We start from the raw sequence: 45,827 nt of genomic DNA, 5'->3' as shown, positions 1-45,827 counted from the left end.
CCCGCCAAACCCTAAAGCCCGGCTTCCCAATCAGCATCGCAGCCAATTTAGAAGAGTTTCTCTAGAACGAAGGACTTCGTCGCCAGCAGCGCCGCCGCCCTCGTCAGTGAGCGGGGTTATAGAATCGCTTCTTCCGGCAGTCAACAGCCTTTTGTCAAAAAACTGTCTTTTTCTACAAGGCCATGAATTTATTCAGCTATTTCGAAATTCGTTCGAATGCGACCTCGACAGAGGGGCCAAAGGCCCTCTTTTCGGCCGAGACAGCATCATCAAGACGGCAGTGCCCCGCTCTGAGTGCCATCGGGCACCGCACGCTGACCGGGAAACGAATGCCACTGGGCTCTCTCTGGTCGCCGCCGGTCGCCGCCACGGACTTCGACTATATATAGGCATATATAGGGAGAGCGGCATGATCAGGAGCGCCAGGCAGATATATCAGCCTTGCCAACTCACGCCCGGCCTGACAATTTGCCGCCCGGACCAGAATTCTCAGGTGCGGCCCACGCGGCTCTCGCCGAAACACCACAGATCGGAAGGATACTCCCATGACATTCAACAATCTCATCGCCGGCGAATGGGTCGGCGGCAACGCTTCCGAAAACCGTAGCCCCTCCGACACCAATGATGTGGTCGGCCTCTATGCACAGGGCACGCCGGACGACATGCGGGCCGCCATTGCCGCGGCCAAGGCCGCGTTCCCCGCCTGGTCGCGGTCCGGCATCCTGGAGCGTCATGCCATCCTGAAGAAGACCGGCGACGAGATCCTCGCCCGCAAGGAAGAACTCGGCACGCTGCTCGCCCGAGAGGAAGGCAAGACGCTGCCGGAAGCGATCGGCGAAACCATCCGCGCCGCGCAGATCTTCGACTTCTTTGCTGGCGAATGCCTGCGGCTTGCCGGCGAGAGCCTCCCCTCAGTGCGCCCCGGCATCGGCGTCGAGATCACCCGCGAACCGATCGGTCCGATCGGCCTCATCACGCCGTGGAACTTTCCGATCGCAATCCCCGCCTGGAAGATCGCGCCGGCCCTCTGCTACGGCAACACCGTCGTTCTGAAGCCGGCCGAACTGGTTCCGGGTTGCGCCTGGGCGATCGCCGACATCCTTCATCGTGCCGGACTGCCGAAGGGCGTCTTCAACCTCGTGATGGGCAAGGGCTCGGTCATCGGTCAGGTCATGCTCGACAGCCCGGATCTCGCCGGCATCAGCTTCACCGGTTCGGTCGGCACCGGCAAGCGCGTTGCTCTTTCCTCGATCGAACATGGCCGCAAGTATCAGCTGGAAATGGGCGGCAAGAACCCCTTCGTCATTCTCGACGACGCCGACCTTTCCGTTGCAGTCGAGGCCTCGCTCAACTCCTGCTTCTTCTCGACCGGTCAGCGCTGCACCGCATCTTCGCGCCTGATCGTCACCGAAGGCATCCATGACCGCTTCGTCGCCGCCCTTGTCGAGCGCCTGAAGTCGGTGACGGTGGACAATGCCCTGAAGGCCGGCACCCATATCGGCCCGGTGGTCGACGAACGCCAGTTGATGCAGGACATCGACTATATCGACATCGGTCGCTCGGAGGGCGCAAAGCTCGCCTTTGGCGGGGAACGCCTCAACCGCGAAACGCCCGGTTTCTATCTCCAGCCGGCGCTCTTCACCGAAGCCAGCAACCAGATGCGCATTTCACGCGAGGAGATCTTCGGACCGGTCGCGTCCGTCATCCGCGTCAAGAACTACGAGGAAGCGCTTTCGGTCGCCAACGACACCCCGTTCGGTCTCTCGTCGGGCATCGCCACCACCAGCCTCAAGCATGCGACCCATTTCCGCCGCAACGCCGAGGCCGGCATGGTGATGGTCAATCTCCCGACGGCGGGCGTCGACTTCCACGTTCCGTTCGGCGGCCGCAAGGGATCGTCCTTCGGCCCGCGCGAACAGGGCCGTTACGCCGCGGAATTCTTCACCACGGTCAAGACCCAGTACACGCTGGCCTGATCGCCACCGCGACAAGACGGACTTCATTCGAATGCGAAACGGGCCGGAACTCCGGCCCGTTTGTCTTTCAGCCGTTGGTGATCAGGATCAGGATGACGAACATGGTCGGCACGGCCACAAGCGCCGGAATGATAATCGCAGGATAGCCGAAGGCGAATATCGCAAGAAGCCACAACAGCAGAAGGTTGACGATGAAGAGCACCTTGGCGGTGGTCGGGCCACTCACGGCCTCCTTCAGCATCCAGCCGAACACCGGCACGTGATAGATCATCCTCGCAATCATCGCATCGTCCTTTCCGGGCAGCACCCAGTTCTTGATATTTGTCACCCCTAGCGACCGGTTGCGGCTGCCGCAATGCGGCAAAATGACATTCGTCAGGAACGCCAAACAACAATCGCGACATGGCGGATGGCGCTTCTGGACAGGCGCCGTGCTGCAGTCCTAATAGTGTGTTCGTGATGGTTCCACCGACCCGAACGGCGAGGTGGACGAAGAGGGAATACGGTGAGGACTACCCATCAGGGGCCGAAACCGTGGCTGCCCCCGCAACTGTGAGCGGCGAGCGACGTCCAGAATGCCATTGGCCAGAGGGCTGATAAGGCGGACCGAGAGCGAAGACCCGCAAGCCAGGAGACCTGCCATCACCTGAGCCACGAGCGTGGCATCTCTCGAAAGACCGCGCGGTGGGCGCGGACGAAAGGAATGACAAATGCATATTGAAGTTGGAATTATCGACCCGATCCGCCTTGCCCTGGCAAATGCGGCCGCCCTCGCCGTTGTGGCCTCCCAGGTTCCGGCAATCGTCAGGAACCCGCTCAACATTCCGAAGGCAGCGCTCGCGGCCGTCGGCTTTTCCGCGATGATGCAGATCTGGCACCTGCCTGTCGGCCCATCCGAACTGCACCTCATCGGTGCGACCACCATCTACATGCTGTTCGGTTTTGCCCCGGCCATACTCGGTTTCGCGTTCGGCCTCGTGCTGCAGGCCTTCCTGTTCGAGCCGGGTGACATTCCCCATCTTGGCGTCAATGCGCTCTCCCTGATGCTGCCGATGATTGCAGTTCACTACAGCTTCGGGCGCCGGCTGTTCGACGCCGACCTCAAGGACCGCTTCAGCCTCGGCAAGGTCCTGCGCATCGATGCGGTCTATTATGCCGGCGTATCCGCAATGGTCGGCTTCTGGCTGATGATCTCGAACGACAGCTTTGCCGTCACCGACTGGGCCACCTGGGTTGCTGCCTATTTCCCGGTCTTCGTCGTCGAGGCCTTCATCACATTCGCAGCGGTCACCTTGATCCGCAAGATGCGTTCGAACGGCATCGTCGCCAACATGACGGAAGTGAACCGCCTGACCTTCGCCTGATCGGGCGCAGTCAAACCGCAAGAGGCGGAGAAGACGAAGCGCGGGCCGTGGCCCGCGCTTTTTTCTTTGAAAAAGCCCGCCGCTTGCGCTACCGGCCTCTCAGAAGCCGGCAGCGCTTGACATGCGGTCGGTTAAAAACCACGGTCCGGTTGGCTCGCCTGCCGTTTCGACCCGCTCACCAAAGGGTAACGCCGTTGCGCATTCTGTCCGAAGCTCACTTTCCCGAACTGCCGAACTACTACCGCGGCAAGGTGCGGGAGAACTATGACCTGCCCGACGGTCGCCGGATCATCATTTCCACGGACAGGCTCAGTGCCTTCGATCGGATCCTCACCTGCATTCCCTACAAGGGCCAGGTCCTAACCCAGACTGCCCGCTACTGGTTCGAGGAAACGGCCGACATCTGCCCGAACCACGTCATCGACTATCCGGATCCCAACGTCGTCGTCGGCAAGCGGCTCGACATCCTTCCCGTCGAGATCGTCGTGCGCGGCTATCTTGCCGGCACCACCGGCACCTCGATTCTTACGCTCTACAAGAAGGGCGAGCGCAGCATGTACGGCATTACCTTGCCGGATGGCCTGCGCGACAACCAGGTCTTGCCCGACCCCATCATCACCCCGACCAGCAAGGCCTTCGACGGTGGGCATGACGAGCCGCTGAGTGCCACCCAGATCGTCTCTGAAGGCCTTCTGACGCAAGAACAATGGGACACCGTCTCACGCTATGCGCTGGCCCTCTTCGCCCGCGGCCAGAAACTCGCAGCCGAACGCGGTCTGATCCTCGTCGACACCAAGTACGAGTTCGGCAGCGACGCAGACGGCAACATCCTGCTGGCGGACGAGATCCACACCCCGGACAGCAGCCGTTACTGGCTGGCCGACAGCTATCCGGAAAGCTTCGAGAAGGGCCAACGCCCGGCGAGCTTCGACAAGGATTTCGTGCGCGCCTGGGTGGCGGAACGCTGCGACCCTTACAAGGATGAGATTCCGGAAATCCCGGTCGAACTGGTCGAGGAGACCTCAAAGGTCTATATAAGGGCCTACGAGACGATCACCGGCCGCAAGTTTGTGCCGGACGATCGGGAAGCAACACCGCGCGAGCGCGTCAAGGCGAACCTCGCCGCCTATTTCCCGGGGAGTTGATACCAAGTGCCAGCCTCGCAGAAAGGTCTTCGGTCAGCGGAAGTCGAACGCGCCTGCCCCGGGGTGCGCCCGACACGGCGTCCGCGCCGACCGGCCGGCGAGACTCGCGAGGACATCCTCAACACGGCCGAGCATCTTTTTCGCACCCGTGGCTATTCCAGCGTGGCGATCGCCGACATCGCAACCGCACTCGGCATGTCGCCAGCCAATATCTTCAAGCATTTTCATTCGAAGACGAGCCTGGTAGACGCCATTTCGGCCCGTCATATCGAGAAGATGATCGCCCGCCTTGGCGGTCATGACACGGAGAAGCCGGCGCCGCTCCAGCTACTCGAGTTCGTCAAGCATCTCATGCAGAGTCATCTGCGGGATCTGGCTGAGAACCCGCACATATTCGAGATGGTCGTCCTGACGGCCAAGGACGACCTCCAATGCGGTCACCGCTATCGGGACATGTTGCTGGCCGACCTCGCCACCATCGTCGACGCCGGCATTGCCGAAGGTATCTACAAGGTCACCGACAGCCACAGGGCGGCCAATGCGGCCTTCCTGGCCCTCGCCTGTGTTCTCCATCCCGTCATGATCGCGAACGAGAAGGCTGACATATTGGCAACACGCTGCGAAGATGTCGTGGCGCTGATCAATGCCGCACTGCAAAGTCCGCTTGCAAAGTGACGATTTCTTTCATACGTCACTAACCGGAATTCACATTTTGCAATTCTTCCGATCCGCCGTCGGCCGGCTCGCTGCGAATTAACATGAGTTAATTTTGAAGCAGAACCGGTTTATTGTCCCGCTGGATCACCCGCCACATTGATGACCCGGAAAAAACAATGAATAGACACATCAAGCTGACCTCGGCCCTCCTGCTCCTCTCCGCCGTCCTGGCCGGCTGCAACGATGCCGGAACGGCCGGCAATGGTGCGGCAGGTGCCGGAGCCGGTGCAGAGCGCCCGCCATCACCCGTCAGCGTCGTTGTGCTGAAGAAGGCTACCCAGCCGCTCACCACGCTTCTGCCGGGCCGAGCATCCGCATTCCAGGTCGCAGAAATCCGCCCGCGCGTCAGCGGCATCATCAAGGAAATCGCCTTCAAGGAAGGCAGCGAGGTGAAGGCCGGCGACCTACTCTACAAGATTGAGGACGACACCTATCAGGCCGAGGTCGCCCAGGCCAAGGCAAGCCTGGCCAAGGCCGAAGCAAGTGTGCCGAGTGCCGAGGCGAACCTTGCCCGCTACGAGCGTCTCGTGAACAGTGGCGCCACCCAGATCGAGTTCGAGAACGCCAAGGTGACGCTGCTTCAGGCGCGCGCCGACGTGGCGCAGGCACGGGCTGCGCTGAACGTGTCCCAGATCAACCTCGACCTCACCGAGATCACCGCGCCCTTCGAGGGCGTGACGAACACGTCGAAATTCTCGATCGGCAACGTCGTGACGGCCAATCAGTCTGATGCACTGATGACGCTGCGCCGCCTTGACCCGATCTATATCGACCTCACGGAATCGAGCGCCAACCTGCTTCGTCTGCGCCAAGAGATCGCCGCAGGCCGGATGAACAAGAACGAGAATGACGCAACGGCCGACATCCGCCTGACGCTGGAAGATGGCATCGAGTATCCGCATGCCGGCAAGCTCGACATGTCTGAAATGGCCGTCAGCGAAACGACCGGCACCTACTCGATCCGCGCAGTCTTCGACAATCCGGACAATCTGATCCTTCCCGGCATGTATGTTCGCGCGAGCGTCACCGTCGGCAGCGAGGACGGCTACCTGATCCCGCAGCGCGCCGCGACCCGCAACGCCCGCGGCGAACTGACGGCGAAGTTCGTGACGGCGGAGAACAAGGTTGAAACCCGGACCTTCGTCAACAGCCACATTTCCGGCAATTCCTGGCTCGTCACGGAAGGCATCGCAGATGGCGACAAGCTGATCGTCGATGGTTTCCAGTGGATTGGCGATGGTGCGACGGTCGCCCCGGTCGAGGCGACCGTGGATGCGAGCGGTTTCGTCGTCGAAGCGCCGAAGGCGCAGGACGCAGCGCCGGCCGCGAAGCCCTGAACGGGCTCGGCAGGCAGTACAAAGGCGCTAAGGGGTAATCCATGGCCAAGTTCTTCATCCACCGTCCGATTTTCGCATGGGTGATCGCGATCGTCATCATGCTGGGCGGCGCGCTCGCAATCTCGACGCTCTCCATCTCGCAATATCCGGACATCGCACCGACCACCGTTCGCATCAGCGCATCCTACAGCGGCGCAAGCGCCGAAACCGTCGAGAAGTCAGTAACCTCGATCATCGAGGACGGCATGACGGGTCTCGATGACCTGAGCTACATGACCTCGTCGTCAAGCACCGGGCAAGCCTCGGTCACGCTGACCTTCGGCAACAGCATCGAGCCGGACATCGCCCAGGTTCAGGTCCAGAACAAGCTGCAGCTCGTCCAGTCGCAGCTCCCCGACATCGTTCAGTCGGCCGGTATCTCCGTTACCCGTTCAACCTCGAGCATCCTGCTCGTCGGCGCACTGGTCTCCACGGATGCCAAGCGCCAACCCGTCGAACTCGGCGACATCTTCGCGACCCAGATCGAAGACCAGATCAAGCGCCTCGAAGGCGTCGGCAGCATCGAGGTGTTCGGCACCGGCTACGCCATGCGCGTCTGGCTCGACCCCTTCAAGCTCAACAAGTTCCAGCTGACGCCGACCGACGTCACCGCCGCCATTCAGGCGCAGAACACCCAGGTGTCTGTCGGTTCGATCGGCGGCCAGCCGGTCGTCGAAGGCCAGCAACTGAATGTCACCGTTACGGCCCAGAGCCAGCTGCAGACCGTTTCCGACTTCGAATCCATCATCCTCAAGGTCGAAACCGACGGTGCGACTGTTCGCCTGAGTGATGTAGCCCGCATCGAGATCGGCCAGGAAAGCTATGGCACCAACACCCGCGCCAACCGCAACCCGGCGACCGGCTTTGCCGTGAACCTCGCCACCGGCGCCAACGCGCTGGACACGGCCGATCGCGTGAAGACGGCGCTTGCCGCGATCGCACCATCGCTGCCGGAAAACGTGATCATCACCTACCCCTATGATACGACGCCTTTCGTTCAGCTCTCGATCGAGAAGGTGGTTCACACCCTCATCGAAGCGATCGTCCTGGTCTTCTTCGTCCTGCTGATCTTCCTGCAGAACCTGCGCGCGACCTTCATCCCGATGATCGCCGTGCCGGTCGTCCTGCTTGGCACCTTCGGCATCCTCGCCTTGACGGGATACTCGATCAACACGCTGACCATGTTTGCCATGGTTTTGGCGATCGGCCTCCTCGTTGACGATGCCATCGTCGTCGTTGAGAACGTCGAGCGCATCATGTCCGAGGAAGGACTGTCGCCGATGGAGGCGACGGAAAAGTCGATGGGCGAAATCACCGGCGCCATCATCGGCATCGCGCTCGTCCTGACCGCCGTGTTCATCCCGATGGCCTTCTTCGGCGGCTCTACCGGCATCATCTATCGGCAGTTCTCCATCACCATCGTCTCGGCGATGCTGTTGTCGGCTCTCGTCGCCGTCGTGCTTACACCGGCACTCTGCGCCACCATGCTGAAGCCGATCGATCACGAAAAGGAAAAGCGCGGTCCCGGCGCCTGGTTCAACCGCAACTTCGACCGGACCACCAAGGGTTACGTGTCGAGCATCGGTTACCTGCTCAATCGTCCGCTCCGAGTCATGCTGATGTTCGCGATTGTCATCGGCGGTGTGGCCTGGTTCTTCGCCCGCCTTCCGAGCTCCTTCCTCCCGCAGGAAGACCAGGGCGTGCTGATGACCATCGTTCAGCTTCCGAACGGCGCCACCACGGCCCGCACCGAGGAAGTCATCAAGAAGATTGAGGACTACTATCTCGAGCACGAGAAGGAAGCGATCCAGGACGTCTTTGCCGTTTCGGGTTTCAGCTTCACAGGCCAGGGCCAGAACTACGCAATGGTCTTCGCCAAGCTGAAGGACTTCGACGAACGCACCAAGCCCGAGCTTGCGGCGGGCGCAATCGTGCAGCGTGCAATGGGTTATTTCTTCACGCTGCGTGACGCCATGGTATTTCCGCTCCAGCCACCGGCAATCCCGGGTCTCGGCACATCGAGCGGCTTCTCCATGTATCTGGTCGACAGCGGCAAGAACGGCACCGATGCGCTGACGACCGCTTCGAAGCAGTTGCTTCAGATGGGCAACTCGAACCCCAACGTCAGCTCGCTGCGCTCCAACAATCCTGATGCCGAAAGCCAGCTCAAGATTCTCCTCGACCAGGAGAAGATGGGCGCAATGGGTCTCGATATCGCCACGGTGAACTCGATGCTCTCGACGATCTTCGCCGGGCGCGACGTCAACGATTTCACCCTCAACAGCGAACTGAAGCCGGTCTATGTCCAGGGTGATGCGCCCTACCGCATGCAGGCAGACGCCATCAACCAGTGGTTCGCCCGCAATGGCGACGGCGAGATGATGCCGTTCTCCTCGTTCAGCAACGTCGAATGGGTGAGTGGCGCACCGACCCTCTCGCGCTTCAACGGCGTCAGCGCCATTTCGCTTGACGGCGCCGCCGGCGCCGGCGTGAGCTCGGGCACCGCCATGGACACGATGGAAACCCTGACGTCCCAGATGAACGGTGGCTACACCGTCGCCTGGCAGGGTATCTCCTACCAGGAACGGCTTTCGGGTTCGCAAGCCCCGATGCTCTACGCCCTGTCGGTCCTGATCGTCTTCCTGTGCCTTGCCGCCCTCTATGAAAGCTGGTCGGTTCCGTTCTCCGTCATCATGGCGGTTCCGGTCGGGGTGCTCGGGGCGGTCGCCGCGGCCAACCTCTTCGGACAGGCCAATGACGTCTACTTCAAGGTCGGCCTTCTCACCACGATCGGCCTGGCGGCGAAGAACGCGATCCTGATCGTCGAATTCGCCCGCGACCGGCAGGATCAGGGAGCAAGCCTGCTCGACGCGACGCTCGAAGCGGCTCGTCTTCGGCTGCGCCCGATCATCATGACCTCGCTTGCCTTCATCCTCGGCGTCGTACCGCTCGCCATTGCGACGGGAGCGGGCTCTGCGGCCCAGAACTCGATCGGCATCGGCGTCCTCGGCGGTATGCTGGCGGCCACCCTTCTCGGGATCTTCTTCGTGCCGTCCTTCTTCGTGATCATCAGGAAGCTTACAACCCGTGCAAAACCGAAAGAAGCACTGTCATGATGACCTGTCACTCTTTACGTTAATCAGATATTTACCATAGTTGATTCCTCATGGAACGACAGGCGAAGCGGCAGGACGACATGACGACACGCCTGCCGCGCGACGCAAACCGAGCAAGATAATTAGGATAATATGATGGTATCCATTCGCGTAGCCGCCCCTCTAGCACTGCTGCTGCTCTCGGGTTGCGTCACCGGTCCGGATCACACGCCGCCGCAGACCCCGCTTCCGGACAAGTTCGCCGAGGGCGGCAAGAAGAGCGCGGGCGACGTGTCGCTGGCACCATGGTGGACGGCATTCAACGATCGCCGCCTCGATGGCCTGGTCGAAAAGGGCCTGTCCGAGAACCTTGATGTCCTTCAGGCGCTCGAGCGCATCACCTCTGCGGAAGCGAACGTCGTCGTCGCCGGAGCGGGCGCCCTTCCGTCTCTGAACCTCTCGGCCGAAGAATCGGTCAGCCGCACGACCGGCACGCGCGACTATGAGAGCCGCACCACGGACACGACCTCGACCAGCAGCGGCGGCCTCGGCGTCTCGTGGCTGCTCGACCTCTTCGGTCAGTATCGCCGTGCCAAGGAGGGCGCTGCCGCCTCGCTCGACGCCGCCTATGCCAGCGCCGACGTCGCCAAGCTTTCCTATCTGTCGGATCTCGTCACGTCCTACATCAATGCGCGCTACTATCAGGAGCGCATTGCCATCGCGAAGAAGAACCTCGCTTCGCGTCGCGAAACACTGGAACTGACCAAGCTTCAGCTCGAAGCCGGTGCGGCATCGCGCCTTGACGTCGTGCAGTCTGAAGGCCTCGTCAACCAGACGCTGGCGGACCTGCCGGGCCTGGAAACCAACTTCCGCAAGTCGGCGCATCACATCGCGACCCTGCTCGGCCTGCCGGCTTCGGCTCTGATCAGCGACCTGCAGAAGGGCTCTCCGCAGCCGATCGCCCGCCGCAGCGTCAATGCAGGCGTTCCGGCCGACCTGATCCGCAACCGCCCCGACATCCGCAAGGCCGAACGCGATCTGGCCGCCGCGACGGCCGAAATCGGCGTCGCCGAAGCGCAGCTCTACCCGTCGATCACCCTCGGCGGCACGATCTCTCCGTCCTTCGTCGCGACGAAGGGCCTGACGGGCAGCTTGACCTCCTGGTCCTTCGGCCCGAGCCTTACCCTGCCGATCTTCGACGGCGGGCGCCTGAAGGCCAATGTCGACATCGCCAACTCCACGGCCCGCGTCCAGTACATCGCTTGGAAGGCCGCCGTTCTGAATGCAGTCGAGGAAGTCGAGAACGCATTGGCCGCCGTCAATCGCGACAGCCAGACGGTAAATGCCCTGCGGGCGACCGTTCGCTCCTACGAAGAGGCGCTGTCTCTCTCGACGGCAAGCTACAAGGATGGCGCGTCTTCGCTGCTCGACGTCCTGGACGCACAGCGCTCGGTTTCCTCCGCCCAGGCGAGCCTCGCGGCTGCCGTGCAGCAGATGGCGGCCGACTACGTTGCGCTCAACGTGGCGATCGGCGGCGGTTACGCCTTCGACACCAAGGGCACCAGCGGCACCAAGGTCGCCAAGAACATGTGATGCACACGTCGAGCATCGCTCAAGAGATCAGACCCGGCACCGAAAGGTTGCCGGGTTTTTTCGTGGCTGCAGACGAGTTGATGGAGAACACCGGCTCGCGGCAGGGATAGAGTCGTCAGAAGGTGGCCGGCGTGTTGATCCAGATGAGCACCGTCTCGCCATCGGACCGGTTATGCCAGGAATGGGGCCGCCGGCTTTCGAAGTAGAAACTGTCACCGGCATTCAGCTCGAAGAACTGGTCACCGTCGAGGATGATCTCCAGGCTGCCCGACAGCACATACATGAACTCCTCGCCCTCATGCTGATAGGCGCCTTCGCTGGAAGCACCCGGAGCCAACTGGAAGCGGTTGCATTCCATCTGGTTTCGTCCCTCCGCGAGGACCTGGATCGCAACACCGGATGACGTGGTCGGCCATGTGGGCCACTTCCCATCCCGGATCAACGACTCCTTGCCCTTCCCCCGCTCCTGACCACTCAGGGACGCGATCGTCGTACCGAGAAAGGCGGCGACGCCGTGCAGAGCCGTGAAGGAAAGCCCCTGCGAAGTTCGCTCGAACGTGGAAAGCTGGGAAAACGACACTCCTGTCGCCTGCGCGACCGCTTCGAGCGTCTTCCCCGCGTCTCGCCTGAGCCGTCGGACCTTCAGTCCGACAGGGGTCTCGGCAGCATCGGTGTTATCCTCCGGGCCGGCCTGGGCACCCGGCGGCGTTTCAGCAGTCCCTTCATCGCGCAAATTCTCGCGGATCGCGACGGGGTTCAGGCCCTTTTCGCTGCGCAGCCAGGCGATCGTCTTCAGACGCTCGACCAGAGCGCGATCATAGAGCCGCTGCCCCGACGGGGTGCGGATCGGCTGGATCAGGTCCTGTGTTTCCCATAACCTCAAGGTCGAGGGAGAAACCCCCGCCATTCTGGCGGCTTCGGCAATCTTGAAACGGATATCATCCATGAGGACCGAACCCTGTCAGCGCGATGTCATCGCCATGCGTGATAATTGCGACAAACCATATTGCAAGTCTACAGAAAAAATGTAGGAAATATTGCAGCCTTGCGATCGAACAAGAATGGCCGACGCCGAGGGTCAACCGCTTACCAGAGGAATTTGAGAATGAAGAACTCCGAAATCGCAGTTCGCAAGAACGATGCCATCTCGCGTGGCGTCGGCATGACCACTCAGGTATACGCCGCCAAGGCGGAGAACGCCGAGGTATGGGACGTCGAGGGCCGCCGCTACATCGACTTCGCCGGCGGTATCGCGGTTCTCAACACCGGCCATCGCCACCCGAAGGTCATCGACGCCGTGAAGAAGCAGCTCGACTGCTTCACCCACACCTGCCATCAGGTCATGCCCTACGAGAACTATGTCGCGCTCGCCGAGCGTCTGAACAAGATGGTTCCGATCGCCGGCCCGAAGAAGACGATTTTCGCGACCACGGGCGCTGAAGCCGTCGAGAACGCCGTCAAGATCGCGCGTTGCGCTACCGGCCGCTCGGCCGTTATCGCCTTCACCGGCGCCTTCCACGGCCGAACCTTCATGGGCATGGCGCTGACCGGCAAGGTCGTTCCCTACAAGGTCGGCTTCGGCCAGATGATGGGCGACGTCTTCCACGTGCCCTTCCCGATCGAACTGCACGGCATCAGCGTCGAGGAGTCGCTCGACGTTCTCGACAAGCTCTTCAAGGCTGACGTCGACCCGAAGCGCGTCGCCGCGATTATCCTCGAGCCGGTGCAGGGCGAAGGCGGCTTCTACGAAGTGCCGCGCGCGCTGATGAAGGCCGTGCGCCAGCTCTGCGACGAGCATGGCATCCTGCTGATCGCCGACGAAGTCCAGACCGGCTTTGCCCGTACCGGCAAGGTTTTCGGCATGGAAAACTATGACGTCCAGCCCGACCTGATGACGATGGCGAAGAGCCTGGCCGGCGGCTTCCCGCTGTCCGCCGTCACCGGCCGCGCCGAACTGATGGACGCACCCGGCCCGGGCGGCCTCGGCGGCACCTATGCCGGCAACCCGCTGGCGATCGCCGCGGCCCATGCCGTTCTCGACGTCATCGAGGAGGAAAAGCTGTGCGACCGCGCCAACCAGCTCGGTGGCCGCCTGAAGCAGCGCCTTGAAGCCCTTCGCGCCGACGTGCCGGAAATCTCCGACATCCGTGGCCCGGGCTTCATGGTCGCCGTCGAATTCGGCCAGGCCGGCTCCATCAAGCCGAACGCGGACCTCACCAACGCAATTCGCCTGAAGGCACTCGAGAAGGGCCTGATCCTGCTGACCTGCGGCGTCTACGGCAACGTCATTCGCTTCCTGTCGCCGATCACGATCCAGGACGAGGTCTTCAACGAAGCGCTCGACATCATCGAGGCATCCATCCGCGAATGCGCAAGCGAGGCCAAGAAGTGACCATTTCGACCGTTCTCACATCCAAGCTCAAGGACGCATCGCTGGCGACCGACAAGGCTCTTGTCGGCACCGAGTGGCTGGCGAAGTCCGACACCGGCAAGACCTTCGAAGTCACCAACCCTGCAAACGGCGACGTGATCGCCGTTCTGCCGGATCTCGGCAAGGCAGAGGTCGCCCGCGCGATTGAAGCAGCAGACAAGGCTCAGAAGGCATGGGCGAAGAAGACCGGCAAGGAACGCGCCGGCATCCTTCGCAAGCTTTACGATCTGATGGTTGCCAATGCAGACGATCTGGCAACCATCCTGACCATGGAAATGGGCAAGCCCTGGCCTGAGGCCCGCGGCGAAATCCTCTATGGCGCATCCTACGTGGAATGGTTCGGCGAAGAAGCCAAGCGCGTCTATGGCGATACCATCCCGGGCCATCAGGCAGACAAGCGGCTGATCGTCATCCGCCAGCCCGTCGGTGTGGTCGGTGCGATCACGCCGTGGAACTTCCCGAACGCCATGCTGGCCCGCAAGATGGCTCCCGCCGTCGCCGTCGGTTGCAGCATGGTTTCGAAGCCGGCCGCACAGACCCCGCTCTCGGCGTTGGCGCTAGCCATCCTTGCCGAACGCGCGGGCCTGCCGCTCGGCGTGTTCTCGGTCGTCACCTCGACTGACGCCGCCATGGTAGGCAAGGAGTTCTGCGAAAACGACAAGGTCCGCAAGCTGACATTCACCGGCTCGACCAATGTGGGCCGCATCCTGATGCGCCAGGGCGCCGACCAGATCATGAAGCTCGGCCTGGAACTGGGCGGCAACGCTCCGTTCATCGTCTTCGACGATGCGGATCTCGACGCCGCTGTCGAAGGCGCAATGATCTCGAAGTACCGCAATGCCGGCCAGACCTGCGTTTGCGCCAACCGTCTCTACGTACAGTCGGGCGTCTATGACGCCTTTGCCGCCAAGCTCGCCGAGCGCGTCGGCAAGATGAAGGTGGGTGACGGCTTCGCGGAAGGCGTGACCACCGGTCCGCTGATCGACGCCAATGCCCTGAAGAAGGTCGCGGAACATGTGTCCGACGCCGTCTCCAAGGGTGCCAAGATCGCCGTCGGTGGCAAGCCGGCCGACCAGGGCGGCCTGTTCTTCCAGCCGACGATCCTGACCGGCGTCACCTCCGACATGAAGGTCGCCGTCGAGGAAACCTTCGGTCCGGTCGCACCGCTCTTCAAGTTCGAAACGGAAGAGGAAGTCATTGAACTCGCCAACAACACCGAGTTCGGTCTCGCCTCCTATTTCTATTCGAAGGACGTGGCCAAGATCTTCCGCGTCGCCGAGGCACTGGAATACGGCATGGTCGGCATAAACACCGGCCTGATCTCGACCGAAGTCGCTCCTTTCGGCGGCATCAAGCAGTCCGGCCTCGGCCGCGAGGGCTCGAAATACGGCATCGATGACTATACGGAGCTGAAATACATGTGCCTCGGCGGCATCGAATAAGCCGCAGGCCGATTAAACGAATGGATCCCCGGCCCTCACGCCGGGGATTTTTTGTGCACTTCGGCATCAAGAAAAAGGCCCGGCGCCTGCGGCGGCCGGGCCTTCTTGTCAGATTGGAAGAGAACCGGAAATCAGTTCTTGGCGCGTTCGACGTAGGAGTTGTCTTCGGTCGCGATGACAACGCGGGTGCCGGCGTCGATATGCGGCGGCACCATCGTGCGGATACCGTTCGACAGCATGGCCGGCTTGTACGACGACGAAGCGGTCTGCCCCTTGACGACCGGCTCGGTCTCGGTGATTTCCAGAGTCACGTGGCGCGGCAGCTCGACGGCGAGCGGCACGCCTTCATGGATGGAAAGAACACAGGTCATGCCTTCCTGCAAATAGGCCTTCTGGTCGCCCATGGTGTCGACATCGACGACGACCTGGTCATAGCTTTCCGGGTTCATGAAGTGGAAGCCTTCGCCATCCTCGTACAGAAACTGGAAGTTCAGGTCTTCGACGAATGCCCGTTCGACCTGCTCGGTCGTGCGCCAGCGTTCGGACACCTTCACACCGTCGACGATGCGGCGCATGTCGACCTGGGTGACAGGCGTGCCCTTGCCGGGGTGGAAGTTCTGGGCAGTGAGCACGACGTAGAGCTTGCCGTCCACGTCGAGAACGTTGCCCTTGCGGACCGAAGAGGCGATGACCTTGACCATTGGAATTCCTTGTAACTGCAAAAGGCCCGTCGTAAAGGACGATACACCGTCCCAGCCGACGTCTTCTTTGAAACTTTCCTGGGCGCAACTAACCCAAAATCGGCGAAATAGCCAGCCCGTGTTGCAACAAGGACCAAGAAAGCCGGAATGAACGATCGCCATCGCTCCTCAGCCGCCTGGTGGACGCCGTCGGCCCATGCCGACCGACGCCCCTTCCTGCTTGGCCGCAACGCGATCCAGGCGACCTTCCGCCGATACTTCGCCGAACGCGACTTTATCGAAGTCGATACGGCGACGCTGCAGGTTTCCCCCGGCAACGAGGCGCACCTCCATGCCTTCGCGACCGAGGCGATCGGCAATGACGGAATCGCCTCTCCGCTCTACCTCCACACCTCGCCGGAGTTCGCCTGCAAGAAACTGCTGGCCGCAGGCGAACCGCGCATCTCCTGTTTTGCCCATGTATACCGCAATCGAGAACGCGGGCCTCTGCACCACCCCGAATTCACGATGCTCGAATGGTATCGCACCGGTGAAAGCTACGAAGCCCTGATGAGGGACTGCGCGGCCCTTCTTGCGCTCTCTGCCGAGACGATGAGGACGCGCGGTTTTACCTATCGCGGTCAGAGCTGCGATCCCTTCCTGGACCCGGAGCGCCTCTCGGTCGCCGAAGCCTTCGATCGCCATGCCGGGATCGACCTGCTGGCGTCCGTCTCTGCCAATGGATCGACCGACCGTAACCACCTCGCAGCGGAACTTCGTAACGCAGGCATCCGCGTAGCGGAAGACGACACCTGGGCGGATCTGTTCAGCCGCGTGATCGTCGAAAAGGTCGAGCCGCATCTGGGTTTCGGCCGCACGACGATCCTCGACGAATACCCGGTCTGCGAGGCCGCCCTTGCCCGCCCCAGCGCAAGGGATCCAAGGGTCGCGGAACGCTTCGAACTCTATGCCTGCGGCGTCGAACTTGCCAACGCCTTCGGCGAACTGACCGATGCTGACGAGCAGCGCCGGCGCTTCGAGGCGGAGATGGCGGAGAAGCAGCGCATCTATGGAGAAACCTATCCGCTCGACGAGGACTTCCTCGACGCGCTGGCGATCATGCCGGATGCCTCCGGCATTGCCCTCGGGTTCGACCGCCTTGTCATGCTGGCAACCGGCGCACTGCGCATCGACCAGGTGATGTGGGCACCGGTCGCGGAGACGGGCCGGTGAGATCGTCAAGCCTGCATAGCATCGACGATCTCGTCGGCGCAGGGCTCGTCACTGCGGAAGACCGTGGCGCGATCGAACCTGTTGCCGCGCGCTATGCCGTCGCTCTGACGCCGACCGTCGCTGCCTTGATCGACAAGCTGGACCCGACAGATCCGATCGCACTGCAATACGTCCCGCGCCCCGAAGAGCTCAGAGAGACGCCGGAGGAACGCGCCGACCCGATCGGGGATCACGCCCACAGCCCGGTCGAAGGCATCGTCCACCGCTACCCGGATAGAGTCCTCCTGAAGGCGGTCCATGTCTGCCCCGTCTACTGCCGCTTCTGTTTCCGTCGCGAGATGGTCGGCCCGCAGGGCGACGGAAACCTGGCGCCCGCAGCGCTGGAAAAGGCGCTCGACTACATCGGTGCGCATCCGGAAATCTGGGAGGTCATCCTGACCGGTGGAGATCCGCTCGTACTCTCGCCACGCCGTCTGGGAGAGATCACGAAGAGGCTGGCAACGATACCGCACGTGAAGATCCTGCGTGTCCACAGCCGGGTCCCGGTCGTGGACCCCGATCGCATCAGCGCAGATATGATCGAGGCACTGAAGGAAGGCGGCAAGACGGTCTATGTGGCTCTCCATGCCAATCATCCGCGCGAGATGACCCCTGCGGCCCGTCAGGCATGCGCGCGTCTGATCGACGCAGGCGTCGTGATGGCCAGCCAGAGCGTCCTGCTGAAGGGGATCAACGACGAACCGGACGTGCTCGCCGAGCTCATGCGGGCCTTCGTCGAGACCCGGGTCAAACCGTACTATTTGCACCATCCGGACCTTGCGCCCGGAACGAGCCACTTTCGCCTGACGATCGCCGAGGGACAGGCGATCATGCGCGCGCTGCGCAGCAAGGTTTCAGGCCTCTGCATCCCGACTTACATCCTCGACCTGCCGGGCGGCCACGGCAAGGTGGCCGTCGGCGACGACAGCCTGAACGAGATCGAACCCGGCCGATACGCAGTCCTCGATCGCCTCGGCGCGGAGCGTTCCTATCCCTGAAACTGCGATGAAATTCCGGTCCTGAACGCACTTCGGAGACCTCCGGAGCGCTCTCTTGCGCCGCGTATCTGCGTTCAGTCAAACCGCTCAGTTTTCCTTAACTACGGCATTTAGCGGAATCTTATGCTTTCGAGCCTAAGAAATCATCCAACATTTTGGAAGAATAGTATTCGGGAAGGGAAAGTACATGAACGAAACGATCCGTACCTTGTTGGCGAAACTCGGTGGTCTGCCGGTTTCCGTTGACACCCTCGCCAATGACGCCGATCTCTATGCGGCGGGGCTCTCCTCATTTGCTTCCGTACAACTCATGCTCGGCCTTGAAGAGGCCTTCGACATCGAGTTTCCGGACCACCTGCTGAACCGCAAGTCCTTTGCCAGCATTGCGGCCATCGAAAGCACGGTCACGTCCATTCTCGAGGACAGGAAGGTCGCCTGATGGACCTCTCGAGCAAATCCGTCGAAAAGAGCCTCAAGGCTCGCGCTATGCGCGTCGCAACGGTTGCGGCCGCCTATGCGGATGAAGTCGACAAGATCGGGCGCTTCCCCCGTGAAGCGATCGAGGCGATGAAGGCCGAGAAGCTGATGGGCATCATGATCCCCGTCGAGTTCGGCGGCGAAGGCCTCTCCACCTCGGAGATCGCCGAAGTCTGCACCATCCTCGGACAGTCTTGCGCTTCGAGCGCCATGATCTTTGCCATGCATCAGATCAAGGCATCGAGCCTCGTCTGCCATGGCACCGAGGCGGACTGGCACCGCAACTTCATGCGCCGCGTGGTCGCCGAGCAGCTGTTGCTTGGCTCCGCGACGACAGAAGCCGGCATCGGCGGCAACATGCGCAACAGCATCTGCGCGATCGAGGTCAAGGACGGCCGCTGCTACCTTGAGAAGGATGCGACCGTCATCTCCTACGGCGCCGACTGCGACGCAATCCTGATCACCTCCCGCAGCCACAAGGACGCAGCGTCGTCCGACCAGGTCATGACCGTCTTCCTGAAGGAGCAGTACACGCTCGAGCACACCCAGACCTGGGACACCCTCGGCATGCGCGGCACCTGCTCGGATGGCTTCATCTTCCGCGGCGAAGCACCGGCCGAGCAGATCCTGCCCCAGCCCTTCGCCGAAATCGCCGCCCAGTCGATGCTGGCCAGCGCCCATCTGCTGTGGAGCTCGCTGTGGTACGGCATCGCCGTGGACGCCTTCGCCCGCGCTCAGAACTTCGTGCGGGCCGCCGCACGCAAGGCGCCCGGCACTCAGCCGCCCGGCCTTGTTCAGCTGGCCGAGATGTCGAGCCAGCTCCAGGCCGTGCGAGCCAACATCGTCAACGGACTGCGGTCCTTCGAGGAAGCCCGCCAGGATCAGGATCGCCTGTCGTCCATGGGCTTCGCCGTCGCAATGAACAACGTCAAGATCGCATCCTCCGAGATGATCCTTCCAATCATCAACCAGGCCATGCGCGTCTGCGGCATTCTCGGATACAAGAACGGGACCCCCTACAGTGTCGGTCGCCATCTCCGCGATGCCCATTCCGCCGAGCTCATGATCTCGAACGATCGCATTCTCGCGAACACGTCGAACATGTTGCTCGTCCATAAACAGGAAACAGGTTTGCTGGGGTGAGATCGATGGATATGCAGACGAGCTTTCTGGACCGCCTCTTCGAGAGCGGCCTGTTGATCGAAACCGGTGTGGACGGCCTCTATGGTCGCGGCGGCCGCTTCGAAGATGTGATCGCCGCCTTCGAGCGGCTCATTGACCGCTATGGCGCGGCCGACGGCGCAGAAGCCATCCGCTTTCCGCCGGGCATGAACCGCGCCTATTTCGAAAAGAGCGGTTACATGAAGAGCTTTCCGCAGCTCGCTGGCACGGTGCACAGCTTCTGCGGCAACGAACTCGACCATGTGGGCCTGCTGAAATGCATGGATGCCAACGAGGACTGGACGGCCGAGCAAAAGGCGACCGATATCGTCCTGACGCCGGCGGCCTGCTATCCGCTCTACCCCACGATCGCCAAGCGCGGCAACCTGCCGGAAAAGGGCGGCCTCTACGACCTGCAGTCCTATTGCTTCCGTCACGAGCCGTCGAACGACCCGGCCCGTCAGCAGCTGTTCCGCATGCGCGAATATGTCTGCATGGGCAGCCAGGAGCAGGTCACCGATTTCCGCCAGACCTGGATGGATCGCGGCCAGAAGATCATGGCCGAGGTGGGCCTGCCGGTGGAGATCGACGTCGCCAACGATCCGTTCTTCGGCCGTGCCGGCAAGATGCTCGCCAACAACCAGCGCGACCAGAACCTGAAGTTCGAGCTGCTGATCCCGATCACCTCCGTGGCCAAGCCGACCGCCTGCATGAGCTTCAACTATCATCAGGATGCCTTCGGCACCAAGTGGGGCCTCAACCTCGCCGACGGCTCGGTCGCCCACACGGCCTGCGTCGGCTTCGGCCTCGAGCGCATCGCGCTCGCGCTGTTCCACCATCATGGTCTCGACGTCGACCAGTGGCCCGCCTCCGTTCGCAAGGCACTCTGGGGCTGATCTGGTGACGAAAGCGGTCTTTCCCGGACTCGATCCGGCCACCTATGTCCCGCATGCCCTGCATGCGAGCGAGCGGATGTGGCCGGAAACAAACTGCTATGTCGATCTCTGGATCGAGGCTCTCGCAAGCCTCGGTGTCGCGCCGGAGGCCATGCTCGGCTTCACCCTGACCCAGGATTTCGAGGGCGACCAGTTCACCTTCTTCAAGGTCCCTCTGGAGGATCTCGAAGACCTGTACGGCATCAAGGTGACTGAGCTTGCGATCTACGAAGCGGTCGAGGCCCATGTCGCCGAGCAGGTGAACCGCGGCAGGCTGTGCCTCGTGGAGATGGACAGCTTCTTCATGCCGGACACCCGGGGCGTCGGCTACCACCAGGAGCACGGCAAGACGACGGTTGCCGTCAATCGTCTTGATCCGGTCGGCCGCACCATGGACTATTTCCACAATGGCGGCTTCTTCCGGGTCGACGGCGAGGATTTCGACGGCCTGTTCCAGCACCATCTGCCCGAAGGCGCCCTGCCCTTCCTGCCGTATACCGAATTCGCCAAGTTCCCGGCCAAGCCGCCCGCGGAGGCCCATCAACGCGCAACCGCGAAACGTCTGCTCGGCCGGCACTTCTCCCGCAGGCCGGATGCCAATCCCATCGCCGCCTTTGCAGGCGTCTTCCCGGATCAGGTCGAGGCGATCGCGGAACGCCCCTTCGGTTTCTTCCACAAATATGCCTTCAACACGCTTCGGCAGTTCGGCGCCAATTTCGAATTGCTGGCAAGCCATCTCACCTGGCTCGCACCGCAGCAGTTCGAGGAGGCCGGCATTCAGGCCTTGAAGATTTCGGAGACGGCGAAGACGGTACAGTTCCAGCTCGCCCGGGCCGTCACGCGGAAAAAATTCGATCCGTTGCGATCGGCCCTCGACCCGGCCGCCGAGGCTTGGGACAGGCTCATCGGGGCACTTGGCGAATCTCTCGCCTGAGGAGGCACGATGACAGGCATGACCACTTATCTCGCCGCGGACGAACGCCCGCTGGAGAGCGGCTGGACAGTGCTCATCACCGAAGCCGGATGCTATCACGGACCGCAGGAGATCCACCGGCCCGCAGCCCACGTTCCCGCACCTGTTCCCGGCACCGTCGCGTCCGCCCTGGCGGCTGCCGGGCTGTTCGACCCGCAAAAACCGCATCCGCTGCATGACAAGGATGCTTGGTATTTCCGTTCTCTAGAAGGCGAGAAGGAAGGCCCGGCAATTCTGCGCCTTGCCGGCCTTGCGACCATTGCCGAGGTCTACATCAACGGCGAACTGCGCCTCCAAAGCGAAAGCATGTTCGAGGCACACGACCTTGCGCTGACTCTTTCCGGCAAGGACGAAATCGCCATCTGCTTCCGCGCCCTGCTTCCCCACCTCGAAAAACGCGGCCCGCGTGCGCGCTGGCGCCCCCAGATGATGGACCATCAGGGGCTAAGACTGATCCGCACGACACCGCTCGGCCACATGCCCGGCTGGTGCCCCGAAATCCATCCCGTCGGCCCCTACCGGCCCGTCAGCCTCATCCGCCGGAACACCCACGCGATCACCAATCTGATCCTGCAGGCCAACCTTGAGCCCGACCATACCGGGCGCCTTCTGGTCTCCTTTGACCTAGACGGCGAAGCCTCTGAACTGAGCATTTCCTGTGCCGACAAGAACGCGCCGATGCGCAAGGGCGAGGACGACCGCTGGCAGGCAGAACTGTCGATCCCGGCCATCGAACCCTGGTGGCCCCGCACCCATGGCAAACCGAAACGCCATGACGTGCGACTGACGATAGACGGACTGGCGCATTCTCTGGGCCTCGTCGGTTTCCGCCGCGTCGAGATCGACCGGGGCTCGGACGGCCGCGGCTTCAGGATCGTGATCAACGGCCAGCCGATCTTTTGCCGGGGGGCGGTCTGGACCAATGCCGATATCCTCCGCTTGCCCGGTTCGGCCGAGGACTATGCCCCCTGGCTGACGCTTGCGGCAGAGGCCGGCATGAACATGATCCGCATCGGCGGCACGATGACCTACGAAAGTGCAGACTTCTTCCGTCTGTGCGATCAGTTCGGTTTGATGGTCTGGCAGGACTTCATGTTCGCCAATTTCGACTATCCAACCGGTGACGACGCTTTCGCCGTCCATGTCGAACGGGAAGTCGGGCAGCTTCTCGCCTCCCTGCAAGGTTCTCCGTCGTTGACGGTCCTCTGCGGCGGCAGCGAAGTCTACCAGCAGGCCGCCATGCTCGGCCTGCCCGAGCGGATCTGGAAGACCCCGTTCTACGAGGAGACGCTGCCGGCCCTCGCCCGTTCCTTGCGCCCCGATGTCGCCTATGTCGCGAATTCTCCCTCAGGCGGGGCAATGCCGTTTTCGCCGAACGAAGGCGTCACCCACTATTACGGCGTCGGCGCCTATTGCCGGCCGCTCGACGATGCGCGCCGCGCCGATGTCCGCTTCGCCGCCGAATGCCTCGCCTTCGCCCATGTTCCGCAGCAGTCGACGCTGGATACGCATCTGCCGGTGGCACCGGTCCATGATCCTCGCTGGAAAGAACGGGTGCCGCGCGACCGCGGGGCCTCCTGGGACTTCGAGGATGTTCGCGACCACTATCTGGCCGACCTCTACAAGCTCGACCCGGCCCGGCTGCGGCGCGAAGACCCGGCGCGCTACCTGGATCTTTCACGAGCGGTGACAGGCGAGGTAATGGCGGAGACCTATGCCGAATGGCGACGCGAAGCTTCCAGCTGCAACGGAGCCCTGGCCTGGACGCTTCAGGACCTGCAACCCGGACCCGGCTGGGGACTGGTCGACTCCACCGGAGAGCCGAAGCCCGTATGGTATGCGCTCAAGCGCGCCTTTCGCCCGGTGCAGATCAATCTGCTCGATGAAGGAACCAACGGGCTCGACCTGCACATCCTGAACGAGACCGCATCGGATCTCGCCTGCGAGATCGAGCTTGCCTGCCTGCGGGACGGCAGCCAACCTGTGGTCAGCGGCCGCCGCTCCCTCACCATCGAGGGCAGATCTTCGCTGCGGCTTGCCGCTACCGATCTATTTGGCGCCTTCTTCGACACCACCTATGCCTTCCGCTTCGGCCCTCCTTCGCACGACGTGACCGTCGCCCGCCTGATCGCGCCAGACCACGGACAGATCATTGCCGAGGCCTGCCACTTCCCTCTCGGTCGCGCCGAAGCCATGCATGACGCGGCAATCGAGGCCACCGTCGAGAAGAAAGACGGTGCCTGGAACCTTCTTCTGTCCACACCCTGTTTCGCCCAGTCGGTCTATATCGACGTGGAAGGGTATCGCCCGGAAGATGACTGGTTTCATCTCTTGCCCGGTCACCCGCGACGCATCGAACTGCGCCCGCGCGGCGCAGGAGCGCTCGACCGGAAACCGACGGGTAAGGTCGCGCAACTCGGCTCTAAGCGTCGTATTTCTTTCTGAGGGAAGCGGCCCGGATCAGGTGCCGGGCGGAAAGCGTCGGGCGAGATCGATGATGGTGTCCGTATAGAAACGCCGGGCGGGCGCGGGCGTGAAGTTGTGATCGGCCCCCGGAACCACGGACATATGCGCATTGGGATACCGGCGAAGGCCGCGCCCGGCGCGGCCGAAATGGTCGACGAAATGCTCGAAGCCGACATCGTTCTCGCTGTAGAGCACCACCAGTTCCGTCTTCCGTTCGGCGAGCGTGTGGAACGACCTAGACACCTCCGCATGCACGCCGCGCTGGCCTTGCAGCATCCGGATCAGCGGCCGGGCAAACTGCGACAACCGTCGAACGACGGCCCGGCCGATATTGCCGAGCGCCCGCCTTGCATCGACCCGCCCGGAGAGAAGTCGCCGGAAGGTCTCGAACTGGAACAGGCGATCACGGTAGTCGTCGAGCGACCGCGGCACGTAACGCAACGCGCCATCGATATCGACCGCCGGGTCCCAGTAGAAGACGAAGGGATTGACGACCACCGCCGCGGAAAGTCGCGGATCTGCAACGGCACTGCGGAACGCCAGGTAGGCGCCGCTACAGCGCCCCACCACCACCATCGGACCAAGGTCGCGTCTGGCGAGGAAATCGAGCGCGGCCTGCACATCGGCGACCTGGCAATCCTGATAGAGCACCTGCATCGGCTGCCCCGCAACGGCCGGGCTGTCGCCGATATTGGCACCGTCGAAGCGCAAACTGGCAATTCCGGTACGCGCAAGCTCGCGCGCCATGTCGACCCCGGAGCGCCCCCATCCGGCATGGCGATCATAAGCCGTACCGAGAATGACCACCGTCGCCCCCGTGCGTGGTCCTTGCGGCTCACAGAGGACGCCATAAAGACGGCCGTGCTCTCCGAACCGCGCAGGCGTCTCGCGAAACCCGTCTCCGAGAAGGGCGGGCGCCTCGGCCGGCCGGGGCGACGGGGTCGAAGGCAAGGTAGGGAATGCGGCGGCAACGCCCGTTACCCATTCCAGCAGGCGCAGGCTAACGCCCTCCGGCAGCACCGAAGTCGCGGGATTGGAAATGAAATCGTCATAGCCGGCATAATCCGCCACCTGCACATCGATGCCGAGCGTTTCGAGATGACCGGCAAGCTCCGCATCTGCCGGACGGTCCGCACGCTTGCACACGAATGCACGAGAAAACGGCATCGACGAGAGCTGGCCCACCGCGAGCTTGCGAACATCCGCAGCAATCGCATCCGGCATAGAAAGCCCCGCGATCGAGACCCCCTCGCGTTGCCGAAACGCCTCCGGAACACCAAGCCCTTCATCGACCATCCGCGACCAGATCTGCATCTCGCGCAGGAACGCCCGACCGGACGTCACCGGTGCGAGCAGTGCCATGCCGGCCACGTCGCCGAGGCTTCCGGCAATCTTTGCCGCGAGTGCCGCACCGAGCCCCTGCGCGACCACGATCAAATGGCGGCAACCCGACATTTCCCTGAGCGCGGCAGCAGCGGCGACCACGCTCTTCTCCCAGAGCCCAAGTCCTGCCGAGTGATCGGAAACATCAAGCGCATCGCCCGTACCGGGATAGTCGAAGCGAAGGCTGGCAATACCTTGCAACGCCAACCCTTCGGCCAGGACGCGCCAGAATTTGCGCAGGCACATCTCTTCCAGCCCCCAAGGGCTGACGAAAAGAACACCCACAGCCGATGCCGTGCCTTGCGCCGGCGCGAATAGCCCGACCGTATCGCTGAACGTCACTGGACAGGCGGCCGAGACGCTTGCCGTCGCATCTCCACGCTTGATCTGTTGTGATTCCATGCAAAATCCCCCAGCACGCGCGCGCGTCAGCTGTCCCCTTCGCTTCGGACCGGCTTGGCGAACAGAAAGCCGAGTATGCGATCGGCGATCGCTGTCGCAGGCCCCGGCAGGCGCGTCGCCAGCATCTCGATCGCCTTCTGGTCCTCGACCGGTACGACAGCCAACAGGCGCAGCACCAACACATAGACGAGCGCGCCCGTCATGATCGCAGCGGCGAGACCCACCAGTCCTCCGAAGAGACCCAGCACGCCATAGGCAGACGCGCCACAGGCCGCAGCGGCAGCCGAAATCTTACCGACGGTCAGGAACATCGGCAGCAGCGAACCTTCGAATTCGATCTTGCGCAACATCAGCAGGGCCATGATCAGGAACGCGACCAGACGAACCGCCGCCGCGCCCTCGCCGGCAAATGTCGGCACGAACAGGATTGCTCCGCCCACCATGATGACGGCCCCGACGATCCCGATGTTCAGGCGATCTCGGATGCGATCGAGCGAGAACAGATACTGGGTGCAGATCATGCTGAACACGAAGACCGGGGTTACCAGCGCAAGGATAGCGAGGATCGGGCCACTGGGTTCAAACGCCCGGCCGAAGACCAGTGTCACCAAAGCAGGCGCGATCGCGGCCAGCCCGAAGCTGAGCGGCATGGTGATATAGGCGATGCTCCTGACGACGCTTTCGAAGACGGCCACCGGCAGTCGGTCCGTGTCATGCAGTTTGAGCTTTTCGGAATAATACGGCACGAGGCTGCCCGTCAGCTGGATGGGCAGTTGCATGGCAAGATTGGCAAGCGACAGGGCCGCCGCATAATAGCCCACCATCTCGACGCCGTGATGACGCTCGATGAAGAACAGCTCGACACGGTTGAGGAAGATCGAATCGACGATGTATTGCGCCGAGATGATCAGCGACGAGTTGACCAGATAGCTTGGCGCGATGCCGCAAGGGTCGGCGCGATGGCGCAGGATCCCAAGCGAGTAAAGGAATTGCGGCAGGAAACCGAAGATGTAGCCGCACAACGCCCCAGGCACTCCGTAGGTTACGGCTCCCGCAAGCACGGCGCAGAACTGCAGCGCCCCGGCAATCACGGAAATGCGCAGGAACGCCCCGACATTCTGCTCTCCGAGCATCACGTTCTTGGTGAATGAACCGATCGACTGTACGAAGATGAGGACACCCGTCAGGAGCACCACGGCCGGGGCACTATCGGCCCAGTGCTCATGCTCGGCTACCCAGAAGGCGACGAAGAAGAGGATGGTGATCGCGACCGTCGCGAGGATAACGGGACGCAGGAGATAGGCGGAGAAACCCCGCAAGGCCGCCTCCCCATGTCCCTGCACCCGCAGTTGCGGTAGCTGCCGGAGAAGGATGACCCCTGTCCCGAGCTCGGAGATCAGTGCAGCCGTGACGGCAAGCCACAGCGAGAAGGCGATCATTCCGTTCGCTTCGGGACCAAGCAGACGCGCAGTCACGATCGAGCAGACGAAGCCGACCAGCAGGACGGCGAGGCCTGCCGCGGCGTTCAGGGCCGAATTCGCAACGATTGTCTTGGCCATCAGTTCTTCTCTGCCGGATCCGTTCGATACCGACCCCGGAAGGTCGGTCATCGATCTCTTTTTCTAGTGAAAAAGCCTTAAGGCTTCATGCCGACGCGCGGCAAATGCCTTGACGGCCGGACACTCGAGGCTCACGCGACGTCCTTGTGATCGAACAGCACCTGAACCGCTTCCCGCCAGCTGCGGATCGACGCGGTGTCTATGCTCTCCCGGTCGTAGGACAAGGCCCTGTTGAACGCGTCGACCAGCGATTGCGCATCGTCCGGCTCATAGGCACAGACATGATCACGGCCGGCGGCAGCGAACCGCGGCGCGACGATCGGCAGGCGGCAATAGCTATACTGGATCATCTTCAGGCTGGACTGGCTGAGATAGTCGGCCACCTCGCTGCGGCGATAGGGGGCAAGACCGACCTCCGCATATTTGATCATCGGCACGATGGCCTCGAACGCGACCTCGCCATGGCGGACAACGTTCGCTCGGGCGACGACCGGCACGGCATTCTTGCCGAAAAGGTGGAAAGTCCAATCCGGAAAGGCAACCGCCAGCGTATCGATGGCCTGTCCGTCGAACAGCATGTCACCGACGCTGACGGCGTTGTGGGCCTGCGGATAGGGGTTCGTGCCGGCACGGTCGAACACGTCCCTGGCGATCCCGTGCTGCAGGTAGAACACAGGGACATTCGGCGCAAAGTCGGCGCGCATGGCCTCCGCCATGATGTGCACCAGGTCGTAGTCGCCGATGTTGTCGGTAAGCGCCGCTTCGATGCAGGGATGGACGTGGATTGTGTGGAGCCGGTCGGCCGCATGATAGATGATCCGCGCGTCGGGCGCGGCCTTCCGGATGCGGTGGGTCAGAAGCGGCGGTGGTCCGCTCTCGATCAGGATGTGGGTATAGCCCGGCAGACGGTCCATGACCGCTTTCGGCAGGAACCGGGCATAGAGATTGAAGAGCGGCGTCGACAAACGGTTCAGAAGCGAGAACTTCAGATTTACCGGATGGAAAGGCGCGTTCCAGAGGAACTCCTCGAGGTGCTCGCCGACCTTGTGCCAACGGTTGAAACCGCGTTCGCGCGCATAGGCGAACCGGCCGTCCTTCAGGAAACGGCTGAAGGGGCTCAGGCGGCAGACGAGGAAATCGACATGATCACCGCCGGCACGTAGGGCATCCGCCATGAAATGCAGATCCACCTTTCGCGGCGCATCGGCAAAATGGTGGCCCGTGACGATCAAGACCCGGCGTTTCACCCCATTGACCGTCATGCAGCGAGGCTCCGGAGGTTTCCGATCGCAACCGGATCCAGGGCCTGTTTGTAGATGTCGATGTAACGATCGGCGACGGCATCCCACGCATGTACGGCCGATGCCGCCATCATCTCCGAGCGCTTCGCTAGCGCATCGCCGGAAAGCAGATCGAAAGCCTTTTCGATCTGCTGGGCGCTTTGCTCAGGGTGGGCGAAATCGGCGAGGAAGACACCCGGATGCTGACGGGCAAGCACCTGATAGGCCTCGTTCGCATGCAGGATCGGAACGAGACCGGCACTCATCGCCTCCACGGCGACCAGGCCGAAGCCCTCATACTCGGACGCGGATGCAAACAGCGATGCGCCGCCGATCAGGCGCTTCACCGCTTCGTTGTCGACGCCCACATGCAACGTCACATGATCGGAAAGCCCGCGCCGGGCGATCTCCGCGGAAAGGTTGGCCGCACTGTGGTCCGACGGCGACCCGACGACATCGAGATGCCAGTCTTCGGAACGCCTCGTCAGCACCGTCATGGCGTCAAACAGGCGATCAAGTCGCTTGTTGACGGAAAAGCGGCCGATGGTGACGATGCGGCGCGTGGCAGCTACAGACGAGAGGCCCGCGAACTTGACCGTATCGACGCCATTTTCGACGAGCACGGCTCGGTCGGATGCGATCCGGGAAAAAAGGGCCATGTCAGACTGGCTGCAGCAAAGCAGCGAACGATAGGCAAGCGACGACAGGCGCGTCACCGTTCGGAACCACAATTTCTTGATGGCGGCATATTTCGGCGTGTGGAAGAAGCCGCCATGCGTCGTCGCCACCATGGGCTTGCCGTGCAGAAGACGGGTCCAGGCGAGCGCGTCGAAGAAGAAGTCGATGCCATGGACATGCACGAGATCGGCATCGGCGATATGGCGGAATACCGAAGGAGCAATCGGATAGCGGCTCGAGCCCTTCCACGGAATGCGCACGACCTCGACGCCGTCGATGGTTTCCGCATCCGGAAGCCGGCGATCCCGAGCCGTGAAAAGACTGTCGAGAGTGACGACCCGGACGCGAAAGCCGCGATCCCGCAGGAGCCGGCTGAGATTGGCGACCACGTCTTCCAGCCCGCCCCGTCCGGGCGCGTACTGACGCACGACCTGAACGATGAGTGGAGCTGCGACTGCCCCTTTTCCGGCAATGTCGTTCGACGGATGGATCCGTGTCATTCTTCACCTGTCGGCGTCGCTCATCGACGCAGGAATACTCACCTTCGGTCGGGGCACATAGAGCACGGAAAACTCTTAAGATCACGTATGTCGCGAGCCGGCTGCGATCGAAATGGCGCGGCAGGGTTAATGGGACTTGGAGAAGGACTTTGACGCGGATCGGCGGGCGCGCGCCTATCGTCGATCCAAGGCAGGACAAGCTGCCACGGCCGGTGTTTTGAGCGCAGCGCTCAGACCCTTGAGTTGCGGCCGATCACCTTCCGCGGTTGGCTGAATGTTGAGCTCCTCGCTTGCCGGCCACCAATCGCCGGCGACCCAATAGGACCAGCCGATCCAGAGCGCATTCTCGCGCTCCACCAGTGTCACCATGTCCGAAAGCGCCGATACGCAGGCCTCGCCGGCGGGCACGCCGAATTCCCCCAGATAGCCGCGTTTGCCGTTGGCCTTCAGCCAGCGGGTGAAATTCTCGACCGCTGCCACGGCGTCCGCCGCGCGGCTGCAGTTGCCCTTGGTGCCGGAAAAGTCGTCATCGAAATACTGATGAACCTCATAGGCGTAGTTGTCTCCGGGATCGACGACGCCGAGCATGACCCTGGCGTTCGGCGTGCCGTAGCCGCCACCCTCCCAGCTATGGGCGCCACTCCAGGCGGTACCGGGCACCAGCACGAGATTGTTGGCATGCGTGGCACGGATGCGGGCGAGTGCCGCATTGGCGGCAGCGAGCCACTGTTCGGCCGGCATTTCGTAAGGTTCATTCATCAAGCCGAACACCACGCCGGCCTGATCGGCAAACTCACTGGCAAGCCGCCCCCAGAAATCGGCAAACGCCGCGTTCGAGACGTCGGCAGAGCCAACGACATGTCCCCGATAGCGGGCATAATTGTGCGGATCGAGAACGACATCCAGTCCGGCCGCGCGCAGCCGCGCTACGCTCTCCTTCAGGCGACCAAGCTCGCCCGGATCGAGGGCGCCGCCCAGTTCCGGTTGCAGACGTTCCCAGAGAAACGGCAGCCGAACCGAATTGAACCCCTTAGCCGCGAAGTAGTCGACCGTCTGCTCGCCCGGATAGGTGTAGTCCTTGCCGAGCAAGCCGCCCGCCTCGCCGAACTCCGCTCCGGAAAGATTGATGCCGCGCAGGCAGGCCTGCCCCGCCCCGGCTTGGCCTGCGAGGAGCGTTGCGCCCAGCCCCAGGGCAACCAGGCGCTTCGCAAAGCGTCGCTGGAAACGGTCCGGGAAATCTGAGGCGACCATGTCTTCTCTCCGGTTTGGTTCGCGACTAGTTAGAGATTTCGCAGTCCTCCGGTCAATGTCGAAACGCTTTCCGTCGACTGCCCGTCCTGCCCTCACTCCGGACGACGGGGATACGCTTTAGAAAGGCGCAATAGGAACGGAATTTTCCGTACTCTCCCCTAAGTTCGGGAGCGACGGATGGAACGCTAGGCATCGCCGTCGCGAATAGAAGCCGGCCTCGACACTTGATAATCGAGGGCGCGGAATTTTTATTCGAATAACGGAATCTAGATTCCAAAATCGAGCGGATCGGCCTTTGCCGCATCGTGCGATTGCGGTAGAGACAGCGGCGTTCATCCAAAGGCGAGGAAAAGGTTGATCACATGACGAGCTATGTACTGACGGTATCGTGCAAATCCACCCGTGGCATTGTCGCTGCCATATCGGGTTATCTGGCCGAGCAAGGCTGCAACATCGTCGACTCGTCGCAGTTCGACGACCTCGACACCGGCAAGTTCTTCATGCGCGTCAGCTTCATTTCGCAGGGCGGCGTAAGCCTCGACAAGCTGGTGGAGGGTTTCAAGCCGATCGCCGACAAGTTCGGCATGGTCAGCGAGATCCACGATTCCGCACACCGGATGAAGGTCCTGCTGATGGTGTCGCGCTTCGGCCACTGCCTGAATGACCTTCTCTACCGCTGGAAGATCGGCGCGCTGCCGATCGAGATCGTCGGCGTCGTCTCCAACCACTTCGACTACCAGAAGGTCGTCGTGAACCACGACATCCCCTTCCACCACATCAAGGTGACAAAGGAAAACAAGCCACAGGCCGAAGCACAGCTGATGGACCTCGTCGAACAGACGGGCACCGAGCTCATCGTGCTCGCCCGCTACATGCAGGTGCTTTCCGACAGTCTCTGCAAGAAGATGTCGGGCAAGATCATCAACATCCACCACTCGTTCCTGCCGTCCTTCAAGGGGGCTAACCCCTACAAGCAGGCCTATGAGCGGGGCGTGAAGCTGATCGGCGCCACTGCGCACTACGTGACCGCCGATCTCGACGAGGGCCCGATCATCGAGCAGGACGTCGCCCGCATCACGCATGCCCAGTCGGCGGAAGACTATGTCTCGATCGGCCGCGACGTCGAGGCCCAGGTGCTCGCCCGGGCGATCCACGCGCACATCCATCACCGCAACTTCATCAACGGCAACCGCACCGTGGTCTTCCCGGCAAGCCCCGGATCCTACGCTTCCGAGCGCATGGGCTGACACGTCTTGCATATCCGGCCCGCCCGCAAGGCGGGCCGATTTGCGTTCGGGATGGACGAGCGATTTACCTTTGATAATGTCGGCTATATGATTCTTCCGGGAGAACAGCCATGCCCGACACCGCTCTCCTCCAACGCACGGAGTTGCCGCGCCCCGACGTGTCGGAAGAACAGGCCGCAGCCGTCCTGAAGGAACATTACGGACTCGAAGGCACCATCAAGGAACTCGGCAGCCAGCAGGACCGCAATTTCCGCATAGACACCGGCGAAGCCCGTTACGTCCTGAAAATCTGCCGTTCCGAATATGCAACGATCGAGTTGGCTGCGCAGAACGCCGCCATGCGGCATCTCGCTGCCCAGCCGGACATGGCGCGCATCCCTCAGCCCGTTCTCGCCTCGGGCGGTGAAGACATCCTGTTCGTGACCATCAACGACGAGGACTACCAGGTCCGCTTGCTCACCTATCTCGAAGGCGAGCCGCTGACCCGTCGCAAATATCTTGCCCCGTCGGTGGTCGCCGAACTCGGTGCGCTGACGGCACGCGTTGCCCAGGGCCTCAAGGATTTTTCCCATCCCGGTCTGGAACGACAGTTGCAATGGGACCTGCGCCGCGCCGGCCCGGTCGCGCTGCATCTTCTGAAGTCCGTGACCGACCAGGAGCGCCGCGACCGCATCGCCAAGGCGATGGTCGCCGCCGTCAAGCGCCTCCAGCCTCTGGCCGGCAAGCTGCGGGTCCAGGCGATCCATCACGACATCACCGACGACAACGTGGTCGCCCGTCCGGACGAAACGGGCCGGTTGATGCCCGACGGCGTCATCGACTTCGGCGATGTGATCACCGGCTGGCTCGTTGCCGATCTGGCCGTCACCTGCACTTCCCTCCTGCATCATGCGGACGGCGATCCCTTCTTCATTCTACCGGCCGTACGGGCCTTCCACAGCCGCAATCCGTTGAACGAGGCCGAACTCAAGGCGCTCTGGCCGCTGATCGTCGCGCGCGCCGGCATCCTGGTCGCAAGCACGGAACAGCAGCTCGCAATAGATCCGGACAACGAGTACGTGAAGGGCAACGCCGCCCACGAACGCGAGATGTTCGAGGTTGCGACCTCCGTTCCCTTCACGTTGATGGAGACGGCAATTCTCGACCAGGTCGGCCAGAAGGCACCGCCCTTCGACACGGGCGCGCTCGGCCGCCTGCTCCCGGATATCGACCCGGAAACGATCCACCTCACCGATCTCTCGGTCACCAGTCGCGACCTCGTGGAGGACAACTGGTCCGATCCCCAGATCGACTGGAAAGTCCTGGCGCGCGCGGCGGCCGGCACCGGCGTCGCCTCGACCGCCTATGGCGAATATCGGCTGTCCTATACACGCACGCTGTCGGAACGGTCACCTGCGACCTTCGCGCTGCACATTGACATCTGCCTGCCCGCCACCACATCGGCGGTCGCGCCTTTCGCGGGCAGGATCGTCAAGGATGGGCACCACCTCATTTTGTCTTCCGAGGCAATCTCATTGCACCTCGACGGCCTGGACTGCCCGCTGGACCAAGGCGCGAAGGTCGAGGCCGGTGAGCCGATCGGCGTGGTCGCAGGAGAAAGCGGTGCCGTCGGGGGATTGAGGCTGCAGCTCTGCCGCGATGCCGATCTCGTGCCGCCGCTCTTTGCCCGCCCCGCCCATGTCTCGACCTGGTCCTGGCTCTGCCCGTCGCCGTCGGCCCTGATCGGCACCGATCTGGATGCGCCGCCCCCTCAGAGCGCCGCATTGCTGGCCCGCCGCAGGAAGAGTTTCGCGAAGCCGCAGAAGAACTACTATGCCGATCCCCCGCAGATCGAGCGCGGCTGGAAGGAGCACATGTTCGATGTAACGGGCCGGTCCTACCTCGACATGGTCAACAACGTCACCATTCTCGGCCATGGCCATCCGCAGCTTGCCCGCGCCGCCGGTCGGCAATGGTCGCTGCTCAACACCAATTCGCGCTTTCACTATGCCGCCGTTGCGGAGTTTTCTGACCGGCTCGCCTCCCTTGCCCCGGAGGGGCTGGATACCGTCTTTCTCGTGAACAGCGGTTCGGAGGCGGTCGACCTCGCCTTGCGCCTTGCCTGGGCCAGGTCCGGCGCCCGCAACATCGTCAGTCTGCTGGAGGCCTATCACGGCTGGACGGTGGCGAGCGATGCGGTCTCGACCTCGATCGCCGACAATCCCCGCGCTCTCGAAACGCGACCGGGCTGGGTTCATCCGGTCACCGCCCCGAACACCTATCGCGGCCCTTTCCGTGGCCCCGCATCCACGGCCGACTATGTGGCGAGCGTCGCGAAGGCCCTCGACGAGATCGAGCAGGCGAACGAAGGCCTCGCGGGCTTCATTTGCGAGAGCGTCTACGGCAATGCCGGCGGCATTCCGCTGCCACCCGGCTATCTCGCCGAGGTTTACGGCATGGTCCGCGCCCGCGGCGGCGTCTGCATCGCCGACGAGGTGCAGGTCGGCTATGGCCGGCTTGGGCATCATTTCTGGGGCTTCGATCAGCAGGGCGTCGTGCCGGACATCATCACCATCGCCAAGGGAATGGGCAACGGCCAGCCGCTCGGCGCCGTAATCACCAGTCGCGAGATCGCCGATGCCCTGGAGAACGAGGGATACTTCTTCTCGTCTGCTGGGGGGAGCCCCGTCAGCTGCGTCGTGGGCATGACCGTGCTCGACATCATGCGCGACGAGGCTCTGCAGGAGAACGCCCGCGACACCGGCGACTATCTGAAATCCCGGCTCGAGGCCCTTGGCCAGCGCTTCCCGTTGGTCGGGGCGGTCCACGGGATGGGCCTCTACCTCGGACTGGAATTCGTCCGTGACCGAGAAACACTGGAGCCGGCGATGGAGGAAACCGCGGGCATCTGCGATCGCCTGCTCGATCTCGGGGTCATCATGCAGCCGACCGGCGACCATCTTAACGTTTTGAAAATAAAGCCGCCGCTCTGCCTGTCGCGCGAAAGCGCCGACTTCTTCGCCGAAATGCTGGAAAAGGTGCTTGCCGACGGCTGGTGAGTGCCGTCCACGCTGCGGACAGTTGCTTAATTCGTGATAATATTGCCGAGACATCTCGCTGCAAGTCGTAAACGCTTCGCAAATTGCAATACCAAGCGCGTCAGAAACCGCCTTCACAGCCGCTCGGGAGAGTGCCTATCTTCTCCGCGAAAGCATCACTGCGCGAAGGATAAGCAATGGCCAGCATGCCTGATATGATTTCCACCCACTGGATCGTATGGGGCATCGTGCTGTTCCTGATGAAACACCTGCTGGCCGATTTCGTCCTGCAGTCCAGCTGGATCGCCGGGGGAAAGCAACAGCGTGAAGGGTGGCTCGCCCCTCTGACCGTCCATGTCTCTCTGCACGCCGCGCTGACGGGCCTGATCTTGTCGATTCTGGCGCCCGGACTGGTCTGGCTGGCGCTTGTCGATTTCGTCGTGCACTTCACCATCGACCGGACAAAGGTCATCATAGAGCAGCGTTACGAATTCAAGGCTTCCCAGGCCCGCTACTGGTGGCTGTTCGGCACCGACCAGACACTGCACCACCTCACCCATCTGGGGTTCGCGGTGATCCTCGCCGCCAACAAATCCATGTGACAGCTAGGCCGACTGCTCGGCGGCGGCTTCCTTCAGGATCCAGTCGCGAAACGCCACCAGCGGTGGGTAGCTTGCGCGCTCCCGGGTATAGGCCAGGTAATAGTGCTCCCGGCTCTCGATCTCGCGATTGACCGCAGGAACCAGGTCGCCGCGTTCGAGCTCATCACGAAACAGGAATACGGGCAGAAGCGCGACGCCGAGCCCCCCGATCGCGGCCTGGGATGCGGTGGCAAACTGATCGAACAACATGCCGTGAACCGTTTCGAACGAGACCCCGTTCGCCGATAACCAGCGTTCCCAGGCATCAGGCCGCGTCGTCAGGTGCAGAAGCGGGACGCCGAGAATGTCGGCAGGCTCTTCGAGCTTGTGAGCCCGCTTGAATTCCGGACTGCAGACCGGAATGGTCGTCTCCCCGCGAAGCAGGGTGAGCTCGGCACCCGGCCAGGCCGGCTCGCCGAAATGGATTGCCGCATCGATCGTGTCGAGCCGGAAGTCGAAAGGTGACAGGCGCGTGATCATGTTGATCGTAATGCCCGGATTGGCGGACAGGAAGTTGTTCAGTCTCGGGGCGAGCCACCGCGCGCCGAAGGTCGGCAGGATCGCCAGGTTGAGCGTTCCGCCATGCGGATTGGCCCTAAGGTTGAGCGAGGCGCTCGAAATACGCCGGAGCGCCTCGCGGATCTCGCGGGCATAGCCATCACCCGCGACCGTCAGGCGGATCGTCTGGCGTTCGCGCAGGAACAGCTCCACACCAAGCTGATCCTCGAGCGCCTTGATCTGCCGGCTGACGGCACTCTGGGTCAGATCGAGCTCGCGTGCCGCTGCCGTAATGCTGCCGGTTCGCGCCGCAGCCTCGAAGGCGGCCAGCAGCGACAGGGAGGGAAGGAAACGCCGGGCCGGCAGCATGTTATACCTCGACGGAATGAACTCTTGAGAAATTATCGTTGGAATGGGTTAGTTTCGTCTTCTAGATTTCGCAAGACTTTACGTTTCGGAATGACGCGCGAAAACGGCGTCCCTTCGTTGCCCCCTTCGCGGGGTGCGCCCCAGGGAGACCGGAAGGCCGCGCGACCCGCCGGACGAACGCGTCTTTTACGGCTACCCCCGGCCGCTCCTGAGGAAGACATCATGCTGAACGACAATCGCTCCCACGGCCTGTGGGAAAAGACCGCTCCCGCCGCTCCCGTGACACCGCCGCTTTCCGGTCGCGTCGATGCAGACGTCGTCATCGTCGGCGGCGGCTATACCGGTATCTCGGCGGCACTTCATCTGGCCGAAGCAGGCACCAGGGTCGTCGTTCTCGAGGCCACCGAGATAGGTTTCGGCGGCGCTGGCCGCAATGTCGGCCTGATCAACGGCGGCATGTGGGTCATGCCCTCCGAGATACCCGGCGTTCTCGGACCGGTCTACGGCGAACGCGTCCTGGACCTGCTCGGCAACGCGCCGCTCCTGGTGCGCGCACTGGTCGAAAAACATGACATTGCCTGCGAGATCGAAAAGAACGGCACGCTGCATTGCGCCGTCGGCGAAGCCGGTCTCAAGGAAATCAAGGAACGTTGCAGCCAGTGGGCGGCGCGTGGCGCGGATGTTCGCATCCTGTCGGCCGAAGAAACGGCGAAGCGCATCGGCACCACTGCCTATGCCGGCTCGTTGCTCGACATGCGCGCCGGCACGCTCCAGCCGCTGGCTTACGTTCGGGGGCTCGCCAAGGCGGCAATCGCCGCGGGCGCGAAAATCCACACCGGCAGCGCTGCGGTTTCGACCGAGCGTGATGGAAGCCGCTGGGTGGTGAAGACGGCGGGCGGGTCGGTGTCGGCCGACTGGATCGTCGTGGCCTCCGAATACTATTCGACCGGCCCGTGGGAGGCCGTCCGCAAGGAGCAGGTTCTGCTGCCCTACTTCAACTTTGCCACCAAGCCGCTCCCGGCCGACCTGTTGAAGAAGATCCTGCCGGGACGCGAAGGCTGCTGGGACACCAAGGAGGTCCTGTCCTCGTTCCGCATGGACAAGGCCGGCCGCCTCGTGTTCGGCAGCTGCGGTGCGCTGCGCAACACCGGCTTGCCGATCCACCGCGCCTGGGCCAAACGGGCCCTGAAGAAGCTCTTCCCCGAGCTCGGCGATGTGGAATTCGAGACAGAATGGTATGGCCGCATCGGCATGACCGACGATGCCATTCCGCGTTTCCACAAGTTCGGACCGAATGTCGTGGGCTTCTCGGGCTATAACGGCCGCGGCATTGCGCCGGGCACCGTTTTCGGTAAGACACTGGCCCGACATATCCTCGGCGAACTTGGCGAAGCGGATCTGCCGCTGCCCGTCCGGGACGTCGTCGAAGCCCCACTTCGCAATCTGAAGGGCGCCTATTACGAGGCCGGCGCCCAGATCGCCCATTTCGCCGGCGCGCGCTTCTGAACCGGAAGCACGACACGCCAGACACCCCATAACGGAACACCTGATATCACTGGAAGGAACACCATGACCCTTGCCAACCTGAACTTTTCGGCCGAAGTGGCCGCCATCATGGGCCGCCTAGGCGTCCCGGCCGCCAGCCTTTCCGGCGGCACGCTCGCCGTACGCTCGCCGATCAACGGCGAGAAGATCGCCGCCGTTGCCGAGATCAGCGCTGCCAACACGAAGGCTGCGATCGAAGCCGCCCACGAGGCCTTCCTCGAATGGCGTCTGGTTCCGGCGCCGAAGCGCGGTGAACTGATCCGCCTGCTCGGCGAAGAACTGCGCGCAGCAAAGGACGACCTCGGCCGCCTGGTTTCGATCGAAGTCGGCAAGATCACCTCCGAGGGCCTCGGCGAGGTTCAGGAAATGATCGACATCTGCGACTTCGCCGTCGGCCTGTCGCGCCAGCTCTACGGCCTGACGATCGCCACCGAGCGCTCCGAACACCGCATGATGGAAACCTGGCACCCGCTCGGCGTGACCGGTATCATCTCCGCCTTCAACTTCCCGGTCGCCGTATGGTCGTGGAACTCGGCGCTCGCGCTGGTCTGCGGCAACTCCACGATCTGGAAGCCGTCGGAAAAGACCCCGCTCACCGCCATCGCCACCCAGGCCATCTTCGAGAAGGCCGTCAAGCGCTACGTCGCCGATGGCGGCAAGGCTCCGGCCAATCTCTCGACTCTGCTGATCGGCGGCCGTGACATCGGCGAAATCCTCGTCGACAACCCGAAGGTCCCGCTGATCTCGGCAACCGGCTCGACCGCCATGGGTCGCGCCGTCGGCCCGCGGGTCGCTTCGCGCTTCGGCCGCTCGATCCTCGAACTCGGCGGCAACAACGCCGCGATCGTCTGCCCGACCGCCGACCTCGACCTGACGCTGCGCGGCGTCGCCTTCGCCGCCATGGGCACCGCCGGTCAGCGCTGCACCTCGCTGCGCCGCCTCTTCGTCCATGAGAGCGTCTACGACACGCTCGTGCCGCGCCTGATCAAGGCCTACGGTTCGGTCACGATCGGCAACCCGCTCGAAACCGGTACGCTGATCGGCCCGCTGGTCGACAAGGGCGCATTTGACCGCATGCAGCATGCGCTGGAGGCAGCCAAGGCAGCCGGCGGCAAGGTTTCCGGCGGCGACCGTGTGAATGCCGGCGAAGCCTCGGACGCCTACTATGTCCGCCCCGCCCTCGTCGAAATGCCGAGCCAGACCGGCCCGGTCATCGAGGAAACCTTCGCGCCGATCCTCTACGTCATCAAGTACAAGGAATTTGATGACGCGCTGGCACTGAACAACGACGTTCCGCAGGGCCTGTCGTCCTCGATCTTCACCAACGACCTGCGCGAAGCGGAAGCCTTCGTGTCGGACCGCGGCTCGGATTGCGGCATTGCAAACGTCAACATCGGCCCGTCCGGTGCCGAGATCGGTGGCGCGTTCGGTGGCGAAAAGGAAACCGGCGGTGGTCGCGAATCCGGCTCGGACGCCTGGAAGGCCTATATGCGCCGCGCGACCAACACGATCAACTTCGGCAAGACGCTCCCTCTCGCGCAGGGCGTCAAGTTCGACGTGGGCTGATCCCCGTTCTATCGGTGAGGGAAGCCGCGCGGTTCGAAGAACCCCGCGGCTTTCTTTTGGTCATGTCCGCTGACCTTTAAGACCAAGGTTCGATCCGTCGCTCTGGCCTTCACCCAAGGAATCGGCGAAGCTGCGCCCGTGAAAGCAGCACCCGCTGGAGGGCGAATGGACATTCACGACCAGACCGCGGTTACGGCTTTCCTGAGCAGCGCCGCGAGCTATGGCGAGACGGGCGACGTCAAGATCATCGAGACGCACATCTCGCTGGTTTTCCTGATCGACGGTCGGGCCTTCAAGCTCAAACGCGCGGTCAAGTTGCCTTACGTGGATTTCTCGACCTATGACCTGCGCCTCCACTATTGCCTTCGTGAAGTCGAGCTGAACGGGCGTGCAACGCCGGATCTCTATCTCGGGATCCGCCGCATCACGCGTGAGGCCGACGGGAGCCTGGTTTTTGACGGAGAAGGCGAGCCGCTTGACGTCGTGGTCGAGATGACCCGCTTCGCCCAGCATGACCTGTTCGACCGGATGGCTGCCGAAGGCAAGCTGGACATCCCGCTGATGGAAGAGACCGCACGTATGATCGCGGCCGTCCATGCGACGGCGCCGGTTGTCCATGCCGGCAGCGGCTCGGCAAACATGGGCGGCGTCCTCGACATCAACGAGGCAGGCTTTGCCACGAGCCACGTCTTTGTGGACGAAGACGTCGAAAGGCTCACCGGCGCGTTCCGTCGGGCCTGGCAAGAGCGCATCGCTCTGATGGATCGCCGCGAGGCAGGCGGCATGGTCCGCCTCTGCCATGGCGACCTGCACCTGCGAAACCTCTTCATGAGCCCCGCCGGACCGCGCATGTTCGATTGCATCGACTTCAACGACCAGATCGCGACGGTCGACGTGCTCTACGATCTGGCCTTTCTGCTCATGGATCTCTGGCATCGCGGCTTCCCGCCTTTCGCCAATGTCGTGATGAACCGCTATCTGGACATTACCGGAGATGACGGTGGCTTTGCCTTGCTGCCCTTCTTCATGGCAGTCAGGGCCGCGGTGCGCGCGCACGTGACCGCGACCCAGATCGAAGAGTCCGGCAAACCTAGCCAGGATCTCCTGAGAGGCGCGAAGGGCTATTTCGACTTCGCCGCCGAACTGCTGGGAAGAGGCGAACCGAGGCTGGTGGCGATCGGCGGATTGAGCGGATCAGGAAAATCCACGCTCGCGGACGCCCTCGCCCCGCATCTCGGCAAGGCGCCCGGAGCAAGGCTTCTCGAAAGCGACCGACTGCGCAAGGCGATGTTCCAGGTCGCCCCCGGCGAGCGCCTGCCGCTGGACGCATACCGGCCCGAGGTGTCGCGCAGGGTCTATGACAAAATGGCCGACCGCGCCCGGATCGTGGTCGCCGGCGGAGGCACAGCTCTCGTCGATGCCGTGTTCGACCGCTCTGAAGATCGCGCCATGATCGAGGCCGTCGCGGTCGAGCTCGGCATTCCCTTCACGGGGATCTGGCTGGAAGCAGATGCAGCGACCCTGAAGGCCAGAGTGGCAACCCGTCCCCAGGGGCAATCCGACGCAACAACCGACGTCCTTGAACGTCAACTGGCCAAGGATGTCGGGGAGATCACCTGGCGCCGGCTTGCATCCGCCACCTCTCTCGAAGCCTTGAGGGAGGCAGCGCTGCGGCTGATCGGCTCACCAGCGACGGCAGACCGCTGAACGACGGAAGAGAACGAAGCATCACTCCTTAGCTCCGAGGCCTCGGACACCCAGGCCGGAGCCTGCCGCAGTTCGGCACCCCGGCTCACTTGAACCGGACCGGCAGGGACAGGTAGTTCGGCACGCCAGCCGGCGGAGCTGGCAGTGGCGAGGAACGCCGAACCATTGCTGCTGCGACCTGATCGAGCGAGGCATCGCCGGAGGAACTCCTCGCCGACACCGAAAGGACATTGCCTGACTTGTCGAAGGTGATGTGCAACTGAACCATTGACGTCTGCGCGATCGTTCTCGAAAGGGACTTGGCGCGGCGCGCGATATGGGCCCGCACCCGATCCCGCCATTTGGCCGGCGACACATTGCTGCCGCTGCCGCTGGTCGTCTGCTGTGCAGCGGTCCGATTGGACTGCTTGACTTCGGCCTTGGCTTGCAGTGCGGCCTTTGAAGCCGGCGGCGCTGGGACCTTGGGTCTCGAAGCCTTCTTCCTCTCCGGCTTCTTTTGGGGCTTTTCCTCGACCGGCTTCGGCAGAGGCGGCCGCACGACCGGGATCGGCACGGCGACATTCTCGAGCTGAGCCATCACCAACTGCTCGATCGGATCGACCGCCTCGGCCATTTCCGGCAGAGGCTCATGCAGCGGCGGCGGTTCGACCACCGGTTCTGGAAGGGCTTCCGCTACCTCTTCCACCGGCGGCTCCGGCAGCGGCTGAGGCACGGGTTCGGGCGGCGTCTCCTTGACCGGCACCGGAGCAGGCTCATGCGAGGCGGTCTTGATCTCCTCGGCATCGACCACGTCGGGAACGTTCTGCTCCTCGTCAACGGCCACGGCTTCGGGTTCGGGTTCGGGCGCAAGCTCGATCATGATCGCGGCTGGCGGCGCCGTATCGGCCAGCTCGGTTTCCGGCTGCTGAAGCAGGAGTGCGACCGCGCCTGCATGCACGGCTGCGACGCAAAGGGCGGCACTCGTCCAGAGCAGCAGTTCCCCGGCAGTCCGGGCACGGGACTTCTGGGAAAGATGAACGCTCATTGCGCCACCCCTTCGTTCGAGGCCGGGGATTGAGGAGAAGGCAGGGTCTCCAGCCCGACCAGCGCGATCTTCAGGTAACCGGCATCCCGCAACAGGTTCATCACCTCCATGAAGGCGCCGTAATCCACGGCCTTGTCGGCGCGCAGGAAGATGCGGGCGTCCTTGTCACCCTTGGTCAGGCTGTCGAGATCGGCTGCAAGCGCTTCCCGTGCCACCGTCTCGTTGCCGAGCGACAGGCTCATGTCTTCCTTGAGAGTCACATAGACCGGCTCTTCCGGCCGCTCGGCTGGCTTTGCGGTGGAGGCCGGCAGGTCGACGCTGACGTCGACGGTCGCGAGCGGCGCCGCGACCATGAAGATGATCAGCAGCACCAGCATCACGTCGATGAAGGGTGTGACGTTGATCTCGTGGTTTTCTGCGAGTTCGTCGCCTGAGTGGTTTTCGCGAATGCCGCCGGCCATGATCGGTTACTCCGCAGCGATCGGCTGAAGGACGCCCTGCCCGTCGCGCGGCACGCGGCGATAGTCGAGGTCACGGCTCACCAGCCGCTCGATGCCGGTGGCGGCATCGGCCAACAGCTGGCGATAGCCGGTCACGGAGCGGGCGAAGACATTGTAGATGATGACTGCCGGAATGGCGGCGACCAGGCCGATCGCGGTCGCCAGCAGCGCCTCGGCGATGCCCGGCGCCACGACGGCAAGATTGGTCGTCTGCGATTCCGATATGCCGATGAACGAATTCATGATGCCCCAGACGGTACCGAACAGGCCAACGAAGGGAGCCGTCGAACCGATGGTGGCCAGCACGCCGGTACCCTTGGAAATCTGGCGTCCGGCGCGCACCTCGATCCGGGCGAGTCCCGACGCGACACGCTCCTTCACACCCTCTCCGCCGGCATGGTCGATCGCGGCGTCGGACAGGCGGATCTCCTCGCTCGCGGCGCAGACCATCGCGGCGACCACGCCACCACGTCCCTCCATGCGTGACAGCGCATGCGCGAGCGTCGGGGCAGCGGCAATGGCTTTCAGCCCCCGAAATGCGCGGAAACGCGCACCTGTCAGCTGCACGGTCTTGGCGAGCCAGACGGTCCAGGTGACGAGCGAGGCAAAGGCAAGCGAGATCATTACCGACTTGACCACCCAGTCGGCAGCCATGAACATGCCGAGCGGCGACAGGTTGTGCGGCAGGTCCTCACGGGTGACGCCCGTGCTTTCGGGAGTGTCGATCTGAACCGCGGAATTGATGGCGTCGGGCGCACTCGGCGCGACAGTGTCGACCGAAGACGACTGTGCGGCCCGCGAACCGCCATCACTTGTGGCCGGGGACTGAACCGGAGCCGCGGCCTCGGAGCCGGGCGCTACCGCCGGAGATTGCGGCTGGACGACGATCGGATCGGCAGGCGCCGTCTGCAGGGCTGCAGGTACAGCCGGTGCCGCATCCTGCGCCAATGCCGCACCAGATGTGAGGGCGAGAAATCCGCCGAGGGCAAAGGCCACGGTGGAAGGTCCCGAATGACGGGGAAACATTGGGAGCTCCTTTTGTGGCAAAAAAACACTGAGACACAGGGCATTGACCGCACGGCGGCACGCCGACGATCCGCCCCAACGCTTCTTCGATAATAAACTTGAGTGTGATTGACAAGTAATAAGCCGGCGCCCCGCGAAAAAACTTGATTGGAATTCGCATCTTTTTTCGCGCGACTGCGCTTGCGGCTTCACACCGCAACATGCCTTGATCATTGTCAAAGCACTGCAATCGCGTGGTGGTTATCGTTGACAACATAGAGGTGCAACCAAGCCCTTCGCGCCAGACCGTCATTTAAGAACGCAACCAGGGAGAGTCTTCATGTCCAAAGTCGCTGAATCCATCGCATGGTTCGAAACCCTGGGGCGCCATGACGTTCCCCGCGTGGGCGGCAAGAACGCCTCGCTCGGAGAGATGGTGCAGACCCTCGCCGCGAAGGGCATTCGTGTGCCACCGGGCTTCGCGACGACTGCCGACGCCTACTGGCACTACGTCGGGGCCAACAGGCTCACAGATCGAATGACGGCCTTCATCGCGGACTGGGAAGCAGGCAAGGCGACCCTTGCCGAAACAGGTCAGGCGATCCGCAACATCTTCCTGAAGGGCGACTGGCCCGCCGAAATCGAGACTGCGATCCGCGCCGCCTATCGCGAACTGTCGAAACGTGCGGGCGTGGATGAGGTCGAGGTCGCCGTGCGGTCGAGTGCAACCGCAGAAGACCTGCCTGATGCGAGCTTCGCCGGCCAGCAGGAGACCTTCCTGAACATCAAGGGCGAAACCGCGCTGATCGACGCTTGCCGCCGCTGCTATGCATCGCTCTTCACCGATCGCGCCATCAGCTACCGCAAGGCCAAGGGCTTCGATCACATGAAGGTGGCGCTGTCGATCGGCGTGCAGCAGATGGTGCGTTCGGACATCGGCGGATCGGGCGTCATGTTCTCGATCGACACCGAGACGGGTTTCGACAAGGTCGTCCTCATCAACGCCGCCTGGGGGCTCGGCGAGAATGTTGTCCAGGGCGCAGTCGACCCCGACGAGTATCAGGTCTTCAAGCCCCTGCTGGGAGATGCGAAGCTGACGCCAATCATCGAAAAGAAGAAGGGCGCCAAGGACATCAAGATGATCTATGCGGTCGGGGAGAAGCCGACCCGCAACGTGCCGACCTCGAAGGCCGAACGCGCCGCCTGGGTCCTGAGTGATCCGGAAATCGTCGAACTCGCCCGCTGGGCCGCGACGATCGAAACGCATTATGGTTGCCCGATGGACATGGAATGGGCACGCGACGGCAAGACCGGAGATATGTACATCGTGCAGGCCCGTCCGGAGACTGTCCAGGCACGCCGCGGCGCCGGCGCCTTCAAGACCTATACCATCGGCAACAAGGGCAAGGTCCTGACCAAGGGCCTGTCGATCGGCGACGCCGTCGCAAGCGGTCAGGTCTGCCTGATCGAGACCGCCAGGGACATCGACCGGTTCATCGACGGCTCCATCCTGGTCACCCAGACCACCGACCCGGACTGGGTGCCGATCATGAA

Annotated in this window: 35 protein-coding genes and 1 riboswitch (1 of these 36 running past the window's edge); of the genes, 23 read left to right on the top strand and 12 right to left on the bottom strand. The window is 62.8% G+C overall.

Going from position 1 to position 45,827, the window contains the following annotated elements:
• Positions 1 to 545 precede the first annotated feature (545 nt).
• A complete protein-coding gene (locus tag ACX93L_RS21600) occupies positions 546 to 1,976 on the top strand; it encodes an aldehyde dehydrogenase family protein (RefSeq protein WP_169594071.1) in 1,431 nt (476 codons plus the stop codon).
• Between the two features lie 67 nt (positions 1,977 to 2,043).
• Here ACX93L_RS21600 and ACX93L_RS21595 read toward each other — a convergent pair whose 3' ends face one another.
• Entirely contained in the window at positions 2,044 to 2,304 is a 261-nt protein-coding gene (locus ACX93L_RS21595; RefSeq protein ID WP_459406767.1) for a hypothetical protein, read from the bottom strand.
• Between the two features lie 115 nt (positions 2,305 to 2,419).
• Positions 2,420 to 2,634: riboswitch (cobalamin riboswitch) on the top strand.
• A 52-nt stretch (positions 2,635 to 2,686) separates the two neighbouring features.
• Between ACX93L_RS21595 and ACX93L_RS21590 the strand changes: the two genes are divergently transcribed.
• From ACX93L_RS21590 to ACX93L_RS21565, 6 genes are all read left to right on the top strand, one after another.
• Entirely contained in the window at positions 2,687 to 3,340 is a 654-nt protein-coding gene (locus ACX93L_RS21590) for an energy-coupling factor ABC transporter permease (protein ID WP_459406766.1), read from the top strand.
• A 194-nt stretch (positions 3,341 to 3,534) separates the two neighbouring features.
• A complete protein-coding gene (locus ACX93L_RS21585) occupies positions 3,535 to 4,485 on the top strand; it encodes a phosphoribosylaminoimidazolesuccinocarboxamide synthase (protein WP_459406765.1) in 951 nt (316 codons plus the stop codon).
• Between the two features lie 63 nt (positions 4,486 to 4,548).
• On the top strand, positions 4,549 to 5,160 hold the full coding sequence (locus ACX93L_RS21580; RefSeq protein ID WP_459406772.1) for a TetR family transcriptional regulator: 612 nt from the start codon (positions 4,549 to 4,551) through the stop codon (positions 5,158 to 5,160).
• Positions 5,161 to 5,318: 158 nt separating this feature from the next.
• Positions 5,319 to 6,539: an efflux RND transporter periplasmic adaptor subunit gene (locus ACX93L_RS21575; RefSeq protein WP_459406764.1), complete on the top strand. Its 1,221-nt coding sequence runs from the start codon at positions 5,319 to 5,321 to the stop codon at positions 6,537 to 6,539.
• A 41-nt stretch (positions 6,540 to 6,580) separates the two neighbouring features.
• Positions 6,581 to 9,694, top strand: coding sequence for an efflux RND transporter permease subunit (locus tag ACX93L_RS21570; RefSeq protein ID WP_459406763.1), 3,114 nt, complete (start codon positions 6,581 to 6,583; stop codon positions 9,692 to 9,694).
• Between the two features lie 135 nt (positions 9,695 to 9,829).
• Positions 9,830 to 11,266 carry an efflux transporter outer membrane subunit gene (locus ACX93L_RS21565; protein ID WP_459406762.1) on the top strand — a complete coding sequence of 479 codons (1,437 nt, stop codon included), beginning with the start codon at positions 9,830 to 9,832 and terminating at the stop codon, positions 11,264 to 11,266.
• A gap of 115 nt (positions 11,267 to 11,381) precedes the next feature.
• Here the strand turns inward: ACX93L_RS21565 and ACX93L_RS21560 are convergent, their stop codons facing one another.
• On the bottom strand, positions 11,382 to 12,212 hold the full coding sequence (locus tag ACX93L_RS21560; protein ID WP_459406761.1) for a cupin domain-containing protein: 831 nt from the start codon (positions 12,210 to 12,212) through the stop codon (positions 11,382 to 11,384).
• A 159-nt stretch (positions 12,213 to 12,371) separates the two neighbouring features.
• Between ACX93L_RS21560 and ACX93L_RS21555 the strand changes: the two genes are divergently transcribed.
• Complete coding sequence (locus ACX93L_RS21555) at positions 12,372 to 13,658, top strand: 4-aminobutyrate--2-oxoglutarate transaminase (RefSeq protein WP_459406760.1); 1,287 nt, start codon at positions 12,372 to 12,374, stop codon at positions 13,656 to 13,658.
• On the top strand, positions 13,655 to 15,139 hold the full coding sequence (locus ACX93L_RS21550) for an NAD-dependent succinate-semialdehyde dehydrogenase (protein ID WP_459406759.1): 1,485 nt from the start codon (positions 13,655 to 13,657) through the stop codon (positions 15,137 to 15,139). Before ACX93L_RS21555 ends, ACX93L_RS21550 begins: the two co-directional genes overlap by 4 nt.
• Before the next feature lie 131 nt (positions 15,140 to 15,270).
• Here the strand turns inward: ACX93L_RS21550 and efp are convergent, their stop codons facing one another.
• Positions 15,271 to 15,840, bottom strand: a complete 570-nt coding sequence (gene efp / locus ACX93L_RS21545; protein WP_459406758.1) for an elongation factor P — start codon at positions 15,838 to 15,840, stop codon at positions 15,271 to 15,273.
• Positions 15,841 to 15,987: 147 nt separating this feature from the next.
• On the opposite strand from efp, the gene epmA reads away from it, so the two are divergent.
• From epmA to ACX93L_RS21510, 7 genes are all read left to right on the top strand, one after another.
• Positions 15,988 to 17,052, top strand: a complete 1,065-nt coding sequence (epmA, locus tag ACX93L_RS21540) for an EF-P lysine aminoacylase EpmA (protein ID WP_459406757.1) — start codon at positions 15,988 to 15,990, stop codon at positions 17,050 to 17,052.
• The gene (locus ACX93L_RS21535) at positions 17,049 to 18,089 is read left to right on the top strand and encodes a lysine-2,3-aminomutase-like protein (RefSeq protein ID WP_459406756.1); all 1,041 of its coding nucleotides are present in this window, start codon (positions 17,049 to 17,051) and stop codon (positions 18,087 to 18,089) included. Before epmA ends, ACX93L_RS21535 begins: the two co-directional genes overlap by 4 nt.
• A gap of 187 nt (positions 18,090 to 18,276) precedes the next feature.
• Positions 18,277 to 18,528: an acyl carrier protein gene (locus ACX93L_RS21530; RefSeq protein ID WP_459406755.1), complete on the top strand. Its 252-nt coding sequence runs from the start codon at positions 18,277 to 18,279 to the stop codon at positions 18,526 to 18,528.
• Positions 18,528 to 19,709 carry an acyl-CoA dehydrogenase family protein gene (locus ACX93L_RS21525; RefSeq protein WP_459406754.1) on the top strand — a complete coding sequence of 394 codons (1,182 nt, stop codon included), beginning with the start codon at positions 18,528 to 18,530 and terminating at the stop codon, positions 19,707 to 19,709. The genes ACX93L_RS21530 and ACX93L_RS21525 overlap by 1 nt, the downstream gene beginning before the upstream one ends.
• Before the next feature lie 5 nt (positions 19,710 to 19,714).
• A complete protein-coding gene (locus tag ACX93L_RS21520) occupies positions 19,715 to 20,623 on the top strand; it encodes an amino acid--[acyl-carrier-protein] ligase (protein WP_459406753.1) in 909 nt (302 codons plus the stop codon).
• 4 nt (positions 20,624 to 20,627) lie between these two features.
• Complete coding sequence (locus ACX93L_RS21515) at positions 20,628 to 21,596, top strand: DUF1839 family protein (RefSeq protein WP_459406752.1); 969 nt, start codon at positions 20,628 to 20,630, stop codon at positions 21,594 to 21,596.
• Between the two features lie 9 nt (positions 21,597 to 21,605).
• Positions 21,606 to 24,080 (top strand): glycoside hydrolase family 2 protein, encoded by a 2,475-nt coding sequence (locus ACX93L_RS21510; RefSeq protein WP_459406751.1) that lies wholly within the window; start codon positions 21,606 to 21,608, stop codon positions 24,078 to 24,080.
• Between the two features lie 15 nt (positions 24,081 to 24,095).
• Here the strand turns inward: ACX93L_RS21510 and ACX93L_RS21505 are convergent, their stop codons facing one another.
• From ACX93L_RS21505 to ACX93L_RS21485, 5 genes are all read right to left on the bottom strand, one after another.
• Positions 24,096 to 25,886: an alpha/beta hydrolase family protein gene (locus tag ACX93L_RS21505; RefSeq protein ID WP_459406750.1), complete on the bottom strand. Its 1,791-nt coding sequence runs from the start codon at positions 25,884 to 25,886 to the stop codon at positions 24,096 to 24,098.
• Positions 25,887 to 25,912: 26 nt separating this feature from the next.
• Positions 25,913 to 27,445 (bottom strand): lipopolysaccharide biosynthesis protein, encoded by a 1,533-nt coding sequence (locus ACX93L_RS21500; RefSeq protein ID WP_459406749.1) that lies wholly within the window; start codon positions 27,443 to 27,445, stop codon positions 25,913 to 25,915.
• Positions 27,446 to 27,576: 131 nt separating this feature from the next.
• Positions 27,577 to 28,707 carry a GumK N-terminal domain-containing glycosyltransferase gene (locus ACX93L_RS21495; RefSeq protein WP_459406748.1) on the bottom strand — a complete coding sequence of 377 codons (1,131 nt, stop codon included), beginning with the start codon at positions 28,705 to 28,707 and terminating at the stop codon, positions 27,577 to 27,579.
• Positions 28,704 to 29,903 carry a glycosyltransferase family 4 protein gene (locus ACX93L_RS21490; protein WP_459406747.1) on the bottom strand — a complete coding sequence of 400 codons (1,200 nt, stop codon included), beginning with the start codon at positions 29,901 to 29,903 and terminating at the stop codon, positions 28,704 to 28,706. Before ACX93L_RS21490 ends, ACX93L_RS21495 begins: the two co-directional genes overlap by 4 nt.
• Before the next feature lie 174 nt (positions 29,904 to 30,077).
• Positions 30,078 to 31,154 (bottom strand): glycoside hydrolase family 5 protein, encoded by a 1,077-nt coding sequence (locus ACX93L_RS21485; RefSeq protein ID WP_459406746.1) that lies wholly within the window; start codon positions 31,152 to 31,154, stop codon positions 30,078 to 30,080.
• Between the two features lie 362 nt (positions 31,155 to 31,516).
• Here ACX93L_RS21485 and purU point away from each other — a divergent pair, with 362 nt between their 5' ends.
• The 3 genes from purU (at position 31,517) to ACX93L_RS21470 (ending at position 36,020) form a co-directional block, all read left to right on the top strand.
• Positions 31,517 to 32,401, top strand: a complete 885-nt coding sequence (gene purU / locus ACX93L_RS21480) for a formyltetrahydrofolate deformylase (protein WP_459406745.1) — start codon at positions 31,517 to 31,519, stop codon at positions 32,399 to 32,401.
• Positions 32,402 to 32,511: 110 nt separating this feature from the next.
• Complete coding sequence (locus tag ACX93L_RS21475) at positions 32,512 to 35,439, top strand: aminotransferase (protein ID WP_459406744.1); 2,928 nt, start codon at positions 32,512 to 32,514, stop codon at positions 35,437 to 35,439.
• 185 nt (positions 35,440 to 35,624) lie between these two features.
• A complete protein-coding gene (locus ACX93L_RS21470; protein ID WP_459406743.1) occupies positions 35,625 to 36,020 on the top strand; it encodes a DUF3307 domain-containing protein in 396 nt (131 codons plus the stop codon).
• A gap of 3 nt (positions 36,021 to 36,023) precedes the next feature.
• On the opposite strand, the gene ACX93L_RS21465 is transcribed toward ACX93L_RS21470, so the two are convergent.
• The gene (locus ACX93L_RS21465; RefSeq protein ID WP_169594124.1) at positions 36,024 to 36,926 is read right to left on the bottom strand and encodes a LysR family transcriptional regulator; all 903 of its coding nucleotides are present in this window, start codon (positions 36,924 to 36,926) and stop codon (positions 36,024 to 36,026) included.
• A 222-nt stretch (positions 36,927 to 37,148) separates the two neighbouring features.
• Between ACX93L_RS21465 and ACX93L_RS21460 the strand changes: the two genes are divergently transcribed.
• The 3 genes from ACX93L_RS21460 (at position 37,149) to ACX93L_RS21450 (ending at position 41,744) form a co-directional block, all read left to right on the top strand.
• Complete coding sequence (locus ACX93L_RS21460; protein ID WP_169594126.1) at positions 37,149 to 38,432, top strand: NAD(P)/FAD-dependent oxidoreductase; 1,284 nt, start codon at positions 37,149 to 37,151, stop codon at positions 38,430 to 38,432.
• A gap of 63 nt (positions 38,433 to 38,495) precedes the next feature.
• The gene (amaB, locus tag ACX93L_RS21455) at positions 38,496 to 40,037 is read left to right on the top strand and encodes an L-piperidine-6-carboxylate dehydrogenase (RefSeq protein WP_459406742.1); all 1,542 of its coding nucleotides are present in this window, start codon (positions 38,496 to 38,498) and stop codon (positions 40,035 to 40,037) included.
• Positions 40,038 to 40,202: 165 nt separating this feature from the next.
• The gene (locus ACX93L_RS21450) at positions 40,203 to 41,744 is read left to right on the top strand and encodes a bifunctional aminoglycoside phosphotransferase/ATP-binding protein (protein WP_459406741.1); all 1,542 of its coding nucleotides are present in this window, start codon (positions 40,203 to 40,205) and stop codon (positions 41,742 to 41,744) included.
• 85 nt (positions 41,745 to 41,829) lie between these two features.
• On the opposite strand, the gene ACX93L_RS21445 is transcribed toward ACX93L_RS21450, so the two are convergent.
• The 3 genes from ACX93L_RS21445 to exbB are packed head-to-tail and all read right to left on the bottom strand — an operon-like array spanning position 41,830 to position 44,294.
• Complete coding sequence (locus tag ACX93L_RS21445; protein ID WP_459406740.1) at positions 41,830 to 42,768, bottom strand: energy transducer TonB family protein; 939 nt, start codon at positions 42,766 to 42,768, stop codon at positions 41,830 to 41,832.
• The gene (gene exbD, locus ACX93L_RS21440; RefSeq protein ID WP_459406739.1) at positions 42,765 to 43,229 is read right to left on the bottom strand and encodes a TonB system transport protein ExbD; all 465 of its coding nucleotides are present in this window, start codon (positions 43,227 to 43,229) and stop codon (positions 42,765 to 42,767) included. Before exbD ends, ACX93L_RS21445 begins: the two co-directional genes overlap by 4 nt.
• 6 nt (positions 43,230 to 43,235) lie before the next feature.
• The gene (gene exbB / locus ACX93L_RS21435; protein WP_459406738.1) at positions 43,236 to 44,294 is read right to left on the bottom strand and encodes a tonB-system energizer ExbB; all 1,059 of its coding nucleotides are present in this window, start codon (positions 44,292 to 44,294) and stop codon (positions 43,236 to 43,238) included.
• Between the two features lie 319 nt (positions 44,295 to 44,613).
• On the opposite strand from exbB, the gene ppsA reads away from it, so the two are divergent.
• Positions 44,614 to 45,827, top strand: partial view of a phosphoenolpyruvate synthase gene (ppsA, locus tag ACX93L_RS21430; protein WP_459406737.1) — the 5' portion only. The gene runs 1,183 nt beyond the window's last position; the window shows 1,214 of its 2,397 coding nt (coding positions 1-1,214); its start codon is at positions 44,614 to 44,616; its stop codon lies beyond the right edge, outside the window.

It is taken from the genome of Rhizobium sp. CAU 1783 (genome assembly GCF_054551725.1).
Note: the sequence above shows the minus strand (reverse complement) of the source record. Positions and strands in the feature narration are given on the sequence as shown.

Bases quoted from the DNA above. Each gene is read 5' to 3' on its own strand.
- ACX93L_RS21505 (WP_459406750.1), bottom strand. From the start codon at position 25,886: ATGGAATCACAACAGATCAAGCGTGGAGATGCGACGGCAAGCGTCTCG.
- ACX93L_RS21470 (WP_459406743.1), top strand. From the start codon at position 35,625: ATGCCTGATATGATTTCCACCCACTGGATCGTATGGGGCATCGTGCTG.
- ACX93L_RS21450 (WP_459406741.1), top strand. From the start codon at position 40,203: ATGGACATTCACGACCAGACCGCGGTTACGGCTTTCCTGAGCAGCGCC.
- purU (WP_459406745.1), top strand. From the start codon at position 31,517: ATGACGAGCTATGTACTGACGGTATCGTGCAAATCCACCCGTGGCATT.
- ACX93L_RS21460 (WP_169594126.1), top strand. From the start codon at position 37,149: ATGCTGAACGACAATCGCTCCCACGGCCTGTGGGAAAAGACCGCTCCC.
- ACX93L_RS21465 (WP_169594124.1), bottom strand. From the start codon at position 36,926: ATGCTGCCGGCCCGGCGTTTCCTTCCCTCCCTGTCGCTGCTGGCCGCC.
- ACX93L_RS21495 (WP_459406748.1), bottom strand. From the start codon at position 28,707: ATGACGGTCAATGGGGTGAAACGCCGGGTCTTGATCGTCACGGGCCAC.
- epmA (WP_459406757.1), top strand. From the start codon at position 15,988: ATGAACGATCGCCATCGCTCCTCAGCCGCCTGGTGGACGCCGTCGGCC.
- ACX93L_RS21600 (WP_169594071.1), top strand. From the start codon at position 546: ATGACATTCAACAATCTCATCGCCGGCGAATGGGTCGGCGGCAACGCT.
- ACX93L_RS21520 (WP_459406753.1), top strand. From the start codon at position 19,715: ATGGATATGCAGACGAGCTTTCTGGACCGCCTCTTCGAGAGCGGCCTG.
- ACX93L_RS21555 (WP_459406760.1), top strand. From the start codon at position 12,372: ATGAAGAACTCCGAAATCGCAGTTCGCAAGAACGATGCCATCTCGCGT.
- ACX93L_RS21560 (WP_459406761.1), bottom strand. From the start codon at position 12,212: ATGGATGATATCCGTTTCAAGATTGCCGAAGCCGCCAGAATGGCGGGG.
- efp (WP_459406758.1), bottom strand. From the start codon at position 15,840: ATGGTCAAGGTCATCGCCTCTTCGGTCCGCAAGGGCAACGTTCTCGAC.
- ACX93L_RS21500 (WP_459406749.1), bottom strand. From the start codon at position 27,445: ATGGCCAAGACAATCGTTGCGAATTCGGCCCTGAACGCCGCGGCAGGC.
- exbB (WP_459406738.1), bottom strand. From the start codon at position 44,294: ATGTTTCCCCGTCATTCGGGACCTTCCACCGTGGCCTTTGCCCTCGGC.
- ACX93L_RS21530 (WP_459406755.1), top strand. From the start codon at position 18,277: ATGAACGAAACGATCCGTACCTTGTTGGCGAAACTCGGTGGTCTGCCG.
- ACX93L_RS21570 (WP_459406763.1), top strand. From the start codon at position 6,581: ATGGCCAAGTTCTTCATCCACCGTCCGATTTTCGCATGGGTGATCGCG.
- ACX93L_RS21590 (WP_459406766.1), top strand. From the start codon at position 2,687: ATGCATATTGAAGTTGGAATTATCGACCCGATCCGCCTTGCCCTGGCA.
- ACX93L_RS21485 (WP_459406746.1), bottom strand. From the start codon at position 31,154: ATGGTCGCCTCAGATTTCCCGGACCGTTTCCAGCGACGCTTTGCGAAG.
- ACX93L_RS21475 (WP_459406744.1), top strand. From the start codon at position 32,512: ATGCCCGACACCGCTCTCCTCCAACGCACGGAGTTGCCGCGCCCCGAC.
- exbD (WP_459406739.1), bottom strand. From the start codon at position 43,229: ATGGCCGGCGGCATTCGCGAAAACCACTCAGGCGACGAACTCGCAGAA.
- ACX93L_RS21565 (WP_459406762.1), top strand. From the start codon at position 9,830: ATGGTATCCATTCGCGTAGCCGCCCCTCTAGCACTGCTGCTGCTCTCG.
- ACX93L_RS21445 (WP_459406740.1), bottom strand. From the start codon at position 42,768: ATGAGCGTTCATCTTTCCCAGAAGTCCCGTGCCCGGACTGCCGGGGAA.
- amaB (WP_459406742.1), top strand. From the start codon at position 38,496: ATGACCCTTGCCAACCTGAACTTTTCGGCCGAAGTGGCCGCCATCATG.
- ACX93L_RS21525 (WP_459406754.1), top strand. From the start codon at position 18,528: ATGGACCTCTCGAGCAAATCCGTCGAAAAGAGCCTCAAGGCTCGCGCT.
- ACX93L_RS21575 (WP_459406764.1), top strand. From the start codon at position 5,319: ATGAATAGACACATCAAGCTGACCTCGGCCCTCCTGCTCCTCTCCGCC.
- ACX93L_RS21510 (WP_459406751.1), top strand. From the start codon at position 21,606: ATGACAGGCATGACCACTTATCTCGCCGCGGACGAACGCCCGCTGGAG.
- ACX93L_RS21490 (WP_459406747.1), bottom strand. From the start codon at position 29,903: ATGACACGGATCCATCCGTCGAACGACATTGCCGGAAAAGGGGCAGTC.